The sequence below is a fragment of the Bacillus sp. NPDC077411 genome (genome assembly GCF_044543425.1).
Taxonomy (GTDB): Bacteria; Bacillota; Bacilli; order Bacillales; family Bacillaceae_G; genus Bacillus_A; species Bacillus_A bruguierae.
In genome coordinates this window covers 1-57,671 of record NZ_JBITWA010000003.1, presented here as the reverse complement: position 1 = coordinate 57,671, position 57,671 = coordinate 1, and the positions used below count along the sequence as shown (strand labels likewise).

The 57,671-nt window shown below is 33.6% G+C and carries 56 protein-coding genes and 1 pseudogene (1 of these 57 running past the window's edge); 13 read left to right on the top strand and 44 right to left on the bottom strand.

Annotation, left to right across the window (positions count from 1 at the left end; genetic code table 11):
* The 29 genes from ACIGHG_RS05895 to ACIGHG_RS05755 form a co-directional block, all read right to left on the bottom strand.
* Positions 1-723 carry the 5' portion of a lasso peptide isopeptide bond-forming cyclase gene (locus tag ACIGHG_RS05895; RefSeq protein ID WP_336472422.1) on the bottom strand. The gene continues 1,218 nt to the left of window position 1, outside the view, so 723 of the gene's 1,941 nt are visible here — the first part of the coding sequence; it begins with the start codon at positions 721-723; the stop codon falls past the left edge of the window.
* Positions 724-1,830: 1,107 nt separating this feature from the next.
* Positions 1,831-2,175 carry a helix-turn-helix domain-containing protein gene (locus ACIGHG_RS05890; protein WP_090913074.1) on the bottom strand — a complete coding sequence of 115 codons (345 nt, stop codon included), beginning with the start codon at positions 2,173-2,175 and terminating at the stop codon, positions 1,831-1,833.
* A 603-nt stretch (positions 2,176-2,778) separates the two neighbouring features.
* Entirely contained in the window at positions 2,779-3,930 is a 1,152-nt protein-coding gene (locus ACIGHG_RS05885; protein WP_336472421.1) for a DegT/DnrJ/EryC1/StrS family aminotransferase, read from the bottom strand.
* Between the two features lie 11 nt (positions 3,931-3,941).
* Positions 3,942-4,577 (bottom strand): acetyltransferase, encoded by a 636-nt coding sequence (locus ACIGHG_RS05880; RefSeq protein ID WP_336472420.1) that lies wholly within the window; start codon positions 4,575-4,577, stop codon positions 3,942-3,944.
* Positions 4,578-4,597: 20 nt separating this feature from the next.
* Complete coding sequence (locus ACIGHG_RS05875; protein WP_336472580.1) at positions 4,598-5,188, bottom strand: sugar transferase; 591 nt, start codon at positions 5,186-5,188, stop codon at positions 4,598-4,600.
* A gap of 315 nt (positions 5,189-5,503) precedes the next feature.
* Positions 5,504-5,656 carry a YwzD family small protein gene (locus ACIGHG_RS05870; RefSeq protein ID WP_170857631.1) on the bottom strand — a complete coding sequence of 51 codons (153 nt, stop codon included), beginning with the start codon at positions 5,654-5,656 and terminating at the stop codon, positions 5,504-5,506.
* A 325-nt stretch (positions 5,657-5,981) separates the two neighbouring features.
* Positions 5,982-6,995, bottom strand: a complete 1,014-nt coding sequence (gene galE / locus ACIGHG_RS05865; RefSeq protein WP_336472419.1) for a UDP-glucose 4-epimerase GalE — start codon at positions 6,993-6,995, stop codon at positions 5,982-5,984.
* 209 nt (positions 6,996-7,204) lie between these two features.
* Positions 7,205-9,628 carry a right-handed parallel beta-helix repeat-containing protein gene (locus ACIGHG_RS05860; RefSeq protein ID WP_336472418.1) on the bottom strand — a complete coding sequence of 808 codons (2,424 nt, stop codon included), beginning with the start codon at positions 9,626-9,628 and terminating at the stop codon, positions 7,205-7,207.
* A 314-nt stretch (positions 9,629-9,942) separates the two neighbouring features.
* Complete coding sequence (locus ACIGHG_RS05855) at positions 9,943-11,490, bottom strand: lipopolysaccharide biosynthesis protein (RefSeq protein WP_336472417.1); 1,548 nt, start codon at positions 11,488-11,490, stop codon at positions 9,943-9,945.
* Positions 11,491-11,499: 9 nt separating this feature from the next.
* Positions 11,500-12,375 carry a glycosyltransferase family A protein gene (locus ACIGHG_RS05850; protein WP_090913061.1) on the bottom strand — a complete coding sequence of 292 codons (876 nt, stop codon included), beginning with the start codon at positions 12,373-12,375 and terminating at the stop codon, positions 11,500-11,502.
* A 73-nt stretch (positions 12,376-12,448) separates the two neighbouring features.
* Complete coding sequence (locus ACIGHG_RS05845; RefSeq protein ID WP_336472416.1) at positions 12,449-13,537, bottom strand: acyltransferase family protein; 1,089 nt, start codon at positions 13,535-13,537, stop codon at positions 12,449-12,451.
* Positions 13,538-13,641: 104 nt separating this feature from the next.
* Entirely contained in the window at positions 13,642-14,823 is a 1,182-nt protein-coding gene (locus ACIGHG_RS05840; RefSeq protein WP_336472415.1) for a glycoside hydrolase family 88 protein, read from the bottom strand.
* A gap of 36 nt (positions 14,824-14,859) precedes the next feature.
* Complete coding sequence (locus tag ACIGHG_RS05835) at positions 14,860-15,420, bottom strand: acyltransferase (RefSeq protein ID WP_336472414.1); 561 nt, start codon at positions 15,418-15,420, stop codon at positions 14,860-14,862.
* A gap of 26 nt (positions 15,421-15,446) precedes the next feature.
* Positions 15,447-16,646, bottom strand: coding sequence for a glycosyltransferase (locus tag ACIGHG_RS05830; protein WP_336472413.1), 1,200 nt, complete (start codon positions 16,644-16,646; stop codon positions 15,447-15,449).
* Positions 16,647-16,658: 12 nt separating this feature from the next.
* On the bottom strand, positions 16,659-17,849 hold the full coding sequence (locus tag ACIGHG_RS05825; RefSeq protein WP_396547564.1) for a glycosyltransferase: 1,191 nt from the start codon (positions 17,847-17,849) through the stop codon (positions 16,659-16,661).
* 9 nt (positions 17,850-17,858) lie between these two features.
* On the bottom strand, positions 17,859-19,019 hold the full coding sequence (locus ACIGHG_RS05820) for a polysaccharide pyruvyl transferase family protein (RefSeq protein WP_336472411.1): 1,161 nt from the start codon (positions 19,017-19,019) through the stop codon (positions 17,859-17,861).
* A gap of 18 nt (positions 19,020-19,037) precedes the next feature.
* Positions 19,038-20,069, bottom strand: a complete 1,032-nt coding sequence (locus ACIGHG_RS05815) for a glycosyltransferase (protein WP_336472410.1) — start codon at positions 20,067-20,069, stop codon at positions 19,038-19,040.
* 367 nt (positions 20,070-20,436) lie between these two features.
* Complete coding sequence (locus tag ACIGHG_RS05810; RefSeq protein WP_336472409.1) at positions 20,437-21,639, bottom strand: glycosyltransferase; 1,203 nt, start codon at positions 21,637-21,639, stop codon at positions 20,437-20,439.
* A gap of 91 nt (positions 21,640-21,730) precedes the next feature.
* On the bottom strand, positions 21,731-22,339 hold the full coding sequence (locus ACIGHG_RS05805) for an acyltransferase (RefSeq protein ID WP_336472408.1): 609 nt from the start codon (positions 22,337-22,339) through the stop codon (positions 21,731-21,733).
* Positions 22,332-23,099 (bottom strand): glycosyltransferase family 32 protein, encoded by a 768-nt coding sequence (locus tag ACIGHG_RS05800; RefSeq protein ID WP_336472407.1) that lies wholly within the window; start codon positions 23,097-23,099, stop codon positions 22,332-22,334. Before ACIGHG_RS05800 ends, ACIGHG_RS05805 begins: the two co-directional genes overlap by 8 nt.
* Before the next feature lie 269 nt (positions 23,100-23,368).
* Complete coding sequence (locus tag ACIGHG_RS05795; protein WP_336472406.1) at positions 23,369-24,439, bottom strand: EpsG family protein; 1,071 nt, start codon at positions 24,437-24,439, stop codon at positions 23,369-23,371.
* Between the two features lie 42 nt (positions 24,440-24,481).
* Positions 24,482-25,414, bottom strand: coding sequence for a glycosyltransferase family 2 protein (locus tag ACIGHG_RS05790; protein ID WP_336472405.1), 933 nt, complete (start codon positions 25,412-25,414; stop codon positions 24,482-24,484).
* A gap of 29 nt (positions 25,415-25,443) precedes the next feature.
* On the bottom strand, positions 25,444-26,553 hold the full coding sequence (locus tag ACIGHG_RS05785; RefSeq protein ID WP_336472404.1) for a glycosyltransferase family 1 protein: 1,110 nt from the start codon (positions 26,551-26,553) through the stop codon (positions 25,444-25,446).
* 11 nt (positions 26,554-26,564) lie between these two features.
* Positions 26,565-27,632 carry a glycosyltransferase family 2 protein gene (locus ACIGHG_RS05780; protein ID WP_396547560.1) on the bottom strand — a complete coding sequence of 356 codons (1,068 nt, stop codon included), beginning with the start codon at positions 27,630-27,632 and terminating at the stop codon, positions 26,565-26,567.
* Entirely contained in the window at positions 27,595-28,761 is a 1,167-nt protein-coding gene (locus ACIGHG_RS05775) for a glycosyltransferase family 4 protein (protein WP_396547559.1), read from the bottom strand. The genes ACIGHG_RS05780 and ACIGHG_RS05775 overlap by 38 nt, the downstream gene beginning before the upstream one ends.
* 57 nt (positions 28,762-28,818) lie before the next feature.
* Positions 28,819-30,645: a polysaccharide biosynthesis protein gene (locus ACIGHG_RS05770; RefSeq protein WP_396547557.1), complete on the bottom strand. Its 1,827-nt coding sequence runs from the start codon at positions 30,643-30,645 to the stop codon at positions 28,819-28,821.
* A gap of 664 nt (positions 30,646-31,309) precedes the next feature.
* Complete coding sequence (locus ACIGHG_RS05765; RefSeq protein ID WP_336472400.1) at positions 31,310-31,972, bottom strand: CpsD/CapB family tyrosine-protein kinase; 663 nt, start codon at positions 31,970-31,972, stop codon at positions 31,310-31,312.
* Positions 31,921-32,661 (bottom strand): YveK family protein, encoded by a 741-nt coding sequence (locus tag ACIGHG_RS05760; protein ID WP_396547555.1) that lies wholly within the window; start codon positions 32,659-32,661, stop codon positions 31,921-31,923. Before ACIGHG_RS05760 ends, ACIGHG_RS05765 begins: the two co-directional genes overlap by 52 nt.
* A gap of 665 nt (positions 32,662-33,326) precedes the next feature.
* The gene (locus ACIGHG_RS05755; RefSeq protein WP_396547553.1) at positions 33,327-33,464 is read right to left on the bottom strand and encodes a hypothetical protein; all 138 of its coding nucleotides are present in this window, start codon (positions 33,462-33,464) and stop codon (positions 33,327-33,329) included.
* 439 nt (positions 33,465-33,903) lie between these two features.
* Here ACIGHG_RS05755 and ACIGHG_RS05750 point away from each other — a divergent pair, with 439 nt between their 5' ends.
* Together ACIGHG_RS05750 and ACIGHG_RS05745 are read left to right on the top strand one after the other, a co-directional pair.
* Positions 33,904-34,377, top strand: coding sequence for a hypothetical protein (locus ACIGHG_RS05750; protein WP_396547551.1), 474 nt, complete (start codon positions 33,904-33,906; stop codon positions 34,375-34,377).
* A gap of 2 nt (positions 34,378-34,379) precedes the next feature.
* Positions 34,380-34,535, top strand: coding sequence for a hypothetical protein (locus tag ACIGHG_RS05745; RefSeq protein WP_396547549.1), 156 nt, complete (start codon positions 34,380-34,382; stop codon positions 34,533-34,535).
* A 34-nt stretch (positions 34,536-34,569) separates the two neighbouring features.
* On the opposite strand, the gene ACIGHG_RS05740 is transcribed toward ACIGHG_RS05745, so the two are convergent.
* From ACIGHG_RS05740 to ACIGHG_RS05720, 5 genes are all read right to left on the bottom strand, one after another.
* Positions 34,570-35,628, bottom strand: a complete 1,059-nt coding sequence (locus ACIGHG_RS05740) for a GH25 family lysozyme (RefSeq protein ID WP_396547548.1) — start codon at positions 35,626-35,628, stop codon at positions 34,570-34,572.
* 72 nt (positions 35,629-35,700) lie between these two features.
* Positions 35,701-35,862 (bottom strand): hypothetical protein, encoded by a 162-nt coding sequence (locus ACIGHG_RS05735; protein ID WP_396547546.1) that lies wholly within the window; start codon positions 35,860-35,862, stop codon positions 35,701-35,703.
* A 300-nt stretch (positions 35,863-36,162) separates the two neighbouring features.
* The gene (locus tag ACIGHG_RS05730; protein WP_396547544.1) at positions 36,163-36,396 is read right to left on the bottom strand and encodes a hemolysin XhlA family protein; all 234 of its coding nucleotides are present in this window, start codon (positions 36,394-36,396) and stop codon (positions 36,163-36,165) included.
* Positions 36,397-36,823: 427 nt separating this feature from the next.
* On the bottom strand, positions 36,824-37,051 hold the full coding sequence (locus tag ACIGHG_RS05725; RefSeq protein ID WP_396547542.1) for a Z-ring associated ZapG family protein: 228 nt from the start codon (positions 37,049-37,051) through the stop codon (positions 36,824-36,826).
* A gap of 478 nt (positions 37,052-37,529) precedes the next feature.
* Positions 37,530-38,699 (bottom strand): pectinesterase, encoded by a 1,170-nt coding sequence (locus ACIGHG_RS05720; RefSeq protein WP_396547540.1) that lies wholly within the window; start codon positions 38,697-38,699, stop codon positions 37,530-37,532.
* Between the two features lie 1,616 nt (positions 38,700-40,315).
* Between ACIGHG_RS05720 and ACIGHG_RS05710 the strand changes: the two genes are divergently transcribed.
* Complete coding sequence (locus ACIGHG_RS05710; RefSeq protein WP_090913010.1) at positions 40,316-40,741, top strand: DUF1259 domain-containing protein; 426 nt, start codon at positions 40,316-40,318, stop codon at positions 40,739-40,741.
* 106 nt (positions 40,742-40,847) lie between these two features.
* On the opposite strand, the gene ACIGHG_RS05705 is transcribed toward ACIGHG_RS05710, so the two are convergent.
* From ACIGHG_RS05705 to ACIGHG_RS05695, 3 genes are all read right to left on the bottom strand, one after another.
* Positions 40,848-41,015, bottom strand: coding sequence for an SH3 domain-containing protein (locus ACIGHG_RS05705; RefSeq protein ID WP_336472579.1), 168 nt, complete (start codon positions 41,013-41,015; stop codon positions 40,848-40,850).
* A 448-nt stretch (positions 41,016-41,463) separates the two neighbouring features.
* Positions 41,464-41,685, bottom strand: coding sequence for a hypothetical protein (locus tag ACIGHG_RS05700; RefSeq protein WP_396547538.1), 222 nt, complete (start codon positions 41,683-41,685; stop codon positions 41,464-41,466).
* Positions 41,686-42,196: 511 nt separating this feature from the next.
* The gene (locus ACIGHG_RS05695) at positions 42,197-43,735 is read right to left on the bottom strand and encodes a glycosyltransferase family 2 protein (protein WP_396547536.1); all 1,539 of its coding nucleotides are present in this window, start codon (positions 43,733-43,735) and stop codon (positions 42,197-42,199) included.
* A 1,131-nt stretch (positions 43,736-44,866) separates the two neighbouring features.
* Here ACIGHG_RS05695 and ACIGHG_RS05690 point away from each other — a divergent pair.
* From ACIGHG_RS05690 to ACIGHG_RS05675, 4 genes are all read left to right on the top strand, one after another.
* A complete protein-coding gene (locus tag ACIGHG_RS05690) occupies positions 44,867-45,400 on the top strand; it encodes a hypothetical protein (RefSeq protein ID WP_396547535.1) in 534 nt (177 codons plus the stop codon).
* Positions 45,401-45,677: 277 nt separating this feature from the next.
* Complete coding sequence (locus tag ACIGHG_RS05685; protein ID WP_336472389.1) at positions 45,678-45,980, top strand: HTH domain-containing protein; 303 nt, start codon at positions 45,678-45,680, stop codon at positions 45,978-45,980.
* Between the two features lie 595 nt (positions 45,981-46,575).
* On the top strand, positions 46,576-46,875 hold the full coding sequence (locus ACIGHG_RS05680) for a WGxxGxxG family protein (RefSeq protein WP_336472388.1): 300 nt from the start codon (positions 46,576-46,578) through the stop codon (positions 46,873-46,875).
* An 864-nt stretch (positions 46,876-47,739) separates the two neighbouring features.
* Positions 47,740-47,853 carry a YjcZ family sporulation protein gene (locus tag ACIGHG_RS05675; RefSeq protein ID WP_090913000.1) on the top strand — a complete coding sequence of 38 codons (114 nt, stop codon included), beginning with the start codon at positions 47,740-47,742 and terminating at the stop codon, positions 47,851-47,853.
* Between the two features lie 368 nt (positions 47,854-48,221).
* On the opposite strand, the gene ACIGHG_RS05670 is transcribed toward ACIGHG_RS05675, so the two are convergent.
* The 4 genes from ACIGHG_RS05670 to ACIGHG_RS05655 all read right to left on the bottom strand — a co-directional run bounded on the left by ACIGHG_RS05670 (position 48,222) and on the right by ACIGHG_RS05655 (position 50,638).
* Positions 48,222-48,971, bottom strand: a complete 750-nt coding sequence (locus ACIGHG_RS05670; protein WP_396547532.1) for an ABC transporter permease — start codon at positions 48,969-48,971, stop codon at positions 48,222-48,224.
* Positions 48,972-49,733, bottom strand: coding sequence for an ABC transporter ATP-binding protein (locus ACIGHG_RS05665; RefSeq protein ID WP_396547530.1), 762 nt, complete (start codon positions 49,731-49,733; stop codon positions 48,972-48,974).
* A 171-nt stretch (positions 49,734-49,904) separates the two neighbouring features.
* On the bottom strand, positions 49,905-50,246 hold the full coding sequence (locus ACIGHG_RS05660) for a DUF1048 domain-containing protein (protein WP_090912991.1): 342 nt from the start codon (positions 50,244-50,246) through the stop codon (positions 49,905-49,907).
* Between the two features lie 71 nt (positions 50,247-50,317).
* Entirely contained in the window at positions 50,318-50,638 is a 321-nt protein-coding gene (locus ACIGHG_RS05655; protein ID WP_018768018.1) for a PadR family transcriptional regulator, read from the bottom strand.
* Between the two features lie 449 nt (positions 50,639-51,087).
* Here ACIGHG_RS05655 and ACIGHG_RS05650 point away from each other — a divergent pair, with 449 nt between their 5' ends.
* Both ACIGHG_RS05650 and ACIGHG_RS05645 read left to right on the top strand, forming a co-directional pair.
* Complete coding sequence (locus tag ACIGHG_RS05650) at positions 51,088-51,537, top strand: tetratricopeptide repeat protein (RefSeq protein WP_396547528.1); 450 nt, start codon at positions 51,088-51,090, stop codon at positions 51,535-51,537.
* On the top strand, positions 51,534-51,782 hold the full coding sequence (locus ACIGHG_RS05645; protein ID WP_396547526.1) for a hypothetical protein: 249 nt from the start codon (positions 51,534-51,536) through the stop codon (positions 51,780-51,782). The genes ACIGHG_RS05650 and ACIGHG_RS05645 overlap by 4 nt, the downstream gene beginning before the upstream one ends.
* A 97-nt stretch (positions 51,783-51,879) precedes the next feature.
* Here the strand turns inward: ACIGHG_RS05645 and ACIGHG_RS05640 are convergent, their stop codons facing one another.
* Positions 51,880-52,017: a DUF3956 family protein gene (locus tag ACIGHG_RS05640; RefSeq protein ID WP_336472386.1), complete on the bottom strand. Its 138-nt coding sequence runs from the start codon at positions 52,015-52,017 to the stop codon at positions 51,880-51,882.
* A 522-nt stretch (positions 52,018-52,539) separates the two neighbouring features.
* Between ACIGHG_RS05640 and ACIGHG_RS05635 the strand changes: the two genes are divergently transcribed.
* The gene (locus ACIGHG_RS05635) at positions 52,540-52,815 is read left to right on the top strand and encodes a DUF6973 domain-containing protein (protein ID WP_336472385.1); all 276 of its coding nucleotides are present in this window, start codon (positions 52,540-52,542) and stop codon (positions 52,813-52,815) included.
* Positions 52,816-53,039: 224 nt separating this feature from the next.
* Entirely contained in the window at positions 53,040-53,432 is a 393-nt protein-coding gene (locus ACIGHG_RS05630; protein WP_396547524.1) for a hypothetical protein, read from the top strand.
* Positions 53,433-54,041: 609 nt separating this feature from the next.
* Here the strand turns inward: ACIGHG_RS05630 and ACIGHG_RS05625 are convergent.
* Positions 54,042-56,000, bottom strand: coding sequence for a M6 family metalloprotease domain-containing protein (locus tag ACIGHG_RS05625; RefSeq protein WP_396547522.1), 1,959 nt, complete (start codon positions 55,998-56,000; stop codon positions 54,042-54,044).
* A 570-nt stretch (positions 56,001-56,570) separates the two neighbouring features.
* Here ACIGHG_RS05625 and ACIGHG_RS05620 point away from each other — a divergent pair.
* Positions 56,571-56,765: pseudogene (locus ACIGHG_RS05620) on the top strand (WXG100 family type VII secretion target); the annotation flags it as partial.
* Positions 56,766-56,783: 18 nt separating this feature from the next.
* A complete protein-coding gene (locus ACIGHG_RS05615) occupies positions 56,784-57,008 on the top strand; it encodes a hypothetical protein (protein ID WP_396547761.1) in 225 nt (74 codons plus the stop codon).
* A gap of 363 nt (positions 57,009-57,371) precedes the next feature.
* Here ACIGHG_RS05615 and ACIGHG_RS05610 read toward each other — a convergent pair.
* Positions 57,372-57,671, bottom strand: a 300-nt coding sequence (locus ACIGHG_RS05610; protein ID WP_396547520.1) for a zinc ribbon domain-containing protein, incomplete at its 5' end; no start/stop codon positions are given.

The following is a 57,671-nucleotide window of genomic DNA, read 5'->3' as shown; positions in this document are numbered from 1 at the left end:
ATACTCTTCATTTGACTTTAAGCGAAGCTTTCTTTCTGGAACTAGCGTACAATATCTCGAAAGCGTTACTTTATTCCCAACTACTATAATGCTATGAGATGGTGGTACTTGTTCTATATTTTTATAAGGCGTTATAGTGGTATCGGCTACATCAACCATTCCACATATAGCCAAATATTCAGCAAGCCACTGTTCATTTAATTGCTTTTGAACGTAAGGTAAAGACAGCAATGGCTGTATTGTCGTACAAAAAGCAAATTGTTGTTGATTGGAGCAATAATACAGAGTTCGGCTCCCAGAAAAGTCTCTTGCTCCAAACATTTTTCGATTTCGCTCATCCCAAATCATAAAAGCAAAATCGCCTACCAAATACTTAGGAGCTTCTTCCCCCCACTTTTGATAGGAGAGCAAAATTAACTGACTATCTGTTATCTTTTTTCTATCAGCATAATCCACTTGTAACCTCTCGAATAACTCCTCACGATTATCGATTATAGCATCTGCTGTAATCGCCAATTTCCTTTCGTAATCATAAAAAGGCAATTGTTCACCAATAGACTCCGGGGTGATCCATTGTGCGTGACAGCCAAGGAAAACGCTTTCTTTGTGCCATATTTGAACATCATCAGCGGGATATTTTTGCAAATCCCTCATTAATCTAATGCCGTATTCAATCGGTATAGACTCGTTGTTAAAATGTAAAATTCCAGTTATAGCACTCATTTTTTCCTCCTGTTTTGCAGCAAATAAGTAAAATCCAATCGGATAATGTGAGACGTCTATCAATGAGGTTTTCTTCATCTCCACCTATTTTTTATGGATTCCTCAGAATCTGAAGGTAAGGATTACTGACACGGGATAAATAATCGCTAATATGTAATTAATCCTCTATATTATTATTACTTATATTCGTTCTATTTAAAGAACGATTCTGTTTTGTTCAATAAATATCACAAATAAAATCTACGAACTAATTCTATACATATAATTTTTTATTATATTACTATTTTTGTTCTGTAAAAAGAACAATTACAAGATATAAATTATCATTTCCCTTTTGTTATGTCAATTCATATCCCATATTTTCAGCAAAAAAGTTTTTATCGCTGAAGTTCATTATAGAGAATTTTCGTCTCAAAAGTATATTTTATCCATTTCTTCAACCCTTTGGATATAGACTGGGTTAAGAATGTACATTCTCTTGTTTAAACGAATATATTTTCCTGAAGGTAAACATTTTGGTTTATCTTCGTTCTGTATAACGAACTTGTTTTCATTTTATATAATGATATTCTATTTGTAAATGTTTTTTTTATATAATTCAAAATAAATGTAACTACAGAACTATTCATCCCCCTTCTTTTTTGCAATTTAAATACCAGTATAATTATTTGAATATTTTGTATTATTTTTATAATCCACCCCTATAAAACGAAGGGTGAATTATAAAAATAAACTGAAAATTATATCAACGGGAGCTCAATCACATCTAAGTAGATATTTACCAGTAGTTTATCTCCCGCATAACTTCTTTATTTTCTTTCAAACTTTGAGATGGGGTAATACTGTTATGTTTCGTAAAAGCGCTTACAATCCTAGGTAAAAAAATAATTAGAATGTTACTGTCAACATAATAAACAAGCTGTACAGAACATGTATATACGAATAAAAAATTCGTGTCATCATAAGAGGAATTAGTCTTCATTGTTCTACTAAGTGATAATATTAGAGAATGAAAGGAAATCAATCTTTTTATGTGCAATTTTTAAATATAGATAAGCTACTTAACACATTTCATACCAAAATAACAAAAAAGAATAAACCATTTTTTTACTTATCTATCGCTGAATTCTGCCACTTAATAAAATCAATTAATATTTTATAATCCCCGAGCTTTTCTTTATTAATCCCTGCCTTTTTTAATTCATACACAAAATCAACCCACTCTTCTTCAATCTGCTGTTTTGTTTCTGTATTTGTTTTCGTTTCGAGTAATGTATTGAGATCTGCTTCTAATACCAACGCTATCTTTTCCATCACTTGAATAGATGGGTTCTGGTTTATACTTCTTTCAATATTACTTAAATAGGATTTTGAAATTCCAGCCCTTTCTGCTAATTCGGATAAAGTAAGTCCCCTTTTCTTTCGAAATTGATAAATATTTCTCCCAATCATCCGTTTATAGTCCTCCCTCTATAAATGCTCCTTAGTCCTATTTTTCTATATCATATAATGTAAGGGAAACTATATAAATCCATTTTGATTTTTCGACATATAGATTGCTGCTATGCAGAAAAAAGAGGCACCTGCATATGTGACAGAAACAGCACCTGACCGCTTCTATACATGTTCAGATGCTTTCTCCCACCTAAATAAGAAAAGTTTTATGTCGATTTTTCAATTTGCACTTATATATTTCGTAAAAAACGTAAACTTATTAAGAAGTAGTAACGTAAAATAGATCATAAGTTGCACACCATTGAATATACACTTCCTTGTACTTATACAATTTAGCCAGGAGATTCAGTTCAGCATTATGTTTTCACTTTTAATATTTGCATACAAAAAGACAAAAAGCAATCAATATAATATTCATATATACTTATAACCATATTTTATACAGGGATTTCCTTTATATTCAATTAAAAGAAAAATTCACCAAAAGGAGGGCCTTCACGAAAAGAAGATAGATCCCTCTGCTTTTTCTCGTATTTAACCCCCTTTCGGGTAAAAAGAACCTTCTGAATTTACACACCTCATTCAGAAGGTTCTTTTATTTTATAAAAATTTTTTAATACATTGAATAACCCTTTGTTGCTCTATCTCTGTCATGTTGGAACTAGAAGGAAGACAAATACCCGTTTTAAATAATTGTTCAGCCACATGGTCATTTTCGCTATGAGAATAATATTTCATCCCTTCAAAAAGCGGTTGCATGTGAAGCGGCTTCCACACAGGACGAGCTTCAATATTCTCTTCAGCTAAAGCCTCCAATAATGATTGAATAGATATACCTGTTTCTTTTTCATCGATTGTTAAAGCTGTGAGCCAGCGATTCGACTGAGTATTTTCTAATTCAGGCATAAAGTAAAATCCAGGTATACTAGATAATTCCTGGTAATATCGTGCAAATATTAATCTTCTAGCCTTCACTCTATCTTCTAACACCTCTAATTGAGCTCTTCCAATACCAGCTAATATATTACTCATTCGATAATTATATCCCATCTCGCTATGCTGGTAATGCGGTGCTACATCCCTTGCTTGGGTTGCAAAAAAACGCGCTTTCTTTAATGCCTCAACGTCATCAGAAACAAGCATTCCTCCACCAGAAGTTGTAATAATTTTGTTGCCATTAAAAGAATAAATACCAAATTTCCCAAATGTACCACTGGCTTTTCCTTTATATGTAGAACCTAAAGATTCCGCTGCATCCTCAATAATAGGAACATTATATTTATTACATAAAGAACAAATCTCATCCATTTTTGCGCTCTGCCCATATAAGTTAACAGTGATAATAGCTTTTGGCAATTTACCTTCTTTATGAGCATCAGAAAGCGCACGTTCTAAAGCTTGCGGCGACATGTTCCATGTTTCTGGCTCTGAATCGATAAATACTGGTTCAGCCCCTAAATACATAATTGGATTGGCACTCGCTATAAAAGTAAGACTTGAACAAAACACTTTATCCCCTTTTTGAACATCTAATAACCGCAGAGCTAAATGGATAGCGGCAGTACCTGAACTAACCGCTGCAGCATCTCTAGTTCCAACAAAAGATGCGAGTTCTTCTTCAAAAGCATCCACATTTGGCCCAAGAGGAGCAATCCAGTTTGTATCAAAGGCATCTTGAATATATTTTTGTTCATTGCCGCTCATATGCGGAGTAGAGAGAAAGATTCGGTTTTTCTGTTGTGTTATTACCATTTTTATCACTCCTAGTAACTCAATTCATTAATAACTTTGGCAGGGATACCAACGGCTGTACAATTAGGGGGAATATCATTTATCACAACAGCCCCTGCTCCAATAACAGACCATTCTCCGATTTTAACACTTGGAATAAGAGTAGCCGCTGCCCCTATATGTGCCCCTTCTTCGATGATGATAGAACCTGTAAGTGTAGCATGAGGAGAAATATGCACAAAATCACCTAATATATTGTCATGTTCAACAATAGAACCCGTATTTATAATAGAATGATTGCCAATTTGAGTATCAGCATTAATCACCGCATGCGGCATAACAACTGTACCGTTTCCTATCTTAGCATTCGGACTTATAACGGCTGTTTTATGTATTAACGTGGCATAACAATTGTCAGGCAGACTCAATTTCTCGGCAATTTTTTTTCTAACTTTATTATTCCCTATTGCAATAACAAATTTTATTTGATTAACATCGTTAATCATTTCATAGGCAGTTGAAATCGGGCCGAAATAAATATTATCTACTCTAGTTATATCTTCATATCGATCATCTAAATATCCAACGATTTCATATTCCTTGTTTGATAAAATAATATCCTGTATAACTTTACTGTGACCACCTTGTCCAATCATTACAATTTCCATTCATTACCTCCTCTCACAGTCTATTTCATACCGGTAAAACGTTCCATTGTTACATGACCATCTTGATTTACTCCTTCTGATTTAAACACTTTTATTAGTGTAAGAAATAATATCTTCATATCGATTAAAAAAGATTGATTATTTACATACCATACATCTAATTTGAATTTTTCTTCCCAAGTAATTGCATTTCTTCCATTCACTTGTGCCCACCCAGTAATCCCAGGTTTTACATCATGTCTTTTAGCTTGTTCACTAGAATATAAAGATAAGTATTCCATTAATAATGGTCGCGGTCCTACTAAACTTAGGTCACCTTTCACAACATTTATAAGTTGCGGCAATTCATCTAAACTACATTTCCTAAGAAATTTACCAAATGTGGTTAATCTCACTTGATCAGGCAAGGACTTACCCTGATTATCTCTTTCATCAGTCATTGTGCGAAATTTGTAAAGATAGAACGGTTTTCCATGTAGTCCTGGACGTTGTTGTTTAAATATTATAGGTGATCCTAATTTTAATCTAACCAAAACGGCTACTACAACGATAACAGAAGATAAACACAATAATAAAAACAACGAAATCAGTAAATCAAAAATTCGCTTCATCAATAATCATACTCCTATCCAAGATTCTTGCAAGCGCCTTTTCACAGATCAATAGTATGAAAGGCTTTCGTTATATATACATCCATTTTCATTTTTCAACATATAAGTCGCTGCTATGCAGAAAAAGGAGCCTGCACTTGCTTTCTCTCTTGTTTCACTTCGCACATGGCAGAAAAAGGCCCTGATCGCTTGTATGCATGACCAGACGCGCTCTCTCACCTAAAATGAATGATTTTATGTCGATCTTTTCAATTGGTGTTTATATACATATCATTTCACAATAAATCTTAGAACCAATTTTTTAAGATTTATAAATTATTTTGATGTATACATAATCGAAATGAGGTATTGTTTAATTTCTTCGATTAAACGTTTTACTTCCACATTTTTTGATTCTTGACCTCTTTTGTATATATACATGAGTATCTCTTTAAATTCCTGCTGAGTTAATCTCTCAGAAATGTTCATGTTTAAGCCCCTCTTTCGCAAAATCTGTTTACATATACAAATTCTAGCTATTTCAAGTGGGATTTGTATTTATTTTTCACTCTATTACTAACAATTTTTTACTCTCTAACATCCCTTATATATAGCCATTTTCATTTTTCGACATATAAGTCGCTGCTATGCAGAATACAACATGATCGCTACTTGCTTCCTCCTTTTGTTTTAAATATTGCATGTGGTAGGAAAAGGCTCTAACCGTTTCTATGTGCGGCCAGATGCTCTCGTCCCCTCTAAAAAGAAAGGAGGTTTTTATGTCGGCTTGTTAACTTATATATAGCATATAATTTTATTTGGCATAACCATTTGGATTATTAAACTGCCATCTCCATGAATCTTCGCACATCTCTTCGACTCCTTTTTGAGCAACCCATCCCAACTCTAGTTTAGCCTTTGATGCATTCGCATAACAAATAGCTACATCACCTGGACGACGATTTACAATTCTATATGGAACTTTCTTACCTGATGCTTTTTCAAAGGCAGTAGCCATTTCCAATACACTATAACCACATCCGGTTCCTAAATTATACGCTTCTACCCCTTGAGATCTCGATATCTTTTCGAGCGCTTTCAAATGTCCCATTGCAAGATCTACAACATGTATATAATCTCTTACAGCTGTACCATCTTGTGTTGGATAGTCATTCCCAAAAACGCTTAATTCATTTAGCTTTCCAACAGCTACTTGTGTAATGTACGGGATAAGATTATTTGGAATACCTTTTGGATCTTCCCCAATTCGCCCGCTTTTATGTGCTCCAATTGGATTAAAGTAACGTAAAAGAGCAATGCTCCACTCATGGTCAGACACATACAGATCACGTAATATTTCTTCGATTATCTGTTTTGTGCGCCCATAAGGATTCGTCGCTCCAAGTGAAAAATTTTCGGAAATCGGTACTTGTTCTGCCATTCCATATACTGTTGCTGAAGAACTGAAGACCATTTTCTTTACACCATGCTTTTTCATGACTTCACATAATACAAGAGTACCTGTAATGTTATTATGATAATACCAAAGTGGTAACGTAACCGACTCTCCTACCGCCTTCAATCCTGCAAAATGGATAACGGCATCAATTTGATTTTCATCAAAAATAGTATCTAGCATCTCTTTATCTAATATATCTGCCTGATAAAATGTAAAATCTTTTCCTGTAATTTCACGAACACGTTTTAAAGCTTCTGGTTTACTGTTTGAAAAATTGTCAACTACGATTATCTCATATCCGGCATTTAATAGTTCTACGCATGTATGAGTTCCGATGTATCCTGCTCCGCCTGTAACTAGAATTTTCATATGTTTTTTCCTCCTCGTTATTCATATCCTTATTCATACATTTTTTTATTGAAACGTGGTTAACTTTTACATTAGGTATTAAAAAACATCCCGGTTCGTTGTTGTAAAATAACGAATTGAGATGCTTTTTATGACTTTGTGCCTTACTGTATAAATCCATTTTAATTTTTCGACATCTTTGTCTAGCTCTGGCTCATATAAATCTTTACTTAATTAATAACAGTATTATCTATCAACCTAGTACTTGCGTTTATATCAGTAGACACATTATTAAATATACACTGTGCTATCGTCACCGCTTTTTCCTTCGTTAACCACCGTAAGCTGACCACAGTATTTTCCAAATAACTATGTGCAATGATGGAAACGGTAGAACTATCTGTTTTCTTGATAATGGAGTTTAAAAATGTACTGCGATTATTCACAACGTTTCCTTCAAAATTTACGCCTACGTTTTGAAATAAGCAGTTGTCTGTATTTATCTTCCTCGTATATTGAGCATTATTAGAACCTAGCGATAGATCTCCACCCATTCGACTAGTTTTTGCTCTTAAGAACTTACCGTTACTTAAATTACAACATTCCAAATCTGCAGCGCCTTCAATCAAGGTTAATCCTTCTACTGTGATAGGTCGTCCAGCATAATTAGCAGGTGGCTTGATGCTAATGTCATAGTTCTTGACATTAATGTTCTTAAGAACCCCTCCTGTCATAATTACTGAAAGGTTTTGTGCTACAGCATTATCGCTTCTCCACTCTCTTTCAATAGTAATATCTGAGATGTAGCATCTCCCATAATCACATCTGCTTATATTGAATCCTGCTGTTCCTGCATCCGTTATGACTACCGGCGGTCCATTTAATGTTTCAGCCACTTGGAAACTTGTTGGTGTTACATTTACTGTATAATACAGTTTATCTACACTAATTCCAGCAGGAACTTTTCCAATCCATTGTTCGAAACATATCTTTGCGCCATTTCCCATTCCATGCGGTGAGCTATAAGTAAATGTCTTAGTAGTGACATTTACAGCAGGAGTTCCAAAGTAACCATAAGTACTCGAAACGGAAAATGAGCCATTCTTTATTTGACAATTTGTAACGACTGCTCCTCTAATATCTTGTAACTTTATATTCCCGTTATTACATACTGCTCCATTGACAAAGTTATCTCCTTTAACAGTGAGTTCACATCCAATAAAAGTATTATTTAGATATTTAATATACCAGTTATTCTGATAAGAACTAACTCCTCCAACATTAAAACCTTCAAATATGTTATTTTCTAAAACTACATGAATACCATCAACGTTTACAAAATGCCCACGTGCATTGCTATAAATGTAATTATTATAAATATAAATTCTAGTGTTCAATTCAAGCCCTGATTGATTTAGTTCAGGCCGCCATGTTGGTATATTACTTTGAGTCCACATAGACTCAATATCTATTCCAAACATAGGAGCAGTTCCATCTACTGTAATGCCATCATCAGCCTTACCAATAAAGTAGATTTTGTTATCAAAGATGTAGGTATCGTTTGCACTACCAAGAGTAATACCTTGTCTTCTGCAGTTGTGAATATCGCAGTTATGGATGTAAATATGCGATCCCATCTGTTCTTGCGTATAGTCAGCTGGATTCAATTTATATTCTAACCAGCCCGTGGAAACAGCATCGCCAGTACAATCACTTATTTCTACATGATCTATTTCAACATAATTTGAACCGCTTATTTCTATCCCTTGTCCCCATTCGTGTGTATAGTTCTGAGCGTCGACTTTCGCATTAATTTTTGCAATTTGGTCATCACTCAAAGGTGAAGACGTAATATCAATAACAAATATCATCTTATTAGCCTTGTCTATTGGAGCAACCCAATTTCTTCCTGACGGAGATGTTGGGGCAAACTGTCCATCGGTTTTAAATCCAACTAACGTACTAGAAGAAACCGTGCCATTATATTGATAAAAACTATATCTCGCAGCAGTTACTCCTGAAATAGACCATAGTCTAAAAGATTTTAGTAGTCCAGGATTTACATACCTATCTACTACCTCACTACGGATAAAATTCGGATTACTATTTAATGACCCGTCAGGATTTACACCTCCCCTAACAAACTTTACACCTATTTCATATATATGCCCCTTTTTGTCTCCGACTATTTTCCCACCAGAAACCCTAACATTTCTAACCCCTTTAACCTCAAATATTCTATACCAAGGTGATGAATTGGCTTCTAGCTGTAATACGCATCCATCAGCCATTTCAAAATGTATATTGCTTGGCATAACAATGCATGAAAATGATGTACTGTCAATCTTTAACTTATAGGTCCCTCCTGGCAATATAACATGATTATACCCTTGAGATTTTGCCCAAATTAATGCTTGATTTATACCTAGTGTAGTAGCAGCAGCATTCGTCCCATCATTTTTAATATTCCATCTATCTAGTTCTATTACATATACAACACTTGAGGCATTTTCTGTACTTGAAATTGAAAGCTTTTTAGGAATCCACTTTGATTTAACATCATCATAAGTTAATACATCACCATGGGCAGGAGACATATTTGTTAAATCAACATCACTCATATCTCCAAGATTAGCGTTTAAATAACTTGTCATATGTTTACACCCTTTTTCTTTTTTATATATTATGCTTCTATAGATTAAATAGATTGGGTGTATGAGTTAGGATGAAAAAAAGAAAAAACTATTCTATGAATAGTTTTTTCTTTCCTCTTTTCAACAAATTTATTATAAACTAAGAAATCTCACTACATATGTTCATCATTTTAACTTATGATTGTTTGAATTGCGAAAACACGGTAGTCCAGCTAGCTTTTGTATATATCTGGAATTTCTAATTTCAGAACACTTTATTTTTTCAACTCCGCTTCATGATGGCAATGTTTAAAATATATACCAGCTGACTGAAGTTAATATGAGATTCCTTTTCCTAATTTAAAACGCTTCAATAACTTGCCCGCAATTCTTTTAAAAACACCAAATAAATACTTAAACTCATCTGTTTTACGAAAAATGAATACATAAATTATATTTGGCACTATTAGACAAACGGTGCCTTTTAATATTAAACCTAACCAACCATCTAACAATATAAAGTTACTTATCACTTTTGTTATTAGATATGTTCCTATACATATAACTACATAATACATGTATGTTTTATAATAATGAATAATAGGTTTTTCGAACACCTTCTTATACACTAGATAAGGCGTAACCCAGAATGGAACAGTTAATACACTTATAAATGTTCCAATAAAAACACCTACTATACCTATATACTGAACTAAAATAATAGATACAATAAGGTTTACAGCAGCTTGAAACAAAGGAGCGTATTTATCCTCTTGAAAAATTCCTGCTGTAGTCTTCACAGTTGTTATCGCATTTCTCATTCCTCTTTCATAGAAGATAGCCATTAATACAAATAATATCCCTTCACTCATTAAGAATTTCGGGCCTATCCATAAAGTAATAAAGGGCTCTATAGTAATACATAACAGTATGCTGAAAAATGAATATAACCAAAAATTGAGGAGTGTATAGATTTTATATATACTGTAAATTTTTTCTGCACTCTCTTTTGCTACTAAATTTCCTACACTATGATAAATATTATTAAACACTTGATAAGTAAAAGTTCTACAAATATCAATTAACATATTGTAATTGGAGTACAATCCAACTGCTGCTACACTCACAAATGATGAAATGATAATATTATCTGTACCTAACACTAGGTAGTTTCCTATATTTTGTAGAACAATCGCTTTTACATTTTTTATAATGCTATTTTTCGTTTCACTATCTAATTTACTAGATACTTTATCTTTTAAAAATGGATACAATTTACTCACTATAGCTGCTAAAAGGATACTCGTAGTTATGGTAATAACACTATCTATAATTAGATATAAAATATAATTTTTTGTATAGTGCAATACTCCTATCTTAAGACAAGTAGATATAATGGAAGATATAGAATATACCCCTGTTACAACATAACCTTTCTGACAAACATTTAAAAACGAACTTCTATGTGAGTATAAATACGGTGCAACTGTGTTCAGTAAAAATATGGCATAAATGAGATGGACATTTTCAACATTTGAATCTTTAACAAAATAACCTAGAAAAGGCATTAATGCGAGCCCTAGTAACAATACTACTAAGGCGATTACCATGTATGCATTTCGATACAAGCGCATAAGCACTTTTATTTTCTGCTGATCATTCTCGGCTACCGGTTTGTAAAGACTGTACATTATACTAGAACCTATTCCTGCTTCTGCTAAAGACAGCATAGACAGTATGTTGGTAAGTAGTCCGTTTATTCCTAGGTACTCAACGCCTAAGCTATTAATGAATACAGTTCTTGAAATAAAACTTAATGACGTAATAATAATTTGATTACCAAGACCAGCGGATATATTAATTATCGAATTTTTTACTCTCATATTTAAAACCTACTTCATCATGATTTTCTTACATTTAACTAAAAATATAGAAAAGATTAAAGTAACAGGTTGAATTTCCAAATATTTTGCAGCCTGTCCTAATTTTAAATTAGACTTCACAAAATCATAGTATAAATTATAATAAGACAATCTGCCTTTTACATTACATTTATAAAACTTAATTTGCTGTTTTATATAATACGCTGTACCTTTAGGACTTTTAGCAAATATCTCTTTCATATTTTTCGTTAAGCCATCCTCAAGATAATCGCATATATAAGTGGTTTTATTAAACCACCTTATTTTATAGCCATCATGGGCCATTTTCTCCCACACTGTCGCCTCTGTTATAAATTTCTCTCCTTCAAATTCACAAAACTTATATTTTCTAAGGATATTCGTATAAAAGACTTCTGCTTTATCACCGGTTATATTATATTTTGTACGTTCAAGTGAAGTTGCGTCTACATATTCCCCTTCAAATGTTGTTCCTAAAAAGTCATTAACCTGCCTTCCTCTATTACCAGAAACACCACAAAATAATTCTTTATTTTCCAAGTTTCGTTCCCAATTTTCTATGTTTTCTAATGCATCTTTCGTCAGATAATCATCAGAATCGACAATGAAGAACAATTCCCCCTCTGCTAAGTCAGTAGCTTTATTAATTGCTCTATGTTTCCCACCATTTTCAACTTTATAATACCTTATGGGGAATGGATTTTTTTCTACTGTCCATAATCTAAATAACTCTTCTGTGTTATCGCTTGAACCATCATCAATAACTAACCATTCAAAATCTGTATATGTTTGCTCTTGTAATGATCTGTACAGTTTTTCTATAATATAGCCTCTGTTGTATGTTGGAGTGAATACTGTTATTCTCATTTAATCCTCCCATTGTTACTGACCATAATTTTTTCTTTTCACCTATTTACAGTAATTATTTAAAAATAAGCCCTTATTTAAGGATTTCTTTTGATAAAGGTACTTGCATTTTATGCGTTTGTTTTCGAAAACCAAAACGAATTTTCTTACGTAATGGCTCTTCGTAAAATTGATAAATGATTGAACTAAATAATAAAGAAATTACTAAACAAATCAAAAAGCGATACGTATTCGCTAAATGAAGAAAATCTAAGTATCGAATCACCAATTGATGGATCATATAGAATGAGAAACTAATTTCACCCAAATAAACAAAAAACCTTTGTGATAATATTTTTGAAATCATACCACCTTGAAATGCAAAGGTGAAAATTAACAAACACCATAGTGGAACAAAATACACACCGCGAACGATTCCTACGTCTAAGTTTGCCGAATACAATAATAAGACAATGAATAACAATAAACTTAGTAGTTCTAAAACAGTAAATATAGCCTTGTTTAAATTTTCTTTATTGGATTTTTCAATATAAATCAATCCTAAAAGCATCCCTGTTGAAAATTCAAACAATCTAACTCCAGGGAAGATATGTAGTAACCAAATATAAAATGGATTATCTCCATCCAAATTTTTATTTAATAGAAATAAAACGCCCCACACTATCCAAAATATCAATACAGATTTAACTATATTTTTGTTAACTTTAAGTTTTATAAATATCCATAGCAGAAAAGGAAACATAAAATAAAAGAACGTTTCAACTGATAACGTCCATGAAACACCATTAAAATTAAAATAAGTTCCTTGACTCGGAAAAAAACTTTGTAACAATAGCAAATTGATCATTGACATAAAAGTAAGTTTTACAAAATATAAACTATTGGGGTGAAAGTACAAAATAACCAATGGTACAGAGAGCAAAAAAGTTAATACATGAACGGGATATATTCTTGAAAATCTTGCTTTATAAAACTTTTTGATATTATTTTTATTGATTTCTATAAACTTAGAATGATAGTTATAGGCTAATATAAAACCAGATAAAACAAAGAAAAACTGAACGCCCGCTGAACCTAATTGATATTGACTGAACACCCGCATATGGAATAAGAACACCATTAATGCAGCAATAAATCTAAATGACGTTAAAGAATTTAGCAAATAAATTCCTCCTTTTTGACTTCTCCAAAAACAATTTATTTGAATTCTCAAACTAGCTATTACCTTTGTTAATGGATATTCCTTATACAAATATAAGCAAAAGTTTATCTCTTACTTACATATAAATTGATTAATCTCATACAAAATCCTTGCGTAAACGGCAATATATTGAACAACATCGAATATACTCCTATGTCTTTTGTATCTCCTTGTGAAAAGTCAACTGCCCCATTTTTCCTCGTAACCTTCATCAAATAACTTATAGCTTTATCTGTACTATTTAAACATTCTTTAGAAATCTCATCTATTTTTGATGCGTTTAACAGAAACCAGCCTAATGTAGCTGTAGCAGAAGAATCCGGCCTACATTCACTTCTAGTTACCGTCCAGTTCCAGCTTCCATTATCTTGTTGAAAGTTCATAGCAGCTTTTGCAAATCTCTTTACACATTCTTCTAAAACAAGTTTATATTGATTGTCTTGTGGTAATTCACCCCATGCATCTATAAGGCCTATAGCAAACCAACCAAGACCTCTTCCCCATCCATATAATCCAAGGGGTACTTTATTTTCTAACTTGTATACATGACTTGGAATATAATGTTCGTCTAACATTCCATACTGCTCATACTCTTTAATTTGCTTCACTGCTAAATCTACACACTCGTCTTTGTTATATTTCGTACCGTAAGCTACTAAAAATGGACATATAAAGCCTATAGTATCTACATACCTATAACTTTTCATATACTTTCTATACTCTACTGATCCATCTTCACCTATATGCTCTTTTATCATTTCCCAAGTATAGTCCAATGCTTTCCTATACTTATCTGTCTCTATAAAATCTATCTTCATAATAGAATATGCTAGTATAGCTCCATCTACATACTTTGGTTTTTCTCTCCATTGACCATTACTATCAAATTTCGCATCCAAAAATTTTACAACTGCTTTTTTTACTTCCTGATCATCATTATATTTTAAGTACTCAGATAACCCTAAAACTAAAGATGCTTCTTGCCAATGTTGTATAGTACTTTTTGTATAATTTTTCTTCAGCATATCTATTACGACTAATCTTGTATTATCTGTTACCTTTATTTTTGGTACATTCAATAAAAATTTAGATCCTTTATTAGTAATAGCTTTATTCCATAACGATTTATCATCGTATCTTCCCATATGAATTCTTAGTGTCCAGTCTTTTATTAAAGGTACTAAGTCTATTGCTATCGTTATTAAAAGAATAATAATTATCGTACAACTCAAAATTTGAAATATCATCTCTATAAAGCCCTTTCGATATAGAAATAGTTTAGTTTACTTAACATATCCTACAGTATTCTCCAACTCTTCGGCCATCTTATTACACATGTCTAGCGTTATATTCCCGCCTATTGTCCAATTTTTATCATAAACATGAGCAGTTTCCATATTTAATCTATGCTTGTTAATATAATCCTCAGTTTTCCCGATTATTCTTGCTGGGTTACCGCCAACTATAGACCCTTCAGGTACCGATTTAGTTACGATACTTCCTGCAGCTACAATAGCATTCTTCCCTATTGTAACCCCAGGCATAATTAAGACCCTTGCTCCTATAAATGAATTGTCTTCTATTTTTATTTTTGCTATTTTTGTATAATCTAAATATCGTTTCGTACTAGCGTCATGTGCAAGAAGATACACTTGGGGCGCAAACGTAACATTATCACCAATTTCTATTAACCAGCAATGTGCATAATCAATTGTACTCCCAGCTAACCCGGAACAATTTTTCCCTACCTTCATACCTCGTTGCAAACACGCTTCTACTGTTAGTTCTTCACGGGATAGCATTCCTAATCTTATCATTAACGACTTTTTTATGCGATTAAACATTGTTACCCCCCATAATTTTTTTCATATTATATTTTACTGTTTATTAATTTATATAAATTATCAATTTCACCTTCTGTTCCCAAGTCTTCTTCTGCAAGATTATTAATAAACTTCGCTCTTAACATTTCATCACTTATTAATATCTCAAGATTATCAGCTACTGAGATGGAATCCATTTCTGCAATCAACCCATCGATATTATTTTTTATATGATTATCAGCTGTTTCGAAATTAGTAATTACTATTGGTTTTGCTAATATTTTTGCTTCATCTATAGAAATTGATTTTCCTTCATATCTCGAAGTTTGTATGTATATATCTGATTGCCTTATATACGGGTATGGATTTTCTTTTAAACCTAATAGTATTATTCTTTCTTCTAAATTTCTTTCTTTTATACCTCTTTGTAATTCTTTTCTTACATTACCTTCTCCAATGATATACCACTTAATGTCATACCCTTTTTTAACAAGCCTATCGACTGCTTCTAAGGAAATATCTAATCCCTTTTCTTTAGCCAATCTACCTACAGAAATTAACGATATGCTTTTGTCACCTTCTGTTTTAAATTCTACCTTCTCTAATGACATTTTCCTTATCATTTTTGAAGAAACGATATTGTGTATACATACAAATTTTTTTTCATATTCAGGAAAGTTCTTTTTTAGAATATTAACTAATTCTTCTGATACAGTAACTACGTAATCTAATTTACCAAAATAAACTTTCTCTTTTTTATAATCAATCCCTAACTTATTATAATCTGTATGTATCCATCCAATTTTTCTTTTTGCTTTTACCTTATCTACACAAAAATATATAGGGTTTTTTTCTTGGAACCCTATAGCTGCATCATACTCTTTATTGATTTCACTTATTGAATTTGACATATATTTCCATAACTTTTGTTCAATAATAGCGCCATTATTTTCTGTCTTAGCTAAATATCCTAATACAATCCTATTAAAAGATGTTTTAAAATCTCTTTTTTTAATTAACTCTATTAATGATTTCTTTATAGGCATATCAAAATATTTATAGTTCATAGGCTCAGGTAGTAAATGAACTTCTTTTGGTAGCTTATTTATAAATATCCCTTCATGCTTGAATAAAAACAAATCTACACTGTACAAAGAATAATCTATCGTTTCCAATAAGGATATTAGCGATTTCTCAGCCCCGCCACAAGTTAGATTATTCATTACAAATAATAATTTTTTTTTCATGAGTCCCACCCACTAAAAAGTCTCATACAGCTTATTTATTTCTCCTTCTGTCCCTAATTTCAATTGGGATAAATTATATGCTAAACGTTCTCTTAAACTTATATCTTTTACAAGCTTTTCAACCCCATTTGCAACAGCATCTGCATCCATATCTACAATTAGGCCATCTATGCCATCATTTATCTGATCTTTTGCTGTACTGAAATTAGTTACAATTATAGGTTTGTTTAATATTTTTGCTTCATCTATAGCTATAGACTTTCCTTCAAATCTAGATGTCTGTATATATATATCGGCTTGCTTTATATATGGATATGGATTGGACTTTAAGCCCAATAAACGAAACGTTCCTTCTAATTTATTTTCTTTAATTAAATTCGTTAATTTCTCTCTCTCTTCCCCTTCGCCAATAATATTCCACTTTATGTTATATCCTCTATCAATTAGTTTCTTACAAGATTCTATAGCCAATTCAAAAGCCTTCTGATAATGTAATCTCCCAATAGAAAGTAGTACAATTTCATTATCCTTTCTATCATACACATCGATATTATTTTGATTGGCCATTTTATTTATCATTGTCGGTGAAACGATATTATATATAACTCTTACTTTATTCTTTTGGCTCGGAAATCTATTTTTTAGTTTATTTGCGCATTCTTCCGAAACAGTAACGATATGGTCTAACTCTTTAAAGTAATCAATATCAAAATTTGGATCCATACCTAATTTGTCATAATCAATATGAACCCATCCTATTTTTTTAAAAGCATTTACTTTGTCTACACAAAAATATGTAGATGTTTTTTCTAAAAATCCTATAGCTACATCATATTTTTGGGGTAATTTTTCCAAAGACTTGGAGACATATTTCCAGTTATATTGTTCCCTTATTGATATATTTCTAGCATTTCTATTTCTTATAGCAAACATCACTCGATTATATGCTAGTGTCATTTCACGCTTTAATATGAGCTGCTTAATAGATTTAAATAGTGGTAAAGCAAATAAGTGGTAAGTTTCTGGAAGTGATAGAATTTGTACCTCTTTTGGTACAAATTCCATAAACATTCCATCATGTTTTAATAAAAACAAATCTACATTATATAAGTTGTAGTCTATTTGAGATAATAAATTTACTAAACTCTTTTCTCCACCAGCAGCTGTTAAACTAGGTATAACAAATAATAAATTCTTTTTCATTGATACACCTCACTTAACTAGTTCAGCTAAATATTCTACCGCTTTATACGACATTTTCTTTATATTAGGGATAGATTTCTGTAATGTTTGTCTCAATTCTGTTTCTTCGCTTACCATCTCATCAAATTTAGCCTTTAGCTTCTCACTGCTTGATATCTCTTCTAACCCTAAAACTAATTTTTCTTCTCCGAATATATCTTTCGATATTCCTTTTGACTTTATGCTATACCCTAATACCATAGTTGGAACACAATTCGAATAAGCTGCTATAGTCGCATGTGTTCTAGCTCCTATGAAAAATCTCATTCTAGCAATATACCCCTTATATTGTATTGCATTTAAGTCATTTGGCAGTATGATTACTCTCCCAGTATTTTTAAATTCCTCATAATATTTATATAAAACTTCATAATCGTTATTTCCATCCATTATTACATGAGGTGTGAGAGCAATTGTTAAATCTGTAGTATTTAATATATGATTTATTAATTCTCTTACTGCCGCTTGGGAGTCTTTATTTCTCTCCCAGACAAGTGGGCTAAAGTTTAATCCAACTGTATTTCCTTCTTGCCATCCCTTAGGCAATTCCAGCTCTTCTTTTTCCATAGTAAATGCTGGATCAGCACATAATTTAACATTATTGAGCCCCTTACTTTTTAACATATTATAAGTAAGGCTTTCACGAGCTAGTATTGCATCAAACAGCTTTAAGTCTTCTAATTTTTTCTCAGACATGTCCTCGTCACCGATAGAACATCCCCATAAAACCAATTTTTTCCCTTGTGCCTTTACTCTTCTATCTATCTCATACAATGCAGGCTGCTCTCCATAGCAATAGTTATCTCCTCCTATAGATAAGCATACATCTACATCTTTTATACGTTTAATGATGTTATTTTCCATTTTAGCTAATGCATAAGATTCATCATTAAAAAACTTTACCTTAAGTAAAGCCATCCACCAATCATATGAATACTTCTTTATACTACTGCTAGAACCCTCATATATTTCATCCAACTGAGGAATTATCTTGTCCGTTTCTGGTTTACTTGATACTAAGTACACCTTTGTGTCATCTGTTTTTTCTTTGATAATATTCGTAGAAGAACGAACTATTGCTTCGCATCCTCTATTTAAACTGCCTCCATGGGCAAACATCATAATTTTCATATTAGCCTCTCCCAATAACTATTTACTTCGAAATCTACTGTAAGCAACAGCACAATATAGTCCAATTGCCGACTTTTTCCTTATCATGTCTATCACAGCTTTCTCATATCTTCCTAATTTACTGTAATTTTCACTGCAATAAACAGGTAACGCTTCTCTAACATATTTATTTCGAATCATATTTTTTACATATCTATACCTCGTACTAAAACTTACATCTTTAGATGGGGTAAAATAAATATATATATATGACATTACACTATTTATAAATTTTATTGATTTTAACTGGTGCGCCTTTACTTTGTCGACCTTATCAGTATATATTTGTGGCAATTCCATGTTATACACTTCTACGGCTCTCTTAAAATAATCTTTTTCTACTATATTTCTAGTAGCACTGCCAGTTACCTCTCTATAGTGGTATCCAGCATAATTTATATATTTCATACTAGTTGCATTACTAAAGAATTCGATGTTAAACATTCCGTCTTCTCCTAATGCAACTTTTTCTGGAAATTTCACATCATTTTCATTTATTATATTATTTTTATAAATTTTATTCACAGCAGTATTTAAATGATCTGTCTTAAGAAAATAAGGCAATAGTTCTTGATCTATATATTCTTTTTTAAGAACAGTATCTACTGGAAATGGATACCTTATTGCTACCTTATGTCCTTCCATTTCACCGTTAATATTTGATATAACTACATCACAATCATCTTGCTTTGCAGAGTTATATAATACTTCATACATTGCTCTCTCTATGTAATCATCAGCATCAACAAATCCAACATATTCCCCAGTCGCTAAACATAACCCTTTGTTCCTGGCAATGCTTACGCCCTGATTTTCTTGATTTATAAGTATTATCCTATTATCTAATTCTTTATAACGCTCAATAACTTCTCTACTATTGTCCGTCGAACCATCATTAATAAATATAAATTCACATTGTTGAAGTGTTTGATTTAAAAGTGATTCTACACACTGTGTAATATATTTTCCTGCATTATAAACCGGTATTATTACACTTACTTTTATGCTCATGCCTAAATCCCGCCTCTACCAGGAAACCCTGCATTATAATAATCCATACATTTTTATTATGATCGGTTCATCACCAAAAGACGGGGGTAACATATAGATAGATGTACACTCCACTCCGAGTGGACGCTTTCCGCGGGCGAGAGCGAGCCTCCTCGGCAAGCCTGCGGGATCTCACTTTCCTCGCTATTCCCGCAGGAGTTGCCACTCTCCGTTCCGTGTATGAAAAATGTTTCATTTTCGAAAAAATCAACCCCATGTTACGGTGAAGAACCTTAGCCAACAGGCCTAAACAGTCAGCTCCGCTTTTCTTTATAAGTCGCTGCTATGTAGAATACAACATAACCGCTACTTGCTTGCTCCTTTTGTTTTAGGTTTCAATAATTTTATATAACTTATCTAACTCATAACTATTACTATATTCCCTACTTTTCAGATGATGAATCAATGTATTTCTGAGCTTATCATCTTTATATAGAGTTTCAATCCCTTTAACTAACCCCTCAATACTTGAATCGCATATTATACCTTCAAATCCATCTTCCAACTGACTAGCTGCAGTAGGATAATTCGTAATCAATATAGGACTCTCAAGTATTTTAGCCTCTGTCACTGTAACTGCTTTTCCTTCATATCGAGACGGCTGCACGTATAAATCGCATGCTTTCATATATGGATATGGATTGGTTTGTTTGCCTAATAATATAAAACTATTTTCTAAATTGTTTTCTGCTATTAGTTCTCTAAGAATAGATTCATCTGAGCCATATCCTATCACATACCACTTTATATTATTAAATCCTTTGTCGTGCAACATTCTAAGTGCTTTTATAGCACGATCAAACCCTTTGGCATACGACAATCTTCCAACCGATACGATATTAAAAGTACCATTATCTTGCTTATTAAAATCTACAACATTAGCAGCCATTTTCCGAATAAACTCTGGTGAAGTAATATTCTCTATAAGCAAGATTTTCTCTTTCAATGATGGATATACAGTCAAGAACGCTTTTGTGCATTCATCTGATATAGATGCAATATAATCAAACTTATTCCACATAGTAAGATCTAATTCATTATCAATTTCTAACGTACTGTAATCTGTATGGATCCAAGCTATTTTTTTATCAGCATTTACATTATCAGCTAAAATATCGTGTGGCCATGCATAACTAATTGCAAAGTCATACTTTTTTTTCTGTTTAGGCAAGAAGTATGATACATATTTTGAAACAAGTTGCATCTGAATATATCCTGATCCTTCTTTTAATTGCCGTTGTTTTGATTTTCTACCTGCGATATACTTGCTTACTATTCTTATAATTGATGCTAAAAAATAGCCTTCCCGTATGCATTGCCTAATGGATTTTCTAAATACGGTGTATTTACCTATTTGAGGTAACACATTAACTTTATCAGGGATTAAATGCATGAAATCTCCTGTGTGATTTAATATTAGTAAATCTACGTTATATGTGTTGTAGTCAAAGGTTTCTAGCATATTAATTAAGCTTCTTTCCGCACCGCCAATTTCCATATCATACATAGAAATTAAAATATTTTTCTTCATGTAATTCCCCGCGTTCATATTTTGTTCTTGATATGAGTGAAATCATTATACATTATGAAATTATATAGACGACACTTTCACATGAACTGCTTCAACTCGTGCGATTGATACATACGTTTTCTCGTTTATTTACAAACAGTGTATTTGAAGGAATATTTCCTTTTACAACACTTCCAGCAGCTATCACAGTATTATCACCTATAAACGTATCCCTCAATATAACTACATTAGAACCAATCCAAACATTCTCTCCTATCTTTACTTCACCCTTTATTAAGTGCTCATCTTCAATGTTCTTATAATTATGGTCATGATCGTTAATACTTACATTAGGAGCTATCTTTGTGTTTTTTCCAATTGATATTTTATTTATACAGTTAATGTTACAGTTATCATTAATGAACACTTTCTCACCTATATCTAGTACCCCATTAAAATCAATTCGAATACTCGTATTTCTTCTGACAAACACAAATTTTCCAATATTGATTTTTGAATGCTTATTAAAAACCTCTATCCTACTTTTTGTTTGGAGTGCAAAAATTGAGCAATTTATATTACGGAAGTATATTAACTTATAGAAAACACCTCTTAATACACCGATTAAGTGTGAAAGATTCATCAACACTGCAAAATATAACCCTCTGTTACGACTTTCTGTAACTAGCGTTTGGAATATTTTTTTTAATATATTAATCATGCATTTTCTCCTTAAAAGCTTCTTTTCGCCCCGCATGTTGTCTCAACTTAGCAATATTATCCCCACCTATGATTTTGGCTAAAATTAATTTTATTTTACCCTTTATCCGCGCTTTAGGTGGTAACCAGCTCTTATAAAAATGATGCATAGCATGTGTATTTTCTGTTATAAATTTTCTGCAATTAATATAGTCATATGGTGAGAAATATGTTTGGGGATAGAAAGTTCCTATTCCCTCTATTTCCTGATACTCTCCGTTTGTTTTTAATCCTATATTTTTTAATATCTCTGTCACAATAGCTACATTCGTCAAATCATCATAGCTTCCATCCTCTTTAATGAAACCCTTCTCTTCATATGAATCTAGAAATGTTTTTATAAGCTTATTTTCTTTAGCCGCTCCTATTGTGCTTGTAGCTATGTAATTTTCTTGTTCAAATCCCCAAAATGAATCATGATGCAATAGATTATTAAAAGATTTAAATACCTCCACATCAGTATCCAAATAAATACCGCCATAATAATATAAAGCATGTACCCTAACATAATCACTTACAAATGCAAATTTGCCAGCTTTGTATGCCTCTTTTACATATGAATTACAATTTATATCAAAATTATCTTCATTCCATTCTAGTATTTCATATTCTGGTAGATTCTTTTTCCAACTCTCTATGCATTTTTTGACAATGTCAGGTTTGTCTTTTCCTCCAAACCAGCAGTAATGTATAGTCCTGGGTATTTTTTTAAGTTTTTTCACTTTAAAGCCTCCTCTTTAAAGTAGGAAGTCCCTTTTTTTATGCTCTATTCGTTATACTTATTCATATATAAATCCAACTTGGCTTTCCAACACACAAGTCGCCGCCATGCCAAGCAAAACATAACCCGCTACTTTCTGTCTCTCTTTGTTTGAACTTCGCATGTGACAGAAATAGGTACTGACCGCTTCTACGCATGGCCAGATGCTCCCGACCACCTAAAAAGAAAAGGGGTTTATGTCAGGTTTTTAATTCGGATTTATATATAACTCTAAAGTTTTATAAAGTTACTTCCATATCCAACGCCTGCAAGGCTTACTACACATTCATAGTAGTAATACACAAGATAGAATATTAAAATCCCATAATAAATAAGCTTTCGATCTTTTTCAGTAAATAATTTTACAACCCAAGAAATTAATATGAGTTGATACAATCCAAAATAAATAGAAAATCTAGCAAATATCCAGTTTTGGGTTGAGATAATCATAAAGACAAGCCCTAATATAGACATATTTACAACAGGATCACTTTTAGGAAACAACTCCCTTAATCTATCTTTCCCTAAGTAAGCGAGAATAATCGGTACGGCATAAACAATAACCCTGAGTATATTTGCACCGCCCTCAGAAAAGTTTTTGTACTCACTATATTGACTATTCTCTATAACTGCAAATAAAGCATCCATAAATTGGTTAAATCCTATAACGATAAGTACCGCGCAAACAAGAAGAATATACGTTTGCTTTGACCAAGCTTCTTTCCTAACTATAAAATAAATAGGAATGAGGATAAGCGCAGTCTGGTGTACAGTTGATGCAAGTAGGATAATTAAAATATACTTTTTCCAATTACCTTCAAATATATATTTTGTTGCCGCAAATACAATTGCAGCTGCCAAAAATTGCCTTATTCCATTCATTGAAGTTAAAAACATGCCACCTGTTATATATACAAATAAACTTAACTCAAACATTCTTGCATATTTATATAAAACAAGCACTATCAATAGGTTTGTAATCAATGCTGTTACAAAAATCAGCAGTTGCGGATCATGGGAAAAATTTTGTAAAAACATTTGATAAATATTAAATCCAATGTCCTTTTCCGACTTAATCATTTCCCAGCTAAAATTGAGAGTGGCATATGAATGCATATAGGCAAAAGTATCTCCAATATTATTACGAAGGCCCGATACTAATATTAATGTGGTCATAGCACAAAACACTAAAAATTTATTTGGTCGGATAAAAGATCCCCTCATAATAATCGGTTTAGAAAAATACCTTGCAAAAAAAGAAAAACAATAAACTAAAGCAAGATTCACCCATAATACAGTCATTCACCAATCACTTCCATATCTTAAGTGTATATAACTCCATCCCTATTCTTCTTTACCTGTACCTCTACTCGTTTTATTTTTTTTCAAAACAGTAGTTCTATGTGTATTCAGAATATAACAATAAAGTAAAAACCCCAAAGGCGTTGCCACGAAAGTAGTCCATTTACATGGAGACTCTTTTAAAAATTTATAGTTTTTTATCATGAAATTACTGGACACATAATGCATGGCTTCTCTAAATCTGTCTTTAAATGAAGGTGCATATTGCATGGCTATTTTCCTAAAAAAAGAAAAACCACGTGGATTTTTCTTATACTGCTTAATAATGTTCATACTTGACCCATCATCTAAATATTCTACAAAACACAGCACTTCATTCATAATAAGTAAGGGACATTCTTGATCAATCAGAATATACTTATAACTAAGTGGACAATACTTTTCCCCTGGAAATATTGGATAGGGCGGGGAGTTACGTGTAAGTTCGGATCGATATACAAGTTTTTTATCCCCTTTCACTTTATGTTTTACATATAAATCTGAAAGTTTAGATTCTCTTAAATCAGACGGCATTTTAGTTCCGATAATGTTTCCATTCTGATTTGCATCCAATCCAACTATACCAGCATAACGATCACTTCCATTTTGTTTCCAAAATGAAAGGATTTTCTCCACAGCGTCATCAGCCATATAATCATCAGAGTCTATACAAACATTTAGTTCTGTATCAATTAATTCATAAGCAGTATTGTGGGCCCCATGCATTCCTTGATTTTCCTGATAATAATAACGAATTGGAACGAAACCCTCTGAAATCCACTTTTCCACAAGTTCCTTTGTGTTATCTGTAGATCCATCATCAATAATTAACCAAATAAAGTCTTTAGAAGTTTGTCTTTTCAAACTGTCGTAGCATAGATGTAATGTGTACGCACGATTAAACGCAGGTGTAAAGACAGTTAAAGTAGGACCCATCACAAAACCTCCAGAAATCTAAGTTTGTTTTATATGTAACTATGATCTAAATAATAATCCGTTAGCCATTTTGCCATCGTAGCAGTATCATATCCGTTTTTACGTAATAAATCAGACGTATCTTCATGGTCATATGATGAAGTAAGAATTTTTTCTGCCCAGACCTCCGGCGTTTCCTTTAAGCTCACAAACTCCATTCGACCGGACACATCCGTTTCATCTGTTATAGTGTCGGATATAACACATTTTAAACCGGCAGCCTGCGCTTCAACCAACACAACCGGCAACCCTTCAAAAAGCGAAGGAAACAGAAATAAATCGAACCCTTGCATAAGGGATGATATATCTCCTCTAACCCCTAAGAACCTCACATGTGACGATAACCCTAAGGTAGCTACCTTCTTTTCTATCAATGGTCGTAATTGACCATCCCCTACCATAACAAGCAGGGAATTAGGATTCTTATCATGTACAGCTTTAAACACATCAATTAGAAAATCATGATTTTTTTGCTTGTTAAATCTTCCGATATGTCCTAATACTAATTTATCTTCTGCACCTATTTCTTTCCTTATTTGCTTCCTAATTTCTTCATCATATTGAAATTCTTCTACATTAACTGCATTGTTAAGAACAGTTACTCCCTTAGCCTCACATGTTTTCCGTCCAAATAACCATTGTCCTGCATTTTTTGAACATGCAAAATACTTGCTTGGATTATCCTTCATCGAAAATCTCGCATACAAACGAAAAGGTAGCTTTATATCTATACCCAAATCGCTTAAATGACTATGCGCAATACGGCAAGGAACACCCGCACGTTTGGCTGCTCCAAGTACAAAACTGCTATTTTCGTTAATATGGGAATGTACTACTTTATATTCAGGATGAGCAGTAAAGAATTTATCAAGTAGTTTGAAATATGAACGATAATTACCAGGTCTTATTTGCGGCATTCGATAAATTCTTCCGCCAAGACTCAATATCTCATCATCATAATGCCCTTTTTCTTCTCTATGTACCATGAAGTCAAACTGTATCTTATTACGATCCAGCTTTCGGTAATAATTCATTAACATCGTTTCAAGCCCGCCACGATTCATGATCGTCACTACTTGCAATATACGATTAGGTTCCAATATTCCCCCTCCTATCTAACTATTTTTCTGAGTTTATCAATTGCTACTAAAATGAAATAAAATCCTAGTGTGAATCGAAACTTCGCACAAAAATAAAATGCCCTCCAAGCAACTGAAAAATATTTCATTTCAAATTGCCTAAAGGATTGTTTGATACGTTTATCCTTTAAAATCGAATGTAACTTGCTGATTTTCATCAAAGCAGATACTTTATTTTCTTTGCTTATTGTGTTTAAGCCGAGCCCTAATGTACTAAGACATATGCGATTATTTAAGGCTATATAAAAATCTTTTCCCATGTTTTTATCATCTAAGAAATTTTCAATTACACTGTAAAGATGAAACCACTGATTCATTAAACTAGGCTTATAAGACGATGTAACTGATGTAGTGTTTACCCTCCAATAATGATAATAAGGTTTATTGATAAAAACAAAAGTTTTTGCATAATAAAAAGCATAAATATTAAAAAGAGAATCTTCATTAGTCCCTATAGTACTAAGGTCCACAAATTCAATATTATTTTCTTTAAGAATATCTGAGCGATATAACTTTGACCATACCGTCCCCCATGCATCGAGAAGTTCTGGATTTGCTATTTCTTCATTTAAAGGACCAACCAAGCGTCTCATAACTTTTAATTGGACTTCTTCATTGTGATAACAAACTTTTTCAGGAAGGTTGAATTCTTTTATCTTTGAATGACTGCCAAACTCTCGAGTATACGTACACATAACAATATCGGCTTTTTCATCAACTGCACTATTATACATTGACTCATACATATCTTTATCGACCCAATCATCTGGGTCAACAAAACCAATATATTCCCCGTTTGCCGCGCGTATCCCCTCATTCCTAGCTGAAGAAACACCACCATTTTCCTTTTCTATCACCATAATACGACTATCTTTTTTTGCATAATCATTAAGTATTTTTGCACTTCCATCTGTTGAACCATCATTTATAGCTATAATTTCGATATCACTAAAATTTTGTGATAACAAACTATCCAAGCATCTACTTACGTATTGTTCAACATTATATATAGGCACTATCACACTGACTTTTGGTTTCATCTACATCCCTCAACATATATTGTGTATAAATATTATTCAATTCTGCACCTACTTGGGCAATTGAGTATTTTTTTACTCTATTTACATTTTCAATCCCAATTTTTTCACGCAGTGTTCTCGACTGAATACACTCCAGTATTCGCGTGGCAAAAAGTTCTTCCTCTTTTGGCGATACAAGATAACCATTTATTGTATCCTTTATAAGCTCCCTGTGTCCTCTATTATCAGTAGCTACAACTGGAAGACCACAAGCCATAGCTTCCATAATGTTAACTGGCAAACCTTCTCGAAGGCTAGATGCAACGGCAATATCACACATTGGTACTAATGAAGCAATATCCGTTCGATATCCAAGAAAATGAACCATATCGGCAATTCCAAGCTCAATAGCCAAGCTCTTACAATCTTCCATTAATGGACCTTTTCCTGCGAGTAAAAGCTTTGCGTTAGGAGCTTCATCCTTTAGTAGGGCTAACGAACGAAGCAAAAATTGCTGATTTTTATTTTTGTTAAATTCAGCAGCATAGAACATTAGGAAATCATCTGGTTTGTATCCAAATTTCATCTTTAAATCTCGTTTATCTTCTTCTTTTACCAATTTGAATTGTTCCGTATCTACACCTATTCCATGAACGTGTTCAATACACTTTGCTTTAAATCGATGTTTCGCTGCAAGATTGTAATCTTCTGTATTGATTGTTATGAGACAATCTGTATAAGAAGCTAATCCTCTTTCAATTGGATAATATGCAAGCCAATTTATAAGAGGTGCACCCTTACAAAAATGAAATCCATGAGCTGTGTAAATCACCTTAGTTCCTTGTCTTCTCGCTTTTCTTGCAGCTAAGCGGGCAAGCACTCCTCCCATAGGTGTATGACAATGAATAATGCTGTACTTATTTTTATTGATAATTGATGTAAGCTTCTTATATGCCTGGAAGTTTTGCTTTTTAAAAGGTGATCTCTGAATAGGAATATCATATTTTTTATGTACATATGGAAGGTGCATATTACCACTTGCAGCAACATGTACCTCCCATCCCTGCTCCGCAAACCATTCCATATACGGTAAGTGAAATGCTTTAAAATGGTAATCTACTGTTGCACAAAACAACACTTTCTTAGGCAATTAAATCACACACCCATTCAACTATATTTTTGATTCAAGTACAGCTTCCACAAACCGTTAACCCAATGTTGGTGTTAATATTTTTGAAGCGTTATGTTTATTAGCCAAATCTAATAATATGTTTCGTAATTCTTCTTTATCCAAATCAGAGTGTGTAGAAATAATTTTTTCAATTTCTTCTATATAAATATTAGTTTCTTTTCCTACATAAATTCTCGGATAAATTTGTTGTTCAATCATTTCATCATCTTTTAATAGCTCTTCAAAAAGCTTTTCTCCCGGTCTCGTCCCAGTAAATTCTATACCAATTTCTTCAACAGAATTTCCTGATAGTTTAATTAAATTTTTAGCCAGGTCGACAATTTTCACTGGTTCACCCATATCTAATACAAAAATTTCTCCGCCCTTAGCTAAAGCCCCGGCCTGCATAACTAGTCTTGATGCTTCCGGAATAGTCATAAAGTAACGAACCATATCTGGATGAGTAACTGTAACTGGTCCGCCTTTTTGAATTTGCTTCTTGAATAACGGAATTACACTACCTCTACTTCCTAATACATTTCCAAAACGAACCGCAACGAACTTTGTATGACTTGTTTTATTTGTATATTGAACAATCATTTCAGCCAATCTTTTCGTTGCTCCCATAACATTTGTTGGATTTACTGCTTTATCAGAAGAAATCATAACAAACGTTTCAACATCGTGCCAACTTGCTGCTTTTGCAACATTCATCGTTCCCATCAAGTTATTTTTCACAGCTTCTTCCGGATTATATTCCATTAATGGGACATGTTTATGTGCAGCAGCATGATAGACAACGTGCGGGTGATATTTATTCATCACTGACATCATTTTCTGACTGTCTTGTATATCTGCAATTTCTGGAATAAATATAATCTCTGTATTACCATATAACTCTCTCAATTCCATTTCAATGGAGTAAATGCTATTTTCCCCATGGCCTAATAAAATTAACTGTTTTGGATTGAACTTTGCGACTTGTCTACAAATCTCTGAACCGATTGAACCACCAGCACCAGTCACTAAAATGACTTTATCAGTTATATATTCTGAAATGCTATTCATATCCAGCTCAACCGGACTACGTCCTAGCAAGTCTTCTACTTGAACATCGCGGAATTCATTAACTGAAACTTTCCCTGTTACTAAATCTTCTAACATAGGAAGAATTTGCGTCTTTGCTTTTGTTTTTGAGCACTCTTTAAAAATGGCATTCAATCTTTTTTTTCTAAGAGAAGGGATGGCAATTATAATACTCTCAATATTAAGTTCTTCAACAACACGCTCAATCTGATTTACTCCTCCAATTACTGGAATTCCTAGAATATCAAGATTATGCTTCTTCACATTATCATCAATAAATGCAACAGGTAATAATTCTGTATCATTGTTCTGTAGCAATTGTCTTACGACCATTGTCCCCGCAGAACCAGCCCCAATAATTAAAGTTCTCTTTTTCGTATCATCATTTTTAAAATACGCATCCCGGAACATCCGCCAAATAAAACGGGACCCTCCAATTAACAAAATGTGTATCATCCAAGTTACAGCAAGTAAACGAAAGTAAACTTCGTGTATCACTATTTTTTGTACAAAAGCTGTAGTAACGATAGTCAATGTAATAGCTTTAAAAATAATTAATAATTCCCCTATACTTGCATATTCCCATGCCTTTTTATACAACTTATAAAGAAAAGCAAAAAAATGATGGCTAAGTAGTAAAGTTATAGAGCTAATTACAGATGTTAATGTAATAACTCGAAAACTACCATTTACAAAAAAATAACTAAAATAAATTGCACCCAATACTATAAGTGAATCCATTAAAAGCAATAACGACAACCTTTGCCGGTACGTCATAAAATTCCCACCTTTTTAATCATGACTTTGAAAAAATTAAAACTTTTAACTATGAGATCTTTCCAAAAACCCATAGTTAAAAGCTTTAATAAAATTTGGGCATCTAACCCAACCTCACACCACACTCTTGACGACTAGCATCTAAGGTTTATTTCAACCCACAGTATAGCCGAGTGCCTCCATTGATATTGGTAAAGAGGCATCACCATATTGAATCTTCTAAAAGAACTATTTATGTACTTTATAAAGAACGAGTTAGTTTAAGATCCTTTTATCCCGTTAAATAGATAACCTTTATATTTCCCGAATACTCCTATAGATAAATTGAACTTAATTTTTACACTTCTCAATTGAGTAACCAATCACCATTCAAATTCCCTTTATAAGACAATGTGTTTTAAGGAACTTGGCGATGAGAGGACTTATAAAAAAATATTTAGTTCAATTTATATAAATTCACTTTAATTTTTCAATATAGAAGTCGATCGCTGCTATGTAGAAAAAGTGACCTGCACCTGCTTTCTCTCCGGTTCTCACTGCGCATGTGGCAGAAAAAGGCTCCGACCACTTCAATGCATGGCCAGATGCTCTTTCCCCCTAAAAAAGAATGGTTTTATGTCGTTTTTCAAATTTGGATTTATATAGCTATATTAAACAAAAATCATTATACCTTATTGTTTAATATAGCTCCTACTAATTTTCCTTTTGTAAAACTTAATATTCTTTTAGCTTCGATCGCATCCTCATTCATAGTATGATTATAGTTTATTACTAATAATGCTCCATCACATCGATCAGCTAAAATACTTGTATCTGCTACCTCTAAAATCGGCGGAGAGTCGATTAATATGATATCATACTGCTCCATTACTTTTTGAATTAAGGTCTCCATTACTACCGAACTAAGTAGCTCAGCGGGGTTAAACGGAACTGGACCACTTGTTAATACGTGCAGTCTTCCAATTCCTGTTTTCTTTACAGCCCCCTCCATTACTTTTTCGCCACTTAAAACATTTGTTAACCCAATTGTATTTTCAAGTTGGAATATTTCGTGAATGGCCGGCTTCCGTAGGTCAGCATCAATTAGTAATACTTTCTCACCTTGTTGAGCTATAGAAACAGCAAGATTCGCTGCAACTGTTGATTTTCCTTCCCCAAATCTCGGAGAAGTAATAACTATCGTCTTGTCTTTACTATTGACAGATGAAAACTGAAGATTGGTACGAATCGTACGATATTCTTCAGCAACTTTGGAATTTGGCACAGTATGAGTAACTAGGCTTTCATTCTTTCCTTTGTCTCTTTTTCTTCTGTTTTTGAAAACCACTTGCCTATCCCCCTTAATGATATAGATTTCTTTTCACTGTATTTATCTACCATACTTCTCTCATCCATTTTAGAAATACTTCCTAAAGTAGGGATATCTAATAATTTTTCAATAGCTCGCTCTGATTTAATCGTATCATCCAAAGAATCTAGTAAAAATACGAAACCAACGCTTAACACCAAACCAACAATGAAAGCAGTCATTATCGTATTGATATGCTTTATGTTTATTGGTACAGCGTATTTCTGAGCTTTTGCTTCTGTTAAAATGTTAACACTATTAAAATTTAATATTCTTGCAGCCTCTTTCTTATAAACAGCTGCTGTAACATTTGCAATTTTAGCCGCCATTACAGGATTTGGATCAACCACATTGATTTTCACAATCTGTGAACCTTGGACAATTTCAGCGCTTATTTGTCCACTTAACGCACCTGCTGGTCTATTATTATTTAATTCTGCAGCGACTTTCTCCATCACAACCGGTTCATTTATCATTACTTTAAGCGTGTTCATACTTTCACTATTTGCTTGAATAAGTATTCTCGCAGAAGATGCGTATAATGGAGTTTTTAAGAAGATACTATAAATCGCTCCTACTAACGTAATCGTTAGTGTAACTACGACAATTATCCATAGTCGTCTTCTTATCACAGCAAATAAATTTTTAAGATTTATTTCCTTTTCCATAATTTCCCCCTACATTTTTTACAAATGAATCGAACTTTTTAAACCGACCTCACTCATAAAACATTTTGATGTATAATTTATCCATGCATAAAACGATGACTTAATAAAATACAAGTGTTCTATTTAAAATAAATTTTAGTTCTTTATACAGAACAAGTCAACATAAATATTCTATAAATACTTTTCTCTCTTATACAGATTCTTTTTTTATAAATTTGGGCATCCTGACTTGTTACACAGCTTTTTCTCAACAATTTCATACTACACTGAACCTGATGGATGAGGAACAAAATCCCCTCTACTAATGAAATATTTATATTTTTATAAATTAAAATTATAAGATGTAAGATTTACCTGAGGCTTTAAAAAATGTGAAGAATAGCTGATTTTCTTCATATTAATAGTGAAAAGTATCTATACTAAATCTTCCGTATATTTTTTCTCAATTTACTATATATTCCATACATGATAAATTTGATTTGTAAAAGGTTTCTTTTTCATTACTTCCCTTTTCAAACCTCGAAAGCAATAAGATGGATGACGACACTCATAGGAGTGTCTTTTTTTATCACCAAAATTATCACCTTCATTATTGAATACTAATCAAGAACAATAGATTAAAAGTACTCTAAGAAACAGCAGTTAGCATTTGCTAGCTGCTGTTTTTAATCAACCTTCCAAATAATAAAAGACCATACAACTGGCGGACCATCTTCTTCAACATATGGTGATTCTTCTGCGAAATAAAATTGCGCTATCATTGGAAGCTCTTCTCTTTTACAAATTTCTAAAATCTGCTGCATGAACAGTGAAATTTCCAAAATTTTGATACAATAGATTTATTATATCGCGGGAGGGGATTTTATGAATTATGATACAGTCGCTTCGCTGTAACGTACGCAACAACTACAGCAAGCAGAAGCTACTGTAAGTAATAGATTAGTCTTAAAGAGAGTAGTTACAATTTTAGCTGCCCTATTCATTCTAACTGTAGTTTTTTCATCCATTCTAACACTCGGATTATTTCTTGTATTATGTGCAATTTATTTTTTAATAAAAGAATTTGCATCCAAAACATATTTAGGAAAAAATATGACTACTGGTAAAAAAACCAAAAGTCGATAAGGCTGAATTTAAGAGATATATAAAGGAATTTGATGAAAGAAAAAGAAGTTCGGAACATACTGTGATATTTCTCCAGAAAAATAGTTACTTTTAAATAATTAAAGGAGGGCTTTATATATGAGTTCGAGTAATTTTTCTCTGGCAATAACATCTATTCATTTACACACAAAAAAAGATTCCTCAGAATTAATATTATATAAAGGAAAAGATAATGCTCTTAGTGTTTCATGTACAATTGGAGGGCTTACTCAAAGAACACTCCCTTACATTCATGAAACTCCTGATTATGTAGCAATATGGTTCACCTTATATCATCAACTTGGAGGAAAAGAAACAACTATTGTTAAAAGATATATCGTTGAATATGATCCAGAACAAGGCTACACTAGCAAAGATATTGATCATATTGAATTCCAAATTCCTATAGATGATGATTTTTCTAACATAAATTTCGTTAATAACTATTACTATTTACACATTAGTTGTACTGGTAAACACCACGATGAAATGGGTATATCCGCATCTATTGATAACAACGAGATATTTAAAACAAAAATTCCATTTATTGTTTCAACTAACGAGATTGTATAATTATGACAATCCCAAGAGAACTTGGTGAATATAGAAATAAACAAATTCACCCTGCTGTTTCAGACCTAATTTTCTGGGATTTTAGAGATTTGACGCCCAAAGAAGTAGTAGAGATTGTTTGGAACTACAAGAAAGAAAAAAGTAAAATATGTAAATAGAAAGCCGCTCCCGAAAAAGGAGCGGCTTTCTTCATTATCTAATCCAGTTTACATAAGATTCATCAAAATACATCCAACCACCAGTTTTCAATCCGCCGCCATTTACGAAAATCCAATTTTCGTAGCGATAGTGTACATCATATGCTCCAGCATTATTAATCTGCTCAACAACAGCATCACCTGTACTTGCACCTTTTCTAAGATTGATATCAGTACCATTTACCCAAACGACACCTTTATTTTTTCCGTCTTTATTGATTTTACAAACATCAGCACGTAACCAGTTCTTCTCCGCAATTTTATACCAGAAATAAGAGCCATCGTAATGCCAATCAAGGTAAACGTGACCGCTTCCCTTTTTTACTTGACGCATAGCTTTTGCATCAGTAGATGGATTTTCTCGTACATTTGCAATATCTGCTGTTACAGTGATACCGCCCAAATTATTTGTTTTCCAATCTGGAGGTAAAACAACATTTTCATTATCTCCTGCAATGTTGTTACTTCCCTTACCAATAAACCATTCTAAGGTTTTATCACTATTTAAACGGTTTACATCACAATTCCCAATTCCTTCAACGTAACCACCTGTTGCATTATCAGCATATTGCCACAAATCACATGCATATACCGGTTTTGCTCCATAGCGAGGAATCCAAAGGAAATCAGCTTTTACATTTTGTAATCCATAAGAGCTGTACATATGATGAGATACGTAGAAACCTACTTTCCATCCTGCCGCTTTACAAGTATCGATGAACGCTTGTGACGCTTTTGCTAGGTTAGTAGAACCGCAACTAGCTAAAGTGTCATCTTCAACATCTAGCACTAGAAATTTAGCGTTAGGGCTAACACGAGCCATAAAGTCCTTTGCTTCTACAATTGCATCTTCCACAGATACATAGCAACCATATGCATAAGCAGCATGAGGAATTCCGCGCGCTTCTAGATTCGCTACATGCTGTTTATATAGATTATCTACTTTATTTGAACCATATTGCACACGACAAATTGCTAAATCAAGATTCGGAGCAGCTACGTTCCAATTAATTTTGTCATTGTATTTTGATATGTCTACGATGTTTTTATTCATTATTCGTTATCTCCCTATATTTAGATAATAATAAAAATAAAAAAGCAATGCCTTTGGACAGTGCTCTTTGCCTCATACAGCGTTTTTATTCTTCTTTAGCACCTTTTCAACAAATCGTTTTCCCGCATCAGGATTAGAAATAACACCTGTAGCGACTAAAATTACTAGTTTGATATCTACATATCCTTGATATTGCCCAGTATTGAAATGTGGAATGGTATCCATCAGTGCCATTATAATTTAGTGAAAATAAAAAAGCAATGCTTTTTTACAGTGTTCTTTGCCTCATACAGCGTTTTTCTTCTTCTTTAGCATCTATAAACCATTTTCCCGCATCAGGATTAAAAATAACACCCTTTTTATTTCTAATGTCCATTTTATTTAATAAAAAAGGAGCACCCGAACTAGTGGATGCCCTCAATGTGTTAAGGAGGTGAGTATTGAATAGAATAAGCGGTTAGCTTGTCCTTATCAAAATGTGACAAAATTATCCAAAGAGAGACGCTTGTCCCTTTTTTAAATACAATCAATATCTCATAATCCGCCTTTCATTAATAGTCCTAATACCCCCATGACAATAGCACTGATTATGATTCTTAAAATCCAAGTTGTATTTACGCTAATTTTCTCTAATTGTTTATTGATTGTAGTGATATCTTTTTCACTAATAGTTACACGAGTTTCTAGATTACGAATATCTCTCATGATTTCTTTTTGTTCTATTCTTAGGTTTTCTAATTTTCCATTTAAATCTTCTATGTCTTCCATGTATTCACATCCTTTAAAACTTAAGACATTGCAATCTCTATATATTATGAGGCGGTTTTTTTATTGTGAATATATTCTGATTATTTCCGCACCAAAGCCGTATTTTGTTAAAAAAATAAAAAGCTCTAGCTGTATTAAAGTTAGAGCTTTTTCCTATTTGCCTCTTCAAATAACGCTCTTGTACATTTCACTTAAATTAACCATTATTCGAAAAATAGGAAATATTTATTCAATGTTTTTTCTGAATACTCATGATATTATTTAGTTGCTGACACCATCCCGAGAAGTCAGCAACTGCATCCATGAACTCTACTCTCATTATATAGAGAGTAGAGTTTTTATTTATAGGGTCAATGGTCACTCCTTATCTTTCCTTATCGATACTCTATTCCACAGCAAACTGAAATAATAAAAGGACCCTTCGATTTCATACTGACTTTCCACACTTTTTACAATAAGTAATTCTAATTCTCGTCTTATTTTCTATGTCATTATCATTCTTTATCTCTTTCAACTGTTCCATTTCTTTCTTAATTGAAGAATCAATATCATAATCCAATTCCTTAACTTCTTTCGCTTTAAGAAACTGAATCATAATGATTAAACAAATAATTGTACCTACAATATATCCGATAAAGAAACTTAACCACATCATGATATCATTCCTCATTTCCCATATTTTTCGTCACTTAATTAGTTTATTCGACAAAAATCCACTAAATCCTACAAATAAAAAGAGCACCTGTTTCCGCAAGCGCTCTTCTTTGGGATTTGGATTACGATATTCCTTTTAACGAAAGTTAAGAGGTACAAGCAGTATATGCTCGTTCTTGTAAAAATGTGAAAAAGAGCACCCGATCTAGTGGATGCTCTCAATGTGACAAGGAGTGTGAGTATTGAATAGAACAAGTGATTAGCTTGTCCTATACTCTAATATATGCTCATCCTTCTCAAAATGTGACAAAAGCATCCGAATAGATGCTTAACTGCCTAATTTGATTATATATAGTTCCATATCGTACTCTTCTTTCAATTTTTGATAAAAGATGTGGATACTCCTCTCAGGGCTCGCCCTATGAAAAACTTAATACCAAGCTCGTTTTAAAAATCCACGGAATTTTATTACTTAAATCTTAGAAAACATCCACTTGTATGACAGTATCTGTTATATTACTTCCTGTAGAAGCTGTTAATTTTAACGAAATGCTATCTCCTGCTTGAAATGTTACAGAAACATTATTATTTATATTAGACGTCTGAGCACCAGTTAATGAAACTGTAAGAGGTGTATCTACCCCATTTTTTCGAATAGTCCAAGTATCTGTGCTTGTCCCTCCAGGAGCAACTCGAGCTCGTATTGCTAATGATTTGATAACGGCTTTTTGACTCAATCTTACAAAGACCTCTGTAGCTGAAACAGATGCTGTACCTGGCCTGTAAAAACGAGTTCCACCAGTTGGTAAACCAGCAGGATCTGCCCAAAGAATAGTAGTAGGCTGTAAAACTGTAGAAAAACTTAAATTGTTAGCATTGGAATTTATAAGATTCGCTGAACTTAAAATCATCGTTCCAGCTGTTTGAGATACATCCGCTGTAGTCCCTTGAACCGATACTAAACGCAAACTTAATTCTGCCCCCGCCCGATTCACTTCTGCCCCAATACAAGATCCTGCTCCTCCTAAACTAGTAGTGGTCAAATTAACATCCCGACAATGAAAATTATGTGGATTCGTATCAACTAATATTGCTCTTTTATTCCCTAAACCAACTGATCTTGTTGTGATGGTCGTTGCTCTTACAGCACTTATGCTATCATCTGGAGTGCCTGTCCCAAAAGAATGAATCGCATAAACATTGGAAGTTCCACTTGTTGAGGCTGTCGAATTATCTACAGTGATTACTGCCGTTCTTAATCTAGCGCTTTGTGATGTTGTTCCAGGAAAAGCAACTCCTGTTAAATTCACATGGTTAGACGAAGTTAATAGTACGGTAACATCCTCTATCCTTGTATTTTCACCCATTGTGAGTACAGTGGTATTCGATGTTACATTCTGCTGACGAATTATTACCGTTAATAAACTAATCCCTCGTAATGAATTTCCATTGGGAATAACTACTGTTTCATCATAAACTCCAGGAAATACAAGAATTGTAATTCCTGTAGCCCCTATTGCGTTAATTGCTGTTATAGCACCATTAATTGTTTTAAAAGGATTTCCTCCAATGAAAGCTGTTGAATCATTTCCTGATTTCATTACTACAGCCGTATTGGTCCTAGATATCCATAATTCCTGTACACTCATCTAGTTTTATTTCATTTTCATATAGTTGTATTATATGAACGGATAAGCAAAATGGATTCAATGGAAATCTTTAATTATAATTTTTTACATTATGTCTATATACTTATAAATCTTATATAATCAAAATACCCTCCACATTCTAAAACCTTCATTTCCAACCGTCACTTTTTAATAAAGTTCAACTTGTATAAAATCTAAAATCCCCTTATTTACCTGCATTTGGACACATTTACCAATATTATTTTTCGAAAATTCATGTTAAATTTACTTAGTCAAGTACGCCATTACTTGACACATTACCCTTAGAAGTCCCGTATACCACGGGGCTTCTTTTTTTAACCTTCCTGACTTAATCAACAAAAAATTATGTTCCCCTTAAACTGTAAATGGTTTAGATTTTGATAGACTGATACTTTACGAAGTCGATCCTTCTTTACTAAAAACAGAAAGAGATGAACAAATTTGCGGACTTATAAAAACGAATAAAAAAGAGCACCCAATTAAGTGGATGCCCTCAATGTGAAAGAGAGTGTGAGTATTGAATAGGATAGCGGTTAGCTTATCCTATACTCCAATATATGCTTGTCCTTTTCTAAATGTGAAAAAAAGCAACGGTTTTGGATGCTATATTCTTAAATCATCTTTCTTTACTCTTTCATACATTTCATTCAAATCTTCGCCAATAATACATGACAAAACCATTTTAAATGTTTTATGTGTCTTGTGAGCTAAGAGGGCTTTCTTAATCCATTTAGAAACATAAAGACCACGACACTAATACAACGTGGTCGTATATATAAATTCAATTGATCTATTAGGACATAAAAGCATTGAAATCATTTCTAACATTTACTCTCATATGAGCGATAAAATTAATAAAAATTCTATTTTAGGGTTTGAAGCTTATATGAATAACATATTGGGGTAAATATGATGTTTTTGTGGGTGGATGAGCTTTATTGCATGGAAAAGTGTTTTAGCCACAAAAAGAAAAAAGCCCCGATACCAATAGTATCAAGGTCTCTCACTCTTAGTAAAGAGTCATATATTGATCGCGTTCCCATTGATGGACTTGTATACGGAATAAATTGGCGCAAATAGATAAAAACTCATTTTTCTATGCGAAAATGAGTTTTTAGAAGAGGTTACCTTATCAAAAAATAAGCCCTACGCAAAATAAGAAAATTGTATTTCTGACTTAACAAAATACTCATTCAATAAAGTGATTCCTAATATTATTTTTTACAGTGGCAACGTTTCTTTTTGTTTTTGCAACCACATTTATGTTTTTTGCACATGTTTTTCACCTCTTCTCTTTTAGATTTCAATATACGATATGCATGTCTGAATTAAAATGTATCAACTTGTCCCCAGAAAAAATACAATTGAATATTTAGCCTGACCATATCGAAATGATATTTTTACGTATAAACTATCTTATATCTTAAAAATTGTTGGTCATAATTGAATTAAAGGCTTTAGGCTTCAAAAATTCTTTAGTACATCTTGTTTAAGAATAAGTACTTAGTCCAAGCCTTTTCTCCGTAATATGAATATTTTACTAGAGAGAACTAGTTATATAAGTCATAATTATATATGGAAAGAAGGTTTTTTTTATGTCTTCAAATAGTTGCCACTCAAATGACTCCAAAAGCAACTTATGTAACGAATTTGCGAGGATCTTAAATGGATCTGGAATGGTTACTCCAGAAGGGGTATGCTTAGTACAAAAATTTCGTAATATCAGATTTACTATTCTTGGACGTAGAACAAAATCTCCGCTAGTTAACCCTCAATTTTTCTCGTTTGAAGATGTCGATCGTAATGGCAATGCTTTGAACTTAGGCGAAACCGTTCTTTTACAAGAAGAGGTTAACCCGTTATTAACTGAACTTCGAAAAAGAAACATTATAGTTACGGCACTTCATAATCATTGGTTATTTGAAGAGCCACGAGCTATGTATATGCATTTTGAATCCATTGAACCACCATTAGAATTTGCTAGAAAAATAAGAGAAGCATTTAAAGTATTAAAAGCATAATCTAATTTTATTTCTATTAGGGCGGAATTTAAGTCACTCCTCCCTATTTCTTTGTTTCTATAACATAATATTTCTAACTTATCTTCATTAAAATACGTTCTGTTTATTATCTAAGCCAATTCACATAAAACTCATCAAAATACATCCAGCCTTCAACGCCTTCACCCACAACATAAATCCAGTCAGCGTATCGATAATGCACTTCATAAGCAGAACGTTTTGTAATTTTATTTATAACAGCATCACCAGTACTTGCACCTTTTCTAAGGTTGATATCAATACCATTTATTCAAACGATACCTTTGTCTTTCCCGTCTTTATTAATTTTTTCTACATCATCACGAACTCAGTTGTTTTCCGCAATTTTATACCAGAAATGAGAGTGGTCATGGTGCCAAGCAAGGTAAACATAACCACTATATTTAGCTTGTTTCGCTAAATATCCAACCATTCATCTACTTCCTCGGCCGTGCGAACACAATATAACAAAAACAATCCATATACGATGATTAACACTAACAAGATCATGCGCTTACTCCTTATCACTTACTATCTTTTAGTCGATTCATATATTGTTAGTTTAGCTATTATGCTTCAATGTAAACATTCATTTCCCTTACATCCACCTTACATTGTTGTAAGACACTCACCCCTTATCTTCCCTTAACAACAAATAAGGCGCTGTACCAATAATGGCAGCGCCTAAAATAATTACTTTTGGTTTATTCACTTTCCTCTTCATCATTCCAACCTATTTTTAATGTGATAAATATTGAAATACACGCTATAACAATTGAAGATACACTAGCCGCTATTTTAGAGTCTATATCATAATACCAAGCTGTAAAAAACATTATTATTGTAAATAGTATTCCTGACAATACAAGCCAATCTTTAACTACCCCCTTTTTCTTATTCAGAGATTCTCCACCCCCAAAATACATTATGAGACAATTTTAAACTTTTATCTTCAAATTATTATAAGTAATTTATTTCCATATAACAAACCACAATCTTTTTATTTCAAATACTAATTTTGTCCTATTCTCGTTCATTGTGTAATTTCTACATAATAAACAAGAGCACCCGAACCAGTGGATGCTCTCAATGTGACAAGGAGTGTGAGTATTGAATAGAACAAGCGATTAGCTTGTCCTATACTCTAATATATGCTCGTCCTTCTCAAAATGTGACAAAAGCACCCGTTTGGGATACTGTTTCTGTTTCACTTTTTTGCTATTGTCATTTTCATATCAATGAGACACCTGGTTCAATCTCCCTGTATGATTTCGAGCTTTTCTCAATCACTGCACAATAGACTATTAGCTACGCACTCAGCGTTCAGTAACTGGAAGAAGAATAACCCTATACATTTTTATATCTATTAACGCATCAAAAGGTACTGGAACTATTTTATATCTAGGGAAAAATTTTATATGCTTCTTGATACTTCTATTAGAATAAGCCGCGCTTTCCCATCCTTTTAATTAAATATGAGATACCTTCTATGTGATCACCTACTATTCTTGTTGTAGATGGAGGTAATTCTCCTTTATTTTTAGCAAAATGTTTATCTGGCCGAATTTTATTCATTTGATCTACTTCTACACGGTGAACATTTTTAACATTGTATCCGTCTAGAATTGTTTTCATTTGACTATACACGGGTGAAACAAGTGTCTCAAAACCAATTTCATCAATACATTTTTTACTAAATGCATGAGGTATAGCTGTTGTTGAACCAATTCCTAAATCCTTACGATCACATGCCAAATTAATTGCATACTTGCAAGCTGTAACAATATGAAACGGAAAACGATAAGCCAAATAATGTTCTAAATTATTTAATGCCAAGTCAACACCATGTTGGACCTCATAAATAAATGGTAATAAATCAGTTGCAGGAATAACAAAATCTCCATCAATAAAAAGCAAAATATCTCCTTTAGCAAAATATGCACCAACAGCGCGACCAGTATCATTCCCAAGTTCTTCTTCATAAACAATAATAGTCGCTCCATAGCTTTTGGCAACCTCTGCTGTTTTATCTGTTGTTCCATTCACTACAATAATAATTTCAAAAGGATCTATCTTTCGAACTTCTTTAATGATAGCTCCTATTACATTTTCTTCATTTTGTACGGGAATAATAATAGATACTTGTTTTCCTCCATAGTTCTGAGATCGTTTTCCCCAACCGCCAATGATTTTAGGCATATACTCTTGCTTTTTTAATTTTAAACCTTCTACAATATCTCGTTTTCTATCTCCATCTGAATAATTAGCCCTTGGATGTTGAACATCCTTAAACCATGCAGCCATTGCTTCAATATGGTTACCTATAATCCGTTTTTCTGAAACAGAAAGAGTTTTAGCAGTATTTAAATGTTGCTGAGTACTAAAACGATTAACTGAAATAACGTCTATTTGCATATCATTAAAAATTCGGAATTTTTGTTGAATAATTCTTAAATGAGCTAAAGTTGGGTTTGCTAAACTATCAGCTCCAATTTTATCAATCACCTCTTTTGTCATTGCATTGGGAACAGACACTAATGAATCGATTCCTAAATCAGAACGATGAAAAAAACGATTAGTAACTTGTCGCCAAATAGTCGTTGAATGAGGTATTTGTCTTTTATAGAATATATAGTTTAAGTTGTTTAATACTACATCTGTTTTTCTCTCCATTAATGGTTTAAGAAATTGTTCTAATGTAGCAGGATCAATTGTAAAGTCGGCATCGACAAATAATAAAATATCACCTTTTGCTTCCTTTGCACCTATTGCACGACCTACATTATGTCCAAGTGGTTCATCATAAATTAATACCCTACAATGATTATCCTTTGCAATTTCAACAGATTTGTCATTACATCCATTAGCAACAACAATAATTTCAAAAGGGTTTAGTTGTTGATATGTTTGTAAAACGTCTTGTAATGTTTTTTCTTCATTGTAAACAGGAATAATAATGGATAGTTTTTTACACATAAAAATCCTTTCTTATGAATTTATTTGTATGTTTTTCATCTTATTATATATATGCCTGACCTCGTTTTTTTGTGTGAAAAATTATATTACAACTAAAGTGTATACTTACAACAATCTAATAAAAAAAGTAAGGTATTTGGGATCTTGCTTTTTGTAGAAATTTGATCCATACATATTCCCTGTTCTTCCACATCTAATACATATTGTTTTAATACTATTCCAAAGGTATGAACTTAGGATGTCAGACAGCTTATGACTTATCAACCTCACTTTTACTCAAAACAGTAAATCTCGTAAAATACGTTTATTTTTCGTTTTAAGACGTTTTATTACTTCCTAGACCATTGGCATTCAAATATAAAAATAACGTCAATTCACTGTATTTCTAACAGCTATTTCAATGTCGAAATATGTCATTTTATAATCCAAACAGCTTGTTCCATTTATTGAACTCACATCATGTATAACTTTACAAAATATGCACATGCTACAAACAGGCAACTCCTTGTATTGCAACTTTATTTGCCTATCTGTCCTCCCCCTCGAGGATGAGCAGTTAGCTTTTGCTGACTGCCTTTTTTCGTATAACGTTTCATCATCAACACATACTACACATAAGCTACCCCGTAGCGACAGCCATTCTTGAATCCTCTCTTCAACCAAGCAGTTGGCTTTTGCTAGCTGCTCTTTTATTAAGAAAACAAGACCTTTAATCTTTCTTACATATTTTCTAAAGAGAATGCACATGTTATCTATAGGCCGTTCGAACTAGCGGCTTCACTCTTTTTTGCAATGAGGAAACCAACTTATTTAATTGGGAAACCCATTGAACCCACAGGCAGGCAAGGAATCTTTGCCTGCTATTTTTTGTATAGCTTTTTTGATTTGAATCATACTATTCATGAACCAGTTTACCAATACAAGTCATTTGAGCGTTTTGAAAATCTTCCTAAGTTATTTTACTCCTCATAGGACAAGCGATTTAACTTATCCTGTTTGCATTTGAATCTATATTTTTTATTTTCCTATTCTCTATATTTAAAATTTATTTTTTTTGTATTAAATACAAAAGTTTGTAACATTATAAAGATGTTCCTCACTAATATGTGAGCACAAAAGGAGGATTTTAAAATGGACAAACGAACAGAGAAAAAAGTTGAAGCCGTGGCACGTAAAGCTGCTGATTTAGAAGTTTCACAAGAATTAACTAACCTTAAAAATCAAATTCAACAGTTACAACATTCTTTATCTCAAGCTTCTCAAGGACAACAACAAGGGCAGCAACCACAGCAAGGGTTACAACAGGCTAATCAACTAATGCAACAACTTCAGCAGTTTAGTCAACAATCTCAACAACAAATGCAACAAGCTGATCAACAATTACAGCAAACTATTCAACAAGCTATTCAAACACTAAATCAAGGATTACAGTATCTACAGGCTAATCAAACACTAAGCCAAGTAAATCAAGCTATTTCTCAGGCTCAATCACAAATAGGTGGTCAACCTGGACAGCAAATGGGCGGCCAACAAGGGCAACAAATGGGTAACCAACAAGGACAACAAATGGGTAACCAACAAGGGCAACAAATGGGTAACCAACAAGGGCAACAAATGGGTAACCAACAAGGGCAACAAATGAGCACTCAACAACAATTTCATTAAGATTTCTGCTAGCAACATAAGAAATAGTAAGTTTTCTTTATCTTATATAAAAACGAGAAAATTCCAATTTCTTTTTGTTAACTACTATTAACATTAGACAAAATTATGCAAATTCTTATAAGAGCACTTATTGAACTGTACCCCGAATCGTGGACACTTAAAAAAAGTCCATGATTCGGGGTTTTTATGTATTTTGATAAGCATTCCTCGTTATAATGAAGATAATGATAAAAGTGAGGTACAGAAAATGAGTAAAATTATTTTTAACGAAAGCTAAATGAAACAACTAGAGAAGAATGAAAATGTATTAAAAGTATCAGAACGTTCTATTAGCTATTGTCTAGATTTTAAGATAAAAGCTGTGAAAGAAAATCAAAAAGGAAAAGGTCCAAATCAAATCTTTTTAGAGAATGGATTCGATTTGGACATTATCGGTGAGAAAAAACCGAATCAATGTTTAAAACGTTGGAGAAAGACATATGAACAATTTGTGGTGAAGAAGGTTTTTATACAGAGCGTCGTGGAAAAGGAAGTACAGGGCGTCCTTCTACAAAATCATTATCATCTGATGAGAAGCTAAAGAAAGCCGAAGCCCGTATTCATCCTTTTTCACATAATAAAAAGAGCAATCCATCTAGTGGATGCTCTCAATGTGTTAAGAAGTGTTGATATTGAATAGAAAAGGTGATTACATTATCTCTTCCCTATACTTCAATATATGCTCACCCTTCTCAAAATGTGAAAAAGTAACTATACACAGTTGCCCTTTCATTAAATCTTTATACTATTACTATAAATACGGTACGTGAAGTTTTATCCTTCTCTCAATCATTTAATGTTGATATATTCCGCTGCACGTCAATCGATACGACATCAAGTGATAGAAAAAATTTTCCCAATCATGTTCTGGATTAAAGAAAATAAGTTCCTATAACTTATAAGGAACACTTTACCAAATACAGTAATTATCTCTCATAGAATATACTGTTACAAAAAATTTATTCTTATAAATAACACATATATTTCAATTAACATAATCCATTATTACCAGTATTTTTAATAATAGAAATTAAAGATGTTTATCCTAATTTCAACTCAAATGGATTTATATATTTTTAAAAGAATATTATCTAAAGGAACTGGAGACATTACTAAATATGAAAGGAGGGACAACTATGAAGAAAAAATTCTCATCTATTTTAAGTGCTCTATTACTAACTATTATGTTTTTTGGTACAAGTGTCCACGCTGAATACGATAGTAATAATAGGGATAGAGTTAACAATAATGATATTACAACTCGAGTTAATGACAATAACATGAATAGAGTTAATGATGATACTAGAACTCGAAATGTGAATACAACAAATGATTTGAATAATGATCGTGATAATGATAATAATTGGGCATGGCTTGGTTTATTAGGATTATTAGGTTTATTCGGTCTTAGAAGAAAAGAAAAAGAAACACGTTAATGTAGAACATTGTATTTAACTTTAAAAGATACTTATTTATCAAACGAATGAAACATAGATAAACTATGAATCGCCTTTAATAAGGCGATTTTTTAATTTTTCAAATCCAATAATAATTCATATAAAAACGGATACTATTCGGAAACAATTAATTCCTTAACTTGATAATAATAGAGCGGTACGTCCATTTGACAAACTAAGCTTCTTTTTTATACCGTTGCTTCACTTACCCATATCTTATATTTTGTGTAACTGCCCTAAACGTCACACCCATTTATACAAGTGAATTTATAAGCATTTCTTTTTTGCGTTACACAATACGAAAATTATGAGTAACTGTATAAGTCAAAAAAGAAATACCTATAAAAAAGGACAACCATGTATCAGTTGACCTTTCGTTAAAATATCCATACTACTATCATAACAGTTATATAACCTAACAACGCATCAGCGTTGCTCTTTAAAATAGACGATATAATTAATCAGTGTAATCTATAAACTTGATTAAGAGAGGAGAAAACAAGATGCCGAAACGTGTCGTTTGAAAATCCCAATAGCCTTTTTTATTTTTTTAACTCCCCTTATGCATAACTTTTCAAAATCTGCACATATTACAAACAGGCCACTCATAGCTGTACTCCATTTGTAGTTTTACTTTCCTCCCCCTCGAGGACGAGCAGTTAGCTTTTGCTGGCTGCTCTTTTCAATGCATCTTCTTCAAATTATAATTAGAACTGCTAAATTAAATTTCTTTACATACATGCACTCTTTAGATCCACGTCACATAATGTAATGTAAATCCGCTGGAATACCTATAACGACAGCCCACATAGTTTTTTTCCTCACTAAAAGGAGGAATAGATCATGGGTTTTGCTGGTTGTGGTGGCTTCGGCGGCGGATTCGCCTTACTGATTGTGTTATTTATCTTATTAATCATAATCGGTTGTAGTTGTTTTGGAGGTGGATTTGGCTGCTAAGGCTAAGAAAAGGCACTCAATTCGAGTGTCTTCATTTATTTGTCCAGTACTTCCCCCTCACTTCACTACAAAATGAAATTTTTATTACAGTCTCCTACACATGTAACAAAGCAAATCGCTCTGAACATTAAATGTGGTTACATTAACAATATATATTGATGAGTGTTGACAAATAAATCTACGCTTGTCTATTATTAATAGCCTTTTTATGTATTTGAACCTCGGAAAGAAGAAGAGGTTCAAATACATTATTTTTGCAATATTCAAACTCCAGAGCGCAATTCGACTGTTAAAGAAGGACATGAATTTTCTTTTTGTATACCCCATACATCAATAATTAACATAACGTAACCGAACCGATAGTGTACTTATCCTAACTGGCGTTTAAATGCTTTACTGGCGAAGAAGTAAGCGATGACCATGATGCCGATGCACCAAGCAAGCGCGATCCAGATATCGTTGCCAACAGACCCTTCATACAAGAGGGCACGAATAGCATTCACGATTGAAGTCACGGGCTGGTTCTCAGCGAATGCACGGACAATTTTAGGCATGGTTTCGGTCGGGACAAAGGCCGAACTGATAAACGGCAGGAAAATCAGCGGGTACGAGTAGGCTGTCGCCCCTTCCATAGATCCCGCTGTCAATCCGGGAATGATAGCCAGCCATGTCAGCGCCAGTGTAAACACCCCGAGTATCCCAGCTACCGCGAGCCAATCCAGGATATCAGCGCTGGAACGGAAGCCCATCAAGAGCGCAACGAGGATAACCACCACGATAGTAAGCGCATTGGAAACAAGCGAGGTCAATACGTGAGCCCACAATACCGACGAGCGCTTGATGGGCATGGTAATGAAACGCGCCATTAGCCCGCTCTTTACATCCGTAAACAGCCGCACGGAAGTGTAAGCGACGCCGGATGCGATAGCCATCAGTAAGATTCCCGGCAATAAATAATTTACATAGTTGTCCGTACCTGTCTCTATGGCGCCGCCAAATACGTAGACAAACAGCAGCAGCATCATAATCGGCGTAATCGCCACCGTGATAATCGTATCCGGGCTACGCATGATGTTGCGCATTAAACGCCCTAGTAATACCCCTGTTTTACTTTTCATTTACATCTCCTCCTTTTTGCCGATAATCGCGAGGAAAATTCCCTCCAATGTCGGTTGCTTCTCGATGTACTCCACTTTCGCTGGCGGGAACATCTCTTTGAGTTCGGTAAGGGTACCGGTCGTGATGATTTTTCCGCCATGTAGGATGGCGATACGGTCCGCCAATTGTTCGGCTTCCTCCAGGTACTGGGTTGTCAGCAAGATGGTTGTGCCACCGCCGGCAAGTTCCTTGACGGTATCCCAGACTTCAATCCGCGCTTCGGGGTCAAGCCCTGTCGTTGGCTCGTCGAGAAAAATGACTGCTGGCGTCCCGATCAGGCTCATGGCGATGTCAAGCCGGCGCTTCATCCCGCCGGAATATTTGTCTGCCCGGCGGTTGGCCGCATCGGTCAGGCTGAATCTTGCAAGCAGATTGTCGACGATTTGCGTGGGATTGGAAACTCCACGCAACTTAGCGATCATCATCAGGTTTTCCCGTCCGGTGAGCATGCCGTCTAAAGCTGCGAACTGCCCTGTCAGACTGATGCTCTGGCGAACATGATCCGGTTGACGTTGGACGTCAAAGCCGCAGATACCTACTTCGCCGCCATCGGGCTTCATCAGCGTCGAGAGGATGTTGACCGTCGTTGTCTTACCCGCTCCATTTGAGCCCAGCAGTGCAAAAATTTCGCCACGCCGCACCTCAAAATCCACCCCCTTTAAGACTTCCTTGTCTTTAAAGGATTTTTTTAACCCTTTTACAGAAATCGCTGCATTGCTCATACTTTTTTCCTCCTTATAAAAAGCACCTTGCGGAGCTAGATTGCCTATACTCTTCTATTTAGTCTGACTGATAATCTGTATAACTTAGTACCGAGTTAAAAATATAACTGAATAGCGAAGGTTGCAATTCACATTTGTAACCAGCTAATCAGTCGGTATTATCTATTGAATTTATTTTTTCCCCAATCGCTTCATGATACTCTGATTCAAATCTTCACGATACTTGGCGACATAGGTTTTAGCGTTTGCCACTAGTTCGTCGGCAAAGGACGCTACGTCGTCTCCAGTGATTTCCAGCACTTGTCTACCTTCCGCCGCACCGGTTTCGAACAACTCGATTAATTCATACTGTATGTGTAGCATATCCATCCCGTTGCCCGCTGAGAAATTCCACATGTAGTTTTGAATTTTCTTAAATACAAACTGGTAGTCCTCTGGCAGGGCTTCAACCCGTGCCATCATCATCTTGTATTCTTTTTTATCACCAATTATTTTTTTGAACATTTCCATCATGTTATTTTTCCTCCTTTTTTATAAAGCTGAGCAAGACACTCCAAAAATATCGGACGGAATATCTTATGAAGCTAGATTGACTTTAAGACGTTGATTTTTGATGATACAAAATCCCATTTTTTCCAAAACAATTCAAGCTCCTGGCGGCCAGCCTCATTAAGTGAGTAAAACTTACGGGGCGGTCCCATATCTGACGGTTTCTTTTCCATGTTCACAAGTTTTTTCTTTTCTAATCGCACGAGGATGGTATAGACCGTCCCTTCCACGACTTCGGTAAACCCAAGCTCGTTCAGGCGGCGGGTAATCTCGTAGCCATAGGTTTCATGACGGCTGATGATTTCCAGCACGCAACCTTCCAGCGAACCCTTCAACATTTCAGTTAAATTTTCCATGTTCAGATCCTCCTCTACCTCCTCTATTTTGTCTGACTTATATTCAGTATAACAGAGTACTGAGGGAAATTTTTACTGAATAGCTTTTGGGAAAACACGCTATTCAGTATTGCTTATTACAGGTACATCGTAACACCAAGTAGCAGGGGGTGTCAACTGGATTTTCTAAATATTTTTAAAATCAGCTATCCCCATTGGATACAGCTGATTTTCTTTATAGAGCTTTCACTTCCTCCTATGCTTCTTTCACAATGATTACACCGCTGATCATTCCCATCCAGCAGCTGTACATATAACTCTTCAATTTTTCTATATCATTAAACTTTATTTTTTCATTATTGTTATCGTCTAGTATTACATACTGTCTATTTTTAGAATACTTACCTTCTGAAGAATATTTTGTAAAAAGCTTAGAATCTGCTCAAAAGCAAAATCATGAAAATTTAGTTATGTTAATTCGTTACAATTTAGGTTTTCTATATGCAAAACAAAATATATCGGAAACCGCTATACGTTATCTAACAGATGTTTATAACAATGAAAAACCATATCATAAGACATTATTCTTGTTAGCACAGGAATACTATAAGCTAAAACAGATTGAAAAAGCTAATACTCTTTTAAAAGAAGGTATGCAGTTGGCTGATACAGAATATATACATCATTTCCGCATAGTACAAGCTTTATATGACGTAGAATATAAGCAAAACCTAGAATCTTCTATTGTAGCAGGCATTAATTACTTTGAAACACAACAACTTTACGGTTTTATTGAAGAGTACGCAGGACATCTTGCAAGACATTTCTATAAAGAAGGTAATTCTGAAAAGGCTAGTAAATATTTTAATATTGCCTATGAAGCAAAGCAGACGCTTACACAAAGGAGTGCATTAAAATGAAAAAATTATTAATTGGTTTTGTTGGTTTTGCTGCAGTTCTAACTATAGGTAATGTTTCAGTTTCAGTTTCATATTCACAACAAGCTGACCACGGTAGACCACCTGCGCCCAAAAAACCTGATTTAGCTTATACAACTTGGTCTCCAGCTTATGATCATGGGAGACCGCCAATGCTAGCTAATGCTGAAGGCGATACGCCCGCACCTTCTTATAGTCATGCTGATCTTCCTACACCACAAGCGTAACACTTTAATAGAGTTAAAGAACAAGCCGCCCACCTAAAAATGAGCGGCTTTCTTTATTACATTTCATTCAATATGAAGAAATGTCACTTATCACTTACTATTCGCATGATGGTACACCTAATGCCTTCAAAATTGCTGCCAATTGAGCTGAAATATGAATTCTAATTTCAACTCCATCAACTTCGGTAACTAGGAAAAATTGATCAGTGACTTGTGCAATACAAGTTACTACCATTTCACTTCCCCCTTTCTATCAAACTCTATATAAACTATGAAAAAAGGAAGAAAGTGAAATGGACAAGCTCCTAATAATTAATAAGTTTTACTCAAATATAGTTTAAATTACTTAGAATCACATCACATGCCCATGAACTTAAAAATATCAACTACCTCCAAGTGTTAAAAAAACACTATCCTTTCCTATGATTCTATAGAAAGAATAGCGTATTTTTTCACTTTAGAAGGCACTTTGTTTTATTAGCTTAGTAAAGTGAAACTTCCGTCAGTGGGGGTTTTCTTCATCCCCCACTGACGGAAAGCCCGCCCAATAGGGTGACAACTAAATAAGCGACCGTTCTTTATTTCTTCCATCTGTAGAAAAGGAATGTTTTCGAAGATGTTAAAAAATACTTTTTTTAAAAAAAGGAAAATTTTACTTGAAAAAAATATATTCAGAATATAAAATTTTTTCAAGTTATAAAATATCAAGCGGGATACATATGTAAAAAAAGTAGGAATAACAGTAGAAGCAATATCTATGTTTTTATCATTAGGAGCAGTTACTAATAATGTTTATGCTGAAACTAATGAACCGTCTTTAAGTGAACAACAAATACAGTTTGAGGCAAAACAAGATGCTTTTAGACATGCTCACTGGAACGAACACATGGCGCATCGAATTGGACAAGGTTTAGCTGCTGAATTTGCTACTGCCCATGAATCAACTAGTAGTGGAAATGATAAAGTGAAACTTCCGTCAGTGGGGGTTTTCTTTATCCCCCACCTATCTTCTTTGTTTCTCTCTGAATCTTGAGGTGGGGGTCTTACTGCCCGTTAATGCGGGATAAAGCGATGGATTTACACAATAATGCTGTCGGAAGAGCGCATGCTGGTCAAGGACATGATAAATTAAGAGAATTAGCAAGATGGGGTTAGTTTAGAGTATTTGATGGGAATGGAGACTTAAGACCTACTTGGTATTAAATTCTATTTTATCTTTTAAACAAAAAAATTATAAACAAGAAAAGAGTTTAAATAATGAAAAAAAACAAATGGTTTTATACAATTTTAGCAATATTAAGTATCTCAACTATAGGAATATTGTATATTGTATTTTTTTATCATGGTTTTGGTATTACAATTACTAACAAAACAGATCAAGATATTAAAAATCTTATAATTATTGATGGTCGTAAAACTAAACAAATTACAATACCTACTATTGATTCTAATAAACAATATAAAACTAAAATCGATTTAAAAGACGTAGGAGAAAATAGTTTAACTTTAAATTATCAAGATAATAATAAAAAAATGCAAGAAGTGGTTATCTTTGGTTATTTTGAAGGTAAAGGTAAAGGTACAATAGATATCGTTATTAAATCTATTCGTCAAGATGGGACGTTAGACATACAAGTAAAGCAAAAGTAGCTAAATGGGGTCACCGTACACTGAAGTGCATCCCAATTGCTAGACACAGTCTAACAATTGGAGGTGCACTTTAATTAGAGCTGACTATTTTATTATCTAAGCCAATGTACATATTCCTCATCAAAATACATCCAACCTTCAACGCCTTCACCTGCAATGTAAATCCAGTCAGCATATCGATAATGTATTTACCCCAAATGTCTATTCCCATATTAGCGATAAAATTGATAAAAGATCTATCGCTGAATTTGAAGCATACATGAATAACGTTTTGGGGTGATGTTTATCTTTTCATTTTTGTGGATGAATGTGTTCTAACTCATTGAAAAATGTTTTATCCACAAAAAGAAAAAAGCCCCGATACCAGTAGTATCAAGGCCTCTCACTCTTAATAAAGAGTCATATATTGATCGAGTTCCCATTGGTGAACTTGCGTACGGAACAAGCTTCACACCATAAAATCAAAATAACTATGAAACCTATATTTATCAAAATTCTTTAAAATCACAAACTCAAAATAAAGAATATCGTTTCAATATTTTGTAGGCATTTTGTGGGTACTTTTGTGATAGCTTATCAATGATTTCAATAGCTACCTTTACAAATACATTATTGCGCCGTTCCAAATACATTGATTTCAGCCGCACTTGTCCATGGATTATTGTTTATCTCGCTTAAGGCACGCAATTTAATATAGCGACCTGTCTTGGTTGCAAAGCTGACTTCTTTCAAAGTGGTATCATTTGTAAAGGTACCTGCGGCTACAGCTGTTCCCCAATTCACTCCATCACTACTGACGTAGAACTCATAGCCCTTAATCGTTCCGTTCACTTGGCCGTCTTGTCTTGGCAGGTAGTTGAATTTGGAGAGGCTATAGGTTGCACCTAAATCAATTTGAATCTCGTGCGGCATTGGAGCTACGGGGCTCCAGTTCGTATGCCAAAACGTGTTTTTGTTTCCATCAAAGGCATACGTACCCAAATTGTACGAATTATAGCTGTCTACATATTTTAGTGTCCAATTTGTTTGTGGAATCCAATTAGCTTCTTTTGTTGTGACTGCTACATTCATGGCAGAATTACTTGTGCTTGTCGTCGTAATCGTTACTCCCGATTTTTCTCCAGTGTAGGTATTACTGTTCGGATTGGTGTCTGGACCAAAGGAAGCAGCATGATTTTGATTCGTGTAATAGAATGGGTCTTGGTATTCACTGACGGATTGCTCTATATCAATAAAAGGATGAGGGTCATTAGAATTATTACTCATGGATTCATCAATATGCCAAACCGCGATGCCACCAGAATTTGTTGGCAAGCTTGCATCATACCCAACTTTTTCGCGATTCTCAACTAAAAAATACGTATTATCCTTTAAAGGAATCTTTAAAACATTATAGTTATTTGGGATCGCATTTAGAGTAAAATTGTTGGCGGTATTTACTACAGTTGGTGTTACAAATCCTAATTTTACTTTTGACCAAGCATCCATATGATCGGGTGTAGCTCCATAATCTTCTCCTGGAAGACTATTCCAAGCTCCATTACCCATTATACTTAGCTTATCCACATGATTATTAGTGCCATATAAATCTGGAAGGCCAAAGGAATGACCCAATTCATGAGCAGGGATACCAATCGTTGCCATATGACCATATTGTTTTTCACCCTGCGCGGTATACATGCCTGATACTGTAACACCATCGTGATTTGTGTTAGGAGCATACCACTGATGTGCCCAAATATTTGGCGCTGAACCACCACTAGCCTCTTCATTGCCAGCAAGAACAGTTACAATGTAGAAGCCATCTTTAGAGTCGATGACTTGATCATTATTAGTATCAAAACTAGCAAAATTCACCGTAGGATCAGCTTTAGCCAGTGCATCTGTTATAACCGTTCTAATGTCTTTTCCCGATGTATCCGGATGAGCGTAATCTAATTTCACTTTAACCACCCCATCATTTTGCGTACCATATGTTTCAGATGCCGGAGTGATCTGTAATTTTCCATTACTGACTTCATTATAGTAATTCTTTACTGACTTTTGATTTGCAGAAAAGAATTTGTTACTCCAATCGTTGTCGTTATATGCGATATCAACATCTGTAAACCCAATTGACAAAACAAGTAATTTTTTGGTTCCTAAAACTGGAGTGATAGTTCCGTCAACATTTTCTGGTGATCCCGTAAATTCTTTCATGAGCTCCTGTTTTTTCTTTGCTTGAGGGTTGTATTTCTTTATCCATTTGTTCAAATTGTTCTCATTTACCGCTTTTGCAGGCTTCTTGTCAATTTTATATTTCTTCCCCGTCGATTTCAGTTCGTCTGATGTAAGTTCAGCGTAATTCCAATACCCCTTCTCATCTTGTAAAAGTACGTCGCCATCCTTTGTGCTTGCCCAATGGAACCATTCATCTCCATGCACCGTGGCTTGAAACGATTCGCCTGACGGTTGCTCCATTTTGACAACTCCATCGTATGCTGGTGCAGCAAAAGCGTTCGTTTGAAAGTACAAAACACAAATCAAAGAAAAAACAGACGTGAACAGGAATTTAAAAATTCTTTGCATTAACCTTCCTCCTTTTAGAAGTTGTTATCATGTTGGAATGGTTTCCTCTATAGATTCATGAAAATCACCTCCCCCCCTTTAAAAAGTATTCAACAGCATAACTTTGATGACATTTTATGGAAAAAATTAAGGGGTTTAAATCTTATAAAATAAGTTGAGAAATATGATTATTGGAATTATAAATGAATAAAGGAATTTGTTTTGTAATTGCAATTGGCTGAACACTTCATATGTCTTCTATAGAAACCTTAATTACAAGATAAAAATTCTTTAAAAGGAGTAAAATATATAACTAATTCCTTAACGTACAGGGAATCGGTTAAATTGTTTCTAAACGTATAATTTTCTTTTTTTAATATGGTGACCCCATGCTCATCAAGCTAATATTTTGAAGTACCCCTATATTGATAAAATTTCTGTTATTTACTAAAGATTGAAACTTTTTCGGAAACCTCTTATTTAATAGGTTATCCTTTCATTAATTTGTATTTATTGGAAGTTATCCTCTATAAATTTTCTATATTTGTATTAGTAATTTTATACACATAACAGAGAGGGGGTATAAATCAATTGGGGCAAGTACATGTTGATCCAGATAAACTAGAAGAAGCTGCAGATTCTATATTACGAAATAGAGAAACTATGGAAAGAATAATTCGAGAACTTTTACAAGTCACGTTCGAATTACAAATGTCTTGGGAAGGGATGGCGCACCAACGATTTTCCAATGAATTTTTCTCAAAAAAGAGGAGTAAGGTTAATGATTATGAAAGAATGGTTAGTATGACACTCAAAATGACGAAAGAAGAACTTATTGAACTTGTAACAAAGATTTGTAACCCTAAATTACCCGAAGAAGAACTTAATGAATATGTAAACCAATTTAACGATAGCGGTGTGCCTCACCCTCACCCAACTCCAAGTGATATAATTTTTGGGGATTTTAGAGATTTAACACCCGAAGAGATAGTAGAGATTGCGTTGAACTACAAAGAAGAAAAAAAGTAAAATATGTAAATGATAAGCCAGCTCTATACAGGAGCCGGCTTCATTTTGTAGCTGATTGTTCCATTAAAAATTAGTCTGTGTGTTTACTATATAATGTGACACTATGTAAACTTCACATGTATACAAATACACCAGAAGGATTGAATTTCTCCCTGATGTGAAATCATCTTCTTACTTTCCACTAGTAACATATTCATACTGAGTGAACTACCCACCACTTAACGACCTTACGGTCTGTTTGAAGTGGGGGCTTCAAAAGTCAAAAGACTTTCTCTTTTATTGCTAATTCATCCACAAGCCTAGCGGCTCATGTCCAAAGCCTTGAATTCGCGGCGTCCCTACCGCTAATAAAATCGATACAAACTACGCGATTAGATTTTGTTCGTGCAGAATACGAATGCCATAATATTTTAGATTACGACCCGCATTGTAATCTCTATCGATTTTCGTGCCACAATTATCGCACGTATAGATTCTTTCAGATATTTTTAACTTATCTTTTTTATGATTACACTCACTGCATAATTTACTTGATGCAAAATACTTATTCGCAACGATGTAATATTTGCCTTTTTTCTTAGATTTGTACTGTAACATCGTTCGAAACATACCAAATCCATTATCATGCAGCTTTTTTCCTAAACTCAAACATTGTGCAAGGTT

Excerpts from the sequence above, each read along its gene's own strand:
- ACIGHG_RS05615 (WP_396547761.1), top strand. The coding sequence starts at position 56,784 with ATGACACTCAAAATGACGAAAGAAGAACTTATTGAACTTGTAACAAAG.
- ACIGHG_RS05740 (WP_396547548.1), bottom strand. The coding sequence starts at position 35,628 with ATGAATAAAAACATCGTAGACATATCAAAATACAATGACAAAATTAAT.
- ACIGHG_RS05665 (WP_396547530.1), bottom strand. The coding sequence starts at position 49,733 with ATGAGCAATGCAGCGATTTCTGTAAAAGGGTTAAAAAAATCCTTTAAA.
- ACIGHG_RS05805 (WP_336472408.1), bottom strand. The coding sequence starts at position 22,339 with ATGATTAATATATTAAAAAAAATATTCCAAACGCTAGTTACAGAAAGT.
- ACIGHG_RS05880 (WP_336472420.1), bottom strand. The coding sequence starts at position 4,577 with ATGGAAATTGTAATGATTGGACAAGGTGGTCACAGTAAAGTTATACAG.
- ACIGHG_RS05735 (WP_396547546.1), bottom strand. The coding sequence starts at position 35,862 with ATGGCACTGATGGATACCATTCCACATTTCAATACTGGGCAATATCAA.
- ACIGHG_RS05625 (WP_396547522.1), bottom strand. The coding sequence starts at position 56,000 with ATGCAAAGAATTTTTAAATTCCTGTTCACGTCTGTTTTTTCTTTGATT.
- ACIGHG_RS05725 (WP_396547542.1), bottom strand. The coding sequence starts at position 37,051 with ATGATGTGGTTAAGTTTCTTTATCGGATATATTGTAGGTACAATTATT.
- ACIGHG_RS05850 (WP_090913061.1), bottom strand. The coding sequence starts at position 12,375 with ATGAGAATAACAGTATTCACTCCAACATACAACAGAGGCTATATTATA.
- ACIGHG_RS05815 (WP_336472410.1), bottom strand. The coding sequence starts at position 20,069 with ATGAGCATAAAAGTAAGTGTAATAATACCGGTTTATAATGCAGGAAAA.
- ACIGHG_RS05750 (WP_396547551.1), top strand. The coding sequence starts at position 33,904 with ATGAGTTCGAGTAATTTTTCTCTGGCAATAACATCTATTCATTTACAC.
- ACIGHG_RS05780 (WP_396547560.1), bottom strand. The coding sequence starts at position 27,632 with ATGAAACCAAAAGTCAGTGTGATAGTGCCTATATATAATGTTGAACAA.
- ACIGHG_RS05685 (WP_336472389.1), top strand. The coding sequence starts at position 45,678 with ATGAAACAACTAGAGAAGAATGAAAATGTATTAAAAGTATCAGAACGT.
- ACIGHG_RS05720 (WP_396547540.1), bottom strand. The coding sequence starts at position 38,699 with ATGAGTGTACAGGAATTATGGATATCTAGGACCAATACGGCTGTAGTA.
- ACIGHG_RS05770 (WP_396547557.1), bottom strand. The coding sequence starts at position 30,645 with ATGACGTACCGGCAAAGGTTGTCGTTATTGCTTTTAATGGATTCACTT.
- ACIGHG_RS05745 (WP_396547549.1), top strand. The coding sequence starts at position 34,380 with ATGACAATCCCAAGAGAACTTGGTGAATATAGAAATAAACAAATTCAC.
- ACIGHG_RS05655 (WP_018768018.1), bottom strand. The coding sequence starts at position 50,638 with ATGGAAAATTTAACTGAAATGTTGAAGGGTTCGCTGGAAGGTTGCGTG.
- ACIGHG_RS05645 (WP_396547526.1), top strand. The coding sequence starts at position 51,534 with ATGAAAAAATTATTAATTGGTTTTGTTGGTTTTGCTGCAGTTCTAACT.
- ACIGHG_RS05755 (WP_396547553.1), bottom strand. The coding sequence starts at position 33,464 with ATGCAGCAGATTTTAGAAATTTGTAAAAGAGAAGAGCTTCCAATGATA.
- ACIGHG_RS05690 (WP_396547535.1), top strand. The coding sequence starts at position 44,867 with ATGGACAAACGAACAGAGAAAAAAGTTGAAGCCGTGGCACGTAAAGCT.
- ACIGHG_RS05660 (WP_090912991.1), bottom strand. The coding sequence starts at position 50,246 with ATGATGGAAATGTTCAAAAAAATAATTGGTGATAAAAAAGAATACAAG.
- ACIGHG_RS05675 (WP_090913000.1), top strand. The coding sequence starts at position 47,740 with ATGGGTTTTGCTGGTTGTGGTGGCTTCGGCGGCGGATTCGCCTTACTG.
- ACIGHG_RS05870 (WP_170857631.1), bottom strand. The coding sequence starts at position 5,656 with ATGAACATTTCTGAGAGATTAACTCAGCAGGAATTTAAAGAGATACTC.
- ACIGHG_RS05855 (WP_336472417.1), bottom strand. The coding sequence starts at position 11,490 with ATGAGAGTAAAAAATTCGATAATTAATATATCCGCTGGTCTTGGTAAT.
- ACIGHG_RS05635 (WP_336472385.1), top strand. The coding sequence starts at position 52,540 with ATGTTTTTATCATTAGGAGCAGTTACTAATAATGTTTATGCTGAAACT.
- ACIGHG_RS05840 (WP_336472415.1), bottom strand. The coding sequence starts at position 14,823 with ATGATATTTCAAATTTTGAGTTGTACGATAATTATTATTCTTTTAATA.
- ACIGHG_RS05760 (WP_396547555.1), bottom strand. The coding sequence starts at position 32,661 with ATGGAAAAGGAAATAAATCTTAAAAATTTATTTGCTGTGATAAGAAGA.
- ACIGHG_RS05810 (WP_336472409.1), bottom strand. The coding sequence starts at position 21,639 with ATGAAGAAAAATATTTTAATTTCTATGTATGATATGGAAATTGGCGGT.
- ACIGHG_RS05795 (WP_336472406.1), bottom strand. The coding sequence starts at position 24,439 with ATGACTGTATTATGGGTGAATCTTGCTTTAGTTTATTGTTTTTCTTTT.
- ACIGHG_RS05825 (WP_396547564.1), bottom strand. The coding sequence starts at position 17,849 with ATGAAAAAGAATTTATTATTTGTTATACCTAGTTTAACAGCTGCTGGT.
- ACIGHG_RS05835 (WP_336472414.1), bottom strand. The coding sequence starts at position 15,420 with ATGTTTAATCGCATAAAAAAGTCGTTAATGATAAGATTAGGAATGCTA.
- ACIGHG_RS05830 (WP_336472413.1), bottom strand. The coding sequence starts at position 16,646 with ATGAAAAAAAAATTATTATTTGTAATGAATAATCTAACTTGTGGCGGG.
- ACIGHG_RS05875 (WP_336472580.1), bottom strand. The coding sequence starts at position 5,188 with ATGAAGCGAATTTTTGATTTACTGATTTCGTTGTTTTTATTATTGTGT.
- ACIGHG_RS05700 (WP_396547538.1), bottom strand. The coding sequence starts at position 41,685 with ATGTATTTTGGGGGTGGAGAATCTCTGAATAAGAAAAAGGGGGTAGTT.
- ACIGHG_RS05695 (WP_396547536.1), bottom strand. The coding sequence starts at position 43,735 with ATGTGTAAAAAACTATCCATTATTATTCCTGTTTACAATGAAGAAAAA.
- ACIGHG_RS05710 (WP_090913010.1), top strand. The coding sequence starts at position 40,316 with ATGTCTTCAAATAGTTGCCACTCAAATGACTCCAAAAGCAACTTATGT.
- ACIGHG_RS05680 (WP_336472388.1), top strand. The coding sequence starts at position 46,576 with ATGAAGAAAAAATTCTCATCTATTTTAAGTGCTCTATTACTAACTATT.
- ACIGHG_RS05820 (WP_336472411.1), bottom strand. The coding sequence starts at position 19,019 with ATGAAAATTATGATGTTTGCCCATGGAGGCAGTTTAAATAGAGGATGC.
- ACIGHG_RS05885 (WP_336472421.1), bottom strand. The coding sequence starts at position 3,930 with ATGGTAATAACACAACAGAAAAACCGAATCTTTCTCTCTACTCCGCAT.
- ACIGHG_RS05860 (WP_336472418.1), bottom strand. The coding sequence starts at position 9,628 with ATGACAAGTTATTTAAACGCTAATCTTGGAGATATGAGTGATGTTGAT.
- ACIGHG_RS05730 (WP_396547544.1), bottom strand. The coding sequence starts at position 36,396 with ATGGAAGACATAGAAGATTTAAATGGAAAATTAGAAAACCTAAGAATA.
- galE (WP_336472419.1), bottom strand. The coding sequence starts at position 6,995 with ATGAAAATTCTAGTTACAGGCGGAGCAGGATACATCGGAACTCATACA.
- ACIGHG_RS05650 (WP_396547528.1), top strand. The coding sequence starts at position 51,088 with ATGTTAATTCGTTACAATTTAGGTTTTCTATATGCAAAACAAAATATA.
- ACIGHG_RS05890 (WP_090913074.1), bottom strand. The coding sequence starts at position 2,175 with ATGATTGGGAGAAATATTTATCAATTTCGAAAGAAAAGGGGACTTACT.
- ACIGHG_RS05790 (WP_336472405.1), bottom strand. The coding sequence starts at position 25,414 with ATGGGTCCTACTTTAACTGTCTTTACACCTGCGTTTAATCGTGCGTAC.
- ACIGHG_RS05670 (WP_396547532.1), bottom strand. The coding sequence starts at position 48,971 with ATGAAAAGTAAAACAGGGGTATTACTAGGGCGTTTAATGCGCAACATC.
- ACIGHG_RS05640 (WP_336472386.1), bottom strand. The coding sequence starts at position 52,017 with ATGGTAGTAACTTGTATTGCACAAGTCACTGATCAATTTTTCCTAGTT.
- ACIGHG_RS05630 (WP_396547524.1), top strand. The coding sequence starts at position 53,040 with ATGAAAAAAAACAAATGGTTTTATACAATTTTAGCAATATTAAGTATC.